This is a genomic window from Mucilaginibacter sp., from assembly GCF_025362475.1.
Classification (GTDB): Bacteria; Bacteroidota; Bacteroidia; order Sphingobacteriales; family Sphingobacteriaceae; genus Mucilaginibacter.
Window position 1 is genome coordinate 1 of record NZ_JANYGH010000071.1, and the last position, 57,671, is coordinate 57,671.

Consider the following 57,671-nt stretch of genomic DNA (forward strand, 5'->3'; position numbering starts at 1 on the left):
GGACCTGTCAGTCTGAGCCTGTCGAAGACTCGCGCGGAGAGGCCTTTGCCCGCTATCCTTCGACAGGCTCAGGATGACAGCCATTTTTGTTACGTCATTTCCCCTTCAGAGGCCACCGGATTTTACCACTCAGGATGACAAACCTTGTAAAACGTCATTTTGCCTTCAGAGTTTCGCGAAATTTTATCAACTCAGGATGACAAGACTTTTAAAGCGTCGTTTTCTCTTCAGAGTTTGGCAAATTTTATACCTCTTACTGCAATGAGGTGGGTACATTGAAATGTGAGTTGATAGTCAGATATTTGGAATAGGACGCCTTTTTGCTGGCAGCCCTCTTAATTACGCCCCAACCAGCCCCGCCATCTCATTCAAGAACAGTAACGCCTGGTCAATACTGTGTACTCCTTCCACGCTAAGGCGCAAAGTGTTTTTAACTTCTTTTAAATTGGTGCGGCGTGGGTTACCTTGCACAAAGGCCAATACGTTATGGAAGGCCTCTGTTTCAAAATAAGTTGATTGCTGGTCGGTTATAAAGTAGCCGCGTAATACATTTTTTTTTAAGGAGATCTTTTCAAATCCAATAGCTTTGCCCATCCATTGCAGGCGCATGGTATTCAGCAAATCATGTACCTGTGGTGGTATCGGTCCAAAACGATCGTGTAATTGCTGCTGAAAGGCCGATAATTCAACCTCAGATTCCAGCTTGGATAGTTCGGTGTATAGGTTATATCGCTCGGCTATATTGGTTACGTATTCATCAGGAATTAATATCTCCTGGTCGGTATCTATTTGGGTAAAGGAGATGTATGGCCTTGGCTTATCATCGGGGAAAACGCCTTTAAACTCATCATCCTTTAATTCCTGGATAGCTTCATCCAATATCTTGTGATACATTTCGAAGCCTATTTCGGCAATAAAACCGCTTTGCTCGGCACCAAGCAGGTTTCCGCTGCCGCGGATGTCCAGATCGCGCATGGCTACGTTAAAGCCGCTGCCCAGGTCACTAAACTCTTCAATGGCGCTCAGGCGCTTGCGGGCCTCGCTGGTAAGCGTTGATAAAGGAGGGCTCAACAGGTAGCAATAGGCTTTTTTATTGCTCCTGCCCACGCGTCCGCGCATTTGGTGCAGATCGCTCAGGCCAAACATATGGGCGTAGTTAATGATGATGGTGTTAGCGTTCGGAATATCCAGGCCGGCCTCAATAATGGTAGTGGCCACCAACACATCATACTCATGGTTCACAAACTTCAGCATCACATCTTCCAGTGCATCGCCTTCTAACTGTCCGTGCGCAATCCCAATGCGGGCTTTTGGCACCAGTTTACGGATCATTCCGCCCAACTGAGGCAAATCGGCAACACGGTTGTGAATAAAAAAGATCTGCCCGTCGCGCTCAATCTCAAATTCAACGGCCTCTTTTATGAGCTTGTCATTAAACACATGCAGCTCAGTAACTACAGGCTGCCTGTTTGGCGGAGGGGTTGATATGATAGAAAGGTCACGTGCACCCATCAGCGAGAAATGCAGCGTACGGGGTATAGGTGTAGCGGTAAGCGTAAGCGTATCTACATTGGCGCGCATTTGTTTCAGCTTCTCTTTGGTTGATACGCCAAACTTCTGCTCTTCGTCAATGATCATCAACCCCAAATCCTTAAACTTTACGTCCTTACTCACCAGACGGTGTGTGCCTATAATGATATCTACCTTGCCATCCTTCAGCTTATCTAAGGTATCCTTGATCTGCCTGCTGGTTTTAAACCGGTTGATGTAATCAATATTAGCCGGGAAGCCTTTTAGTCTATCGGTAAATGTTTTGTAATGCTGGGCTGCTAAAATAGTGGTAGGCACTAATATGGCTACCTGTTTGCTATCGGCAACGGCCTTAAATGCCGCGCGAATGGCAACCTCTGTTTTACCAAAGCCCACGTCGCCACATATCAGCCTATCCATAGGATGCGGCGATTCCATATCCTTTTTAAAATCGGCAGTAGCTTTTTCCTGGTCTGGGGTATCCTCATAAATGAAGGATGCTTCAAGTTCGGTTTGCAGGTAACTATCGGGCGAAAAGGCATTGCCATGCTGTGCTTTACGCAGTGCATAAAGCTTGATCAGATCGCGGGCGATGTCTTTAACTTTTTTTTTTGTAGTTTTTTTAAGTCTCTCCCAGGTATCGGTACCCAATTTGTTCATTTTGGGTACAGTACCCTCCTTACCGCTGTATTTGGAAATGCGGTTAAGCGAGTTGATGTTTACGTAAAGCAAGTCGTTATCGGCATATATCAACCGGATCATTTCCTGTTGTTTGCCATTAACTTCCACTTTTTCCAGGCCGGCGTATTTGCCAATGCCATGGTCAATATGGGTTACGTAATCGCCGGGTTTAAGGTCGCGCAGTTCTTTCAGGGTGATAGCCTGCGAACGCTGGTAACCTTTTTTGAGCTTATATTTATAATAACGATCAAAAATCTGGTGGTCAGTATAGCAGGCCAGTTTTTGCTCCTGGTCCACAAACCCTTCCCTTATCGAAATGCTTACCGGGGTAAATTTTGCTGTTTTATCCAGGTCATCCAAAATGGCATAAAGCCTTTCTACCTGCCTGGAAGAGTCGGTAAGGATAAAGTTTTGAATTTTCTCCGTCTCGTTATTTTTAAAATTATGGATAAGCAGCGTAAAATCTTTATTAAAAGATGGCTGCGGACGCATATCAAAATTGATGGCTGCGCTTGGCTGATAAAAAAATTGTTTACCAAATTCAACAACCGGGAAATCATGCAGCTGATCGGCAATCAGTTTCTCGTCTGTAAAGCCAAATTTAGGGTCTATCCAGTCCGGGTTCTGCGTTTTTTCATCAGCAGATAGGGCCTTCCATAAATTGGTTGCCTTTTTAAAACCGCTTTGGATAATATCCAGCGTAAACTGTACATCTTTTATCCAAATCTGCGTGCCTGCATCCACATATTCTAACAGGGAGATGTTACTTTCTGTTAAAAATTTAGATTGCACATTGGGCACAATAGTGATGGTTTTTACCTGCTCAACAGATAGCTGGCTTTCAATCTCAAACGTGCGGATTGATTCAATAAAATCGCCAAAGAACTCTACACGGTAGGGCAGGTTATGCGAAAACGAGAAAATATCAACAATGCCACCCCTTACAGAAAACTGGCCCGGTTCGTAAACAAAGTCAACCCGGTCAAAATCGTATTCAATTAAAAACTCATTAATAAAATCGATACTTAGCTTATTGCTAACGGCAATCTCAAGTGTGTTTTTTTCAAGGGATGCACGGTCTATAACTTTTTCGGCGAGTGCTTCAGGGTAGGTAACAATCAGCTGGCCAAACTCAGACGAATGGTTAAGCTCATTCAATACCTCGGCACGGGCAAGCACGTTGCTGCTATCGGGCTGGGTAAATTCAAATGGCTTGCGGTATGATGAGGGGAAAAGTAATACCTCTTTACCGGTAAGGTTCTCCAGGTCGGCCTGGAAATAGCCGGCCTCTTCGCGTTCGGGCAATACAAACACCATGTGTTTGTGCTGTAAAAAATACAATGCTACCGCCATGGCCGCATCACTTGACCCGACTAAACCACGAAGTTGTACCCTTGGATTTTTGGAAGCATTAAGCGCGGTGGCCAATGCCTTAATCCGGTCATCAACTTTATATCTATCTAATATATCACGGATGTTCAAACTGCTGCAAATGTACGCAAAAAAGCCCTTTTTAATAAATCCTTATAAATTGTATAAATCAATGCAAACAATATGCAGATTTAATTACTTTTTAATTATAAATTCAAGGAATATTTCCTCGGAATTCGACCTAAATTTTCAACTAAAATTAAATCATCATGAAGAATGCAGTTTTATGGGGTGGCTTTATCGGCGTATTAAGTATTATCTGGATGTTTGTTTCGCACTCCATGGGGGTAACGCCGCTTAAGGATACCGTGGCCCCATTTGAATATTTTTCGGTCCTGATCCCTGCGGCCGGGTTGTTTATTGGCATCTGGAGCTATCGTAAAACCGATTGTAAAGGCCAGATGGGCTTTTTAGAAGCATTGATACAAAGCTTTAAGATACTAATTGCCGGTGGAGCAATAACCGTTTTTGGGGCCATATTGTATTTTAGCTACGTGTCAACAGACAATACCTTGCGTGACTTCTCGGGCCGCATATTCGGAGCCCTGCTGGTTGGTGTATTATTGGCGTTTGCAGTATCTTTACTGTTCACCAATAAATCAAATAAAGTTGATTAAACAGCTTTTTTCAAAATACTTTGAGCTTGCTTTTTGGATAATCGCGATGTTGTGCCTGACTTTTACTTCGCCGCAGGCCACATCGCATTTTACTTTATGCCCATTAAAATTATTGGGCGTAACCTGGTGCCCGGGCTGTGGCCTGGGGCATTCTATCATCTACCTGTTTCACGGGCAAATTAAAAACTCTCTTCATGCCCATTGGCTGGGCATACCTGCGGTACTGGTAATTTTTCACCGGATATATGTGATAAGTAGCCTCCGCTTTTTTTCTTCAACGCAGAAAAAGTTCATCCGATAGCACAGGTTTTTGTCTCGATTCCTGACGCTAATCTCTTGATTCTATTTTCACCGCCAAAACTCAGTATTTCACCGACTTGTTTCCCCCGCTAACCTATAAGGCGTAGGTGTTTATGGTGTGCAGGCATACCTTTATATCATAAAACAAACACAAACTTAATCTTTAATAAGATGGACTCTTACCCAAACCCATATATGATGTTCGACGGCGTAACTCCCGAAGAATTTGCCTTTTTACAACAGGCCACAGCATCACTGAATGAAAATCAGATAAAATATTTTATGAGCATTTACTACGGCAAACGCAGAAACCCCCAGGATTTAATGCTGGCTACCTTATTGGGTTTTGTAGGTGCAGCCGGCGTTCAACGTTTTCTTACCGATCAGATAGGTATGGGATTGCTATACTTTTTCACCGCCGGCTTTTGCTTTATCGGTACCATTGTTGATTTGATCAACTATAAAAACATAGCCAACGAATACAATCAAAAAATGGCTTTTGAAAGTTTCAACATCGTTAAAATGAGCAACTAAGATCCCCATAGAGGGCTTCAGTTTCAACTATATATACAATGAAAAAATCCACCTTCTGTTATGGGGTGGATTTTTTGTTTTTCAAAAAGGCCTATCAGAGCTTCGCGGGCTCGCCATGACAGGCCTTTTTGAAATTATTTTTCTTGATTCTTTTCTCTACTTTCCCATTGCTTTATCCCTTACCGCTTTGAATTCAGATCCTGGTTTCCAACCGGGGAAGGTGGTTTCGTTACCCAGTTTTGTACCTACCCTGAAAAGGATATCGGCTACCTGGGCCATGCCCGTAGCATCCATATCGCTGCTGTAGTTATCTGCCTGCTGGTGATAGCGCAGCTCGCCATATTCTTTTTGCTTATCGGCACCATAGGTCGCTCCCTGCGTTTTGCTGATACTGCCATTGTTGATATCAAGCGCAGGTACACCAAGCTTGGCAAAGTTAAAATGATCTGAGCGGTAATAACTGCCAGAACCCGGTGTCCGGTCGCCAACTACAGTTAGCCCATCCTGTTTGGAAAAATCGGCCACATAATCTTCCAGGTCGTTTTGGCCTTTGCCGGTGATGGCAATGTCTTTGGTTTCGCCATAGCTGCCCAATGCGTCCATATTGAGGTCGGCTACAGTTTTATTGAGCGGGTAAACCGGGTGGGTTGCGTAGTATTCTGAACCCAGCAAGCCCTGTTCTTCGCCGGTAACGGCAAGAAAAACAATAGATCGCTGTGGTTTTTCCTTTGCGTTTTTAAATGCATTGGCTACGCTAATGATAGCGGCAACACCGCTTGCATTATCAACCGCACCGTTGTAAATGCTGTCGCCTTTGGCATCCGGCTTGCCAACACCAAGGTGATCCCAGTGGGCAGTATATAATATATATTCATTAGGCCTTGCGCTACCTTTTAGGGTGCCTATAACATTACGCGATGTGGAGTATTTTAATTTATTGCTGATGCTTAAAGAAATATCCCTGTTTAGCGGGATGGCCTTAAATCCTTTTTGGCGGGCAATGGCGCGGATATCGCCGGTTACACCTGCATCTGCCAGGAGTTGTTTGGCGGCATCCTCGCTCATCCAGCCTTCTACCTTACAGCGGGACATGTGCTTATCGTTTTGCTGCAGGTAAAGTTTTGCACCTGTGAAACTGTTTTGAACTACTTTCCAGCCATAGCTTGCCGGGGCTGTTTGGTGCACAATGATCACGCCGGCGGCTCCTTGCCGGGCGGCTTCCTCATATTTGTATGTCCAGCGGCCATAATAGGTCATGGTGTCACCTTTGAAAAAGTCGGAGTGCCCAGACTTAAATCCCGGATCATTAACCAGCACAATTACAGTTTTACCTTTTACATCTAATCCTGCATAATCATTCCATCCGTATTCTGGTGCAATAACACCATAGCCGGCAAATATCAATGGCGACTTTTTTAGTTCGAGCGCATTTACTTCCTGGCGGGTTGAGGCTACAAAATCAGTAGTGGCATGCAGGCTCATTGGTGTTTTACCGCCGCTGATCTCCATGGTTTCTGATGGTGTGCTGGTGATCTCCACCATCGGCACATCCTGAAAATAACTGCCATTGTTACCCGGCTCTAATCCGGCTTTTTTGAACTCAGAAGAGATGTAGGCAACTGCCTTGTTTTCACCCTCGGTAAAGGGTTTGCGGCCCATTAATGAATCGGCTGCTAATACAGCAATCTGTGCTTTAATTTCATCGGGAGTTATCGCCTTTTCTGCTTCCTTAGTTTTGGTGTCCTGACTGCAGCCTGTAAACAAAGCCCCGCCGGTTAGCAGTAAAAAACAAGTATGTTTGATGTTCATGAGTGTTGTGTTTTTTCAAATGTAAGTAAATGGAGGCTCATTGTGCAACAGGCCAGCTCATGGTTTGATGTTGTACTTTTTAACAATACCGGGGTAAACATCTATGAACGAGTTTGATTTTCCGTTGCGATCAAATATCTGTTCCCAGGTACTTAATGGTTCCCAAATGAATGAACCAATACCCTTGCCGCCCGGAACGGTGAAGGCAATATCATTAACTTCTTTTTTTAGCTGGGTATACTCCGCAACCATAATCTGCTTGTTGTAGCGTTTAGATAGATCGGCCATGTTGGCTTTCAGGTCATCGGGTGTACCGTGCCATTTGGGATAATAAGATAAGCCAATTACATCAAAGGGTAAATTACGCGCTGTCATGTTATCCATAAAAAAGCGCGACTCGAGACTTTGCCCGCCCAAAGCAATGTGCACCATAATTATTGTTTTTGGGCTAATTGCTTTCACCCCTTTTGTTCCCGCATATATCAACTGAGCCAAACTATCCAGGTTATTGATCTGCCCATCGGGCCATATCATACCATGGTTTATTTCGTTGCCAACCTGTACCATATCGGGCGTGGTGCCTTGATCCTTTAGTTGTTGCATCACCATGGTGGTGTAATCCTGAACAGACTTTTTTAGGGTGGTGAAATCCTGGCCAACCCATGCTGCCGGTTTGTTTTGCTGCTGCGGATCGGCCCAATAATCGCTGTAATGAAAATCGAGCAGGAGTTTCATGCCTGCGGCTTTAACCCGTTTGGCCATTTGTTTGGTATGTTCCAGGTCGCAAAAGCCTTTATTGGGTGAGTAGCCTTTGGGGCCGGCAGGGGCATTAAATATCCTCAAACGGATATAGTTAAAACCATGCTCCTTTAGTATCTGAATCGCATCCTTTTCAACTCCCTTATCACTGAACCTGACGCCTTTGGCTTCCAGTTCGGGCAGGAAAGATATATCAGCCCCTAATATTTTATCTTTTACTGTTTTGGCTATGTATTTGTCATTAGTGACTTTATGGGGCACGCCCGGCTGCACCGTATGGATCTCGGTTGAGCCGGTCCATAAGCTATCAGATTTTGCCTCGAATTTTATGTGACCGAGCGTACGGCCGGCTATCACCTTAACCCAAAGCAGCCCGTTTTTTAAATTAGCCTGTGCCGCGGTATCAGCGATTTTAGCTCCTGCATCTTTTTTATCCTGAGTAGTAATTGCCGCGATATGGGCATCTCCCTGAACCGAAAACCGGATAAGATTGCCTGCCGTTTTTACTTCGTTGCCTTTGCTATCAATTACTACCACCTTTATCATGACATCATCGGTGCCGTTGGCCAGCATGGTGGTTTTATAGGGAGTAATCTGAACTTCGGCCGGTTGACCAGCTGGCTTTACGGCTCTGCGACGCTGAGCGGAGGCTGTTGAAACAACAAGCAGCAGGGCTATTACGGTAATACAATTGAAGAAATGCTTTTGCATAGAAATATAGTTGATTGCCTAAAGGTAGCGGTTTTATTGTGCGCCTTACCATTGAGAGGGGTAGCATGAACAACATCGCCGAATTTTTACAATTCAAATAACGGATGATCTTACAGTAAAAGATAAGCAGTTTTTAGTCTTTTTCTGTTGGATGGGGGCGGGGGAAACTGTTTTTTAAATGGGGCCTGCTCAGTAAAATTATTCGCCATGCTATTTCTGCGCTTAACAATGCGGTTATAGCAAAGCCTGCCGCTGTTAATGCTTTTGGTGTTGAAGAAAGCGCCCCACCCAATGCCACCCCATAAACTATAAAAGGTAACAAAAGCACAAGGCAAAGGCCCGTTATGCTTAATGGGATACGGAAAGGCCTTTTTTTATCCGGCTCCTTTATACGTAGCTGTACCAGGGCGATGTACTCTAATGACAAACCAGCGCCATAAACGGTAACATCTATAATGAGCAGATCGGCAAAGGTCCAAAGAATCATAAAGCTTACTACCAATGAACAAATGATAATGGATACATAGGGTGTTTTAAAGCGTTTGTGCAGCTTGTTAAGGCCAGCTGGCAGTAAATGATCCTCGGCCATTACCTGGGGCACGCGTGATACTGATAATAATACCGCTGCATAAATACCCAGCGTACTGGCCATGCCGCCAATGGCAATTGCCACGCCAAGCCATTTCCCGGCAATGAGCACGCCTAAAGCAGGGAAACCATTGTTTGTTAAGGTATCGTGATTGATGCCCGATTGCTGGGCTATCCAGGTGATAAAAAAGTAAACAACAATAACCAGGGCAAAGGCGATAAGCATAGATACCAGGTAGGAGCGCACCGGTTTTTCAACCTCCTCGGCATAGGTGGTAATGTTATCCCATCCCAGGCAATTCCACATTACGGTGTACAAAGCCATGCCAAACGATGGAAATGTGAGCCCCTTTAATGATGGGGCAGGGATGGTTAATGGCCCCGAGTGGTGGCGGATTGCCAAAACAATTAAAATTAGCACGGGGGCCAATACTACAGCGCTTAAAAACAGGCTTACTTTTCCAACGGGTACTATCCCCAGTATATTTAACCCTCCTGATGCCCAGATGATGAGCAGGCAAACCGGTACCTGGTACTGCAGTAAAACCGGGTAAAAAAATGAAGCGTATTGTACAAAAAGTACGGGGTATATGGCCAGATCCACAAAAGTGTAAAGCCAGGTCCACCATCCCTCGTAAAAACCCCAGCGCGTGCCTAATGCATATTTTACCCACTTGTAATAGCCCCCAGTTACCGGCATCATGCTGTTGAGTTCCAATACGGTGAAAATGGCAGGCACATCCCATAAAAGAGGGGTGAGCAGCAGTATGGCCAATGCGGCGTGGTCGCCGGCATAAGTTAAAAGCGGCTCCAAACCATAAGGCCCGCCGGATACGGTGAAGAAGATAACAGCAACAAGCTGTACAGGCCTTATCTTTCTTAATGCAGCGGGTGATGGCATAAGGTATAAAAATATAACTTAAGCCGTAATTATTGAAGTTTTGTAAGTTTTATTTAAAATGGGCTGAATGTGAAGCCCTTCAATGGCCTATTCTACCAATGGCGTTTTGCGAATTTTGCCTGTTATACTGGAAGGTGCATGCCATTTAAAAGATTTGTCATCCTGAACGATTTGAAGGATCTAATCGCAGACTTTACAAGGCGAAGAAGCCCGGCGAATAGCAGAGCCTTCAAATCGTTCAGGATGACAAAAGGTTTTACCCCGGCGGATACTGTTTTAGTCTTCTAAATAAACGTCCAATAAACCCTCAGGTAAATCGATGTAGATTTCTCCGGCTTCGATATCGATTCCTTTAATTATTTCTAAATTAAGCGGGAACAGCACTTCCTTGTTTTTGTATTGAACAGTAGCTATCAGCTGCTGCGGATATTCCTGTACCTGGATGATCTCGCCCAGTTCGCCATGAGTTTCATCAATGGCGATGAAACCTTCCACATCGTTCAGGGTGAACTCTGCTTTTTTCTTTTTGGGTTTCAGCTTATTGGGTAAGTATATATCCCTTTTTACCATCAGGGCAGCCTTTTCAATGGTATCCACATCCTCCAAATACAAATAAGCATTGCTTTTTTGGAGGTATTTAATGGATTGCACAAAATAAGGAATCATTTTGCCAGAAATATCAATAAAAACGGCATCAAACTTAATGGCATCAAGGTTGTCAAAATCTACATAGATCTGCATTTCACCTTTCAGTCCTTTGGTTTTTAATATACTGCCAACCCTGAAACAATCTTCGGTCTTCATAAAAAATCGTTATTAAACAATAATGGCGAAGAACCTATTGTGAGGTTGCTTCGCCATTGTAGAGAATCAAGATGTAAGAATCAAAACCGAAGCTTTGCAGCTATATGGATTCCCGATCCTTATTTCTTGCTTCTTTAATGAATTATTCTGCGCTATCAGCATCAGCAGCCGGAGCTTCTTCGTCAGCAGGAGCTTCAACTTCTTCGGCAACAGGAGCATTTTTAGCAGCAATTGCAGCAGCTTTTTCTTCCTTCTTTTTAGCCTCAGCAGCCAAAGCAGCTTGACGTGCTTCGTCTTTTGCAGATGTTAAGCTGGTTTTTTTACCGGTGATTTTTCCTTCTTTCAGATCAGTCCACTCAGCAAATTTTGCTGCAGCTTGTTCTTCAGTTAAAGCACCTTTTTTTACACCACCTTCTAAGTGTTTTTTGTACAATACACCTTTGTATGAAAGGATAGCACGACAAGTATCAGTAGGCTGGGCACCTGTGTTAACCCACTCTAAAGTTTTGTCGAAATTAATGTCTATAGTTGCAGGATTGGTGTTTGGGTTGTATGAACCTAAACGCTCAATAAAACGACCGTCGCGAGGAGCGCGGGCATCTGCTACTACGATGTAGTAAAAAGGTTTTCCTTTTTTACCGTGTCTTTGCAGTCTGATCTTAGTTGCCATTTCTTTATTTTATGTATTCAACATGTCCCCGGAGTTCTTTCTGCGGGGATGCAAAGGTATAAATTATTCTTAACAATTTAAAAGCCTTGCAATTAATTATTATTTGGTTGTTGTTTCAATAAAAAAAATTGCAATTTGAGCCGCATGAGCATCATCAGGAAACCACGCATCGCAATTGATATGGATGAGGTATTGGCGGATACCATTGATAAATTCATCGAACTATATAAAGAGCGCCATCAAACAAAGGTGTTACTGGCCGATATGCATGGCAAGGAGTTTGGAGAAACACTGCCGCCGCATCTCATTAGTTCTGTAAGGGAGTATGTTAACGAGAAAGGTTTTTTTCGGGATCTGAAAGTGATGCCGGGTAGCCAGGAAGTGGTAAAAGCCCTTATGGAAAAATATGATGTTTATATAGCTTCTGCAGCAATGGAGTTTAAATATTCGCTTGAGGATAAGCACGAGTGGCTGGAAGAGCATTTTCCATTTATATCATGGACCAATATTATTTTTTGCGGCCATAAAGTACTGGATGTGGATATCATGATTGATGACCGGATAAAGAACTTTGTTACTTTCAAAGGGCGAAAACTGTTGTATACATCGCCGCACAATTTATTGGTAGATGGCTTTGAAAGGGTTGATAACTGGCAGGACATCGCCGCCAAATTATTAGATGTATAGCGTTTAGCCGTTTGCCTTTTTATAGTTTAACGGGCGTTTGATTGTGAATAATGCTTTTGCAAGCCAAATATAAAAAGCCAGGTCCACGGGGATAAAAAAGAAACGGGCTCTGTTATAATCAGAGCCCGTTTCTTTTTATTTACATTGATAGAATTTCCACCAACTTTAACAGGTTGGGGTTAATGTCTACATGGTGTTTAATAGCGTGTTCAAATGGAGTGTAGGCAATTTCGTTGTGGATTATGCCAATCATTTCATTACGATGGCCATCTCTTAATGCTTCAACGGCAGCGGCGCCTACACGGCTTGCCAATACTCTATCCATACAGCTTGGTGCACCACCGCGTTGGATGTGGCCCAATATGGATATACGGGTATCATAATTCGGGAATCGTTCCTGTACAAGGCGACCAACTTCAAATGCGCCACCGGCTTCTTCACCTTCGGCAACTATTACTATCCTGGAGGTTTTATCTTTACGACCGTTTTGGAGGCGGTTAAATAAGCCTTCCATGCCGCCCTTGCTTTCCGGAATCAAAATAGCTTCGGCACCGGCTGCAATACCTGTACGCAACGCAATAAGCCCCGAGTCGCGGCCCATTACTTCAATAATGAATAATCGATCGTGTGATTCTGCTGTATCCCGAATCTTATCCACAGCTTCAACAACTGTATTAATAGCTGTATCATAACCTATGGTGAAATCGGTGCCCATCAAATCATTATCAATGGTGCCGGGCAGGCCAATGATAGGTATATCATACTCTGCTCCAAATACTTTAGCGCCGGTAAATGTACCATCGCCGCCAATACCTATAAGGGCATCAACATTATGTTTTTTTAACTGTTCAAAGGCTTGTTGACGACCTTCGGCCGATCTGAAATTATCGCAACGGGCGGTTTTTAAAATAGTACCCCCGCGTTGTATGATGTTTGAAACCGACTTGCGGTTCATAGGTATAAAATCGCCCCTGGTCATTCCTTCATAACCACGACGGATGCCTGTAACATCAATACCATAATATATAGCTGTACGTACAACCGCCCTAATGGCAGCGTTCATCCCCGGGGAGTCTCCTCCTGAAGTATAAAGTCCGATATTTTTAATCTGCGTCATTTTTTATCCTGATATGGTTGGCTTAACCCTACCTTAAAAAATTGAATAATTTAATTAGTGTTGTTAAAAATTGCCGGTATATAAAAAACGCGGCAAACTTTTAAAAGTTGCCGCGAATTTACACTTAATTTTTATATGCTGTGTTACTTTTTGTAAGCCGCGATGCCGCTATCTAAAAAATTAAGATACCTATTTATGTGGTAATCGGCATTATAATGTGGTAAAGTTGTTCCGTTTTTATCAGTCATTTCCTTGCCATCGCTATCAAGCATTACATATAACGGCTGCGAATTTGAGTTGAAGCGGCTTGCTTCCAATTCGCTCCATTTGTCGCCAATGGAAGTTATCTTTTTAAAATTGTAAGTTGATGTATATTGATCTTTAATATCTAAGGTTGCTTTATCATCTACCACAAGTTGTAAAAGGATAAAGTCGTTCTGTAATTTTTTAAATACCACAGGGTCCGACCATACGTTGGCTTCCATATTGCGGCAATTAACGCAGGCAAAGCCCGTAAAATCAATCAATATTGGTTTGTGCAACTCTTTTGAAACCTGTAGTGCCTGGTCATAATCATACCATGGCGCCAGGCCTTTTATTGCAAGGGCCGAATAGTTTGCCGCGTATTTTCGTTCTTTACCGTCTTGGTTTGCTGTTGTTGCCGTAGCGCCGCCCCCCGGTATTGGCGAAAGATCAAAGTCTTGTGTGCCTATTGGTGGTAAAAAGGCCCCGATAGATTTGAGCGGAGCGCCCCACAAACCCGGAATCATATAAACAACGAATGCAAATGCAATTATTGATAAAAATAACCTTGGGATAGATAGATACGGTGTATCACTATCATGCGAAAATTTAATTTTGCCCAGCAGGTAAAGCCCTATCATTAAACCAATAACTATCCAAAGGGATAAAAATACTTCCCTGTCAAACCAATGCCAATGGTAGGCCAGGTCAACGTTCGATAAGAATTTTAGAGCGAAAGCGAGTTCAAGGAATCCTAAAACAACCTTCACGCTATTAAGCCAGCCGCCAGATTTTGGCAGGCTTTTAAGAGCCGACGGAAATAAAGCAAATATTGTAAATGGCAGGGCCAACGCGAGCGAAAAACCAAACATTCCCATTGCTGGTCCAAGCCTATCGCCTTTTGAAGCTGCATCAACCAGTAAAGTGCCAATTATTGGCCCGGTACATGAAAATGAAACCACCACCAGGGTTGATGCCATGAAGAAAATCCCTGTAAGGCCGCCTTTGTCAGAATTTTCATCCAGCTTGTTGGCTAATGAACTGGGTAGGGTAATTTCAAACGCGCCCAGAAATGATATCCCAAATACAATGAGCAGCAGGAAGAAAAAGATATTAAATATACCGTTAGTAGCCAACTCATTAAGTGCGCTTGATCCAAAAATGATGGAGATCAGCAAGCCAAGCGTTACATAAATTACAATGATAGATACACCATAAATAAGTGACTGCATGATGGCCTTGCTTCGGCTGCCGCTCTTTTTGGTAAAAAAGCTTACAGTCAATGGCAATAGCGGATAAATGCAGGGCAGGATAACCGCGGTAAAGCCGCCGATAAGCCCCTCAATAAATATCTGCCAAAGTGTTTTGGCTTTCTCCGGCTTTGGCGCGTCATGCTTAACAACAGGTTTTGCAGCTACCACCTTGGCGGCAGAGTCGGCCGCTTTTTTCCTGATAGCGATACTATCGGCAGCAGTTGGTATATTGGTAAACTGGATATCGCCGGTTGATACTGTTGTATCCTTGCCTCCTTTTTGAGCCGCATAAACAGGCTTTGGAGCGTTTATGCCAAATATAATGAGTAAGGTTACTACAGCTATAGATGTAGGCAACCAGTTGATCTTGCTAAATATTTTCATTGATGTACCAGGGGGAAGTGTTTATTTGCCTAATGGGATGGTAAAGTCAACATCTTCTGGTGGCAGGCATTTTTTATCGTTACAGGTCATGTATGTTAGTTTGCCTGTTACATTGGTTGCCGCAGCCGATTTAAGGCTGATTTTTTGTTGAAAAACAACTTCTTTTTCAAAATAGCTAACATTCATGTTGAAAGCTTTCTCAAACTTAGATATAGGAGTTGGTTCGGCGGTTTTGCCGTTTGTGGCGTAAAGCTTTGATGGGGCAAACTCAAAAGAGGTTTTTATAGGGCCGCCATCGCCAACATTAAGGGAGTAAATATGCCAGCCCGGTTGTATAGTCGCTTTTAAAAATACAATAGCCTCTTTGCTATTTAGTTTTTTAGCAGCATATGACCACCTTACCGGCGATTCAATCTGTGCATAGGCTCCGGCGCAAATAACCAGCGCCACAATCATCAACAATAATTTTTTCATTTATTACTTATTTAAAAATTCAATTTGTTTTAAACTAAACTCATGTTGGCCGCTATTATTTTCAACAACAAGCAAACCTTCATCTTTTACATTAATAATGGTTCCTTTAAAAACCTCACCGTTTGACCGAAAATCCTTTGCCTCGTTTAACCAGTATAGTCGGTTTAAATAGGTGTTCCTTACAAAAGAAAACTTACCGGCCTTTAAGTTAAGGTAGTAAGCCTCAATATGACCGCAAATTTCAGATAATAAAGCTCGTAAATCATAATCTTTATGTAAGATTTGTTTTACAGAAATAGCATTACCGGCCCCGGGTTCAAAATTCTCCTGGTTTATGTTGAGGCCAATGCCAATTATGGCACTTTTTATTTTGTCGCTTTGCAAGTTAGTTTCTATTAAAATACCGCCAAGCTTACGGTCTTCATAATAAATGTCGTTTGGCCATTTTATTTTTAATTTATCGCCAAGTATAGGTTTAAGGGCCTCATAAACGCCCAGGCTTACTACGCGTGTAAGGTCAAACTGCTTAGAAACAGGTAAAAATGAGGGCGTTAGCAATATGCTGAAAGTAAGGTTTTTGCCCGGATCGCTGTGCCATTTGTTTTGCTGCTGGCCCCGGCCGGCATATTGGCTTTCTGCCATAATGACCGTACCTTCGGGCAATGGCTTGGAATTTGACAGTAATGTTTTAAGGAAAATGTTGGTTGAATCAACTTCTTTAATTGTTACCAAATTTTGACCAACAAATAATCCCGAAAATATGTTATTTTGCAAAGTGTAATAATTTTTAACCCAAAAACGTTCAAAACTAATTCTTTTTGATGGTAAAAAATAAAAAGGTAAATCAATCAACCTATATTTCTGAATTGGCTATACATGGTATACAGGAAAAAAAGGGAAATGAAATAGTAAGGTTAGACCTTCGTAACTTAAATAGTTCGGTAACAGATTACTTTGTAGTTTGCCATGCCGACTCAACCACACAGGTTAAAGCTATAGCGAATAGCGTTGAAGACGAAATTTTTAATGCTACCCAACAAGAGCCATGGCGCAAGGAAGGGCTGGAATATGGCGAATGGATACTGCTTGACTATGTGGATGTTGTGGTCCACATTTTCAGAACCGAGAAGCGCGAGTTTTATGGCGTAGAGGAATTATGGGGGGATGCAGAAATTAAATATTACAAAAGCGCTTAATTGCTGGTCACATAAAGGCCCGTGGAAGCGTCATGCTAATAATTATGTATTTTAAATTATAGATATTAAGTTTGGCTCGTAACAAAGAAATGAAAGATAATAAAGATAATAAATCAGAAAGTCCGAAACCGATAAGGAAGATTCTAAATAAAAAAACAACTCCTAAACCACCTAAGTTTAACATTATGTGGATTTATGGTATTATTGTTTTAGCGTTTCTGTTGGCGTCTACCTTGTTAGGCGGAGATAATGGTGCGCGAATCACCTATCAGGATTTTGAAACTAACATGCTGAAGCAGCATGATGTTGACAGAATAATTGCGTACAAAAGCGGTGATTTAATAATTGCCGAGGTTTATATTAAGAAGGAAAGCCTGAGTAAACAACGTTATGTTTCTGATAGTGGAAAACAACAGCATTTATTTAGCGCTTCAAACAATGGTCCTCAGTATACTTTTACTGATGATTCATACGAGAGCTTAAAAAAATCTATTGCCGCTGTAGAAAGCACAGATCCTACAGCTCCCAAAATTTCGGTTGAGCTTCAGCAGGGTCGCGAAAGCCTTTTATCTAACTGGTTAGTACAGGGAGTTATTATGGTGATCTTGTTTGCCGCTGTTTGGATATTCATTATGCGCCGTATGTCTGGTGGTTCAGGCGGTGGCCCGGGCGGACAAATTTTCAACATCGGTAAATCAAAAGCTACCCTGTTTGATAAAGAAGCTCAGGTTTCGGTTACGTTTAACGATGTTGCCGGTCTTGAGGAAGCCAAACAAGAGGTAATGGAGATTGTAGATTTCCTGAAAAACCCTAAAAAATATACCAATCTGGGTGGTAAAATACCTAAAGGCGCATTGCTGGTAGGCTCACCTGGTACAGGTAAAACCTTATTGGCTAAAGCTGTGGCTGGTGAAGCGCAGGTGCCATTCTTCTCCCTTTCGGGTTCAGATTTTGTGGAGATGTTTGTAGGGGTGGGTGCATCACGTGTTCGTGATTTATTCCGCCAGGCTAAAGATAAAGCCCCTTGTATTATATTTATTGATGAGATTGATGCCATTGGCCGTGCCCGTGGTAAAAACAATATTGTTGGTGGTAATGATGAGCGCGAAAATACATTGAACCAGTTATTGGTTGAAATGGATGGTTTTGGTACCGATTCTGGTATAATTATTCTTGCTGCAACCAACCGTCCGGATGTATTGGATTCTGCATTATTACGCCCGGGCCGCTTTGACAGACAGGTATCAATTGATAAACCGGATTTGATAGGCCGTGAGCAGATCTTTAAGGTTCACTTGAAGCCTATTAAGCTTAATGAAGGTGTTGATGCTAAAAAATTATCGGCACAAACACCAGGTTTTGCAGGTGCCGAGATTGCCAATGTTTGTAACGAGGCTGCCCTGATTGCCGCCCGTAAAAATAAAGAATCGGTAGATATGACCGATTTCCAGGATGCCATTGACCGTGTGATTGGTGGTTTGGAGAAGAAGAACAAAATAATATCACCCGAAGAAAAACGTATTGTAGCTTACCACGAAGCGGGCCATGCTATTGCAGGCTGGTTCCTGGAGCATGCCGATCCGTTGGTTAAAGTATCTATAGTGCCAAGGGGTGTAGCAGCATTGGGTTATGCTCAATATCTGCCAAAAGAGCAGTTTTTGTACACTACCGAGCAATTGTTAGATGAAATGAGTGTTTCTATGGGTGGCCGGGTTGCTGAAGACATCGTTTTTGGAAAAATTTCGACCGGAGCCTTAAGCGATTTGGAACGTATTACCAAGCTTGCTTATGCCATGACTAAAATTTACGGTATGAATGGCAATGTAGGTAACGTATCCTTCTATGATCCGCAGGGAGAGTACCAGTTTAATAAACCATATTCAGACACAACTGCTGAAATGATTGACAACGAAGTACGTAAACTGGTTGATGAGGTTTATCAAAAAACCAAAGTATTGTTGAACGAAAAACGCGAAGGTTTAGAGAAAATAGCTCAAAAACTGTTAGAAAAAGAAGTGTTGTTCCAAAGTGATCTGGAAGAGATATTAGGAAAACGCCCATTTGATGAACGAACCACTTATGATAAATTTGTAAATGGTGAAGCTGCTATGAACCCTGATGTTGATAACAACGCTATTCCTGAAACTGTAACCAATCCTGAGTTATCAAGGATTGACGGGCAGGAGCCAAAAGTTTAATAAAAACAACATTATAAAAAAGCCATCAGCCAAGCTGGTGGCTTTCCTTTTTTACTATGAGGGATATCACCACATCAAAAGAAAAACTGCTTAAAAAGATCCGGAAGGCACTGCTGGAAAAAAGGGACAATCCGTACCCTCAACTGGAAGACCTGCCACTTTACGCAAACGATGAGGAGATACCCGAAGTTGTTTTTGCAGAGCAATTTACTGCTGTTAACGGGCAGTTTATTTTTTGCGAAGATGAAATGCAATTCATAGAAACACTACTTACCCTGGCCGAAGAAAGAAACTGGCGTAAAATATATTGCTGGGAGCCCGGCTTACAGGAAATACTCACCCGTTTTGAATATCCGTTTTACGAAACCGACAAAGATTTTGACCAGGCCGACGTTGGCTTTACCTTTTGCGAAGCTTTAATCGCACGTAATGGGAGTATTTTACTATCAAACGGTAATATGGCCGGCAGGCGGTTAAGCATCTATCCTCCTGTACATATTGTGCTGGCTTACACATCACAAATGGTAATGGATATTAAAGATGGGTTCAAGCTTCTTAAAAGTAAATATGGTAATCAATTGCCATCCATGATCAGCAACGTGACGGGTCCAAGCCGCACAGCCGATATTGAGAAAACTCTGGTACTTGGCGCACATGGCCCAAAAGAGTTGTTTGTGTTTTTATTGGATGATTCTCAGGAAGGGTAAACCCAGCGGCTTAAGGTCTATTTAAATTCACTAACCTAAATCAACTCATCGAGTTTACATTCCTCCAATACAATCCGGTTACTTTTCTTTTTATCATCGTACTCCCATTTTATTAATCTTATAAAACCGTCTGCTATCTCGATGCCGGTTATATCCCCATCATCAAAGCAACAGCAGCCACTGTTAAAATAATAAGGTTTATAGGCACTAAAATCGGGTACTATATCGCCTTTTAAATTCCTGTTGGTTATTTGTTTTTCAATTTCGGCAACTGCGGCTGTGTGGTTGGTTCTTTTTGCCTTTGCCATCTCATCGTATAACCTTTCAAGGTGGGTGAGGGATCTGAAAACCGGCTGGTGGGTGTGGCCGGTAATGAGCAGGGTGTTATTTCGCTCTGCAGCCCATTCATACATGATCCGGTTGTGATCGGTTTTTAGCTGATCATTATTGGCCGGTGTATTGAGGTTAATCTTTAAATAAGCCTGGAATGGTGCCCAAATGTCTGATACAAACCATTTGCTAAACCAGTTGCCGTCACTTTGCAAATCTCCCTGGTGGCCGTGAGTAAGGTATATATTTAGCGGTTTTTCATTTACACTGGTTTGTAATATTGCACCCTCATAAATTTTTACCAGCTGTCCGTATACTTGCAGCAAGCCAACTCCGGCCAGTGGGTCGTTACCCCAATAAAGGTCATGATTGCCAAATATTTTGAGGAAAGCTTTGCGGTTAATAAAGCGTTTTTCGCTTTCAAAAGTAGCTTTGTTATGCTTTTTTATGGTGATGAAAAGGTTTTCCCAAAGCTCTTCACTATCGCCCAGGTTAATATAAAAGAATTGTTGTTCTTCGTAATAGTTAAGCGCTGTAAGATAATTTTTCTCGGCAAGGGCAAAAATATCCATGTCATCGCGCGCGCCTTTATGCTGATCAGAAAAGATGATAAATTTATCTTTAAGGGAATCAAAGGGAATTACCAGTCCTTTTTTCCCTGGTTTGGTAATGATGTTTTTATACAGGCGGCTTAAGGCCTTGTCAACCCGTTTCTTATCGGGCCGTGACGATAGTCTGTCGGCAAGTTTGGCTACAGGTTGGGTTAATAGTTTTTGCAAAAATTTGCGCATGGATTTTTAACAGAAGATAAAACTTTTTGTGTTATAATTGAGTAAAAGTGCGTGGTCATTTTTTTAACTAATCCCGATTAAATATGAAGACTATTGATTTAACTATTGCGAAACAAATGGTAGAACGGTATGAAACTACCCGGAAAAAACTGATTGATGGTACCTATAGCATTAATGATACCAAATCAATCTGGTTTGATGTTGCTGCATTTAAAGATTTTGTGAACAATCTGCCGGCAGAAACAACAGGCGTAAGGGTTTACCTGGCCGCTTACGATGAAAAAGAGCCTGAGGCCCCTTCTCAAACAACCGCTATCTTTATTGGAACGGTGAATAACGGAAGTGGTGATACAGATGCACTTTCTGATGGCAGTGTCCTTGCTAATGGTTTAGAGGCTGTTAATGGAGGGAAGTTATGCCCGCCGATTTGCTCCTGTTAATTGATAAAAGGACATAGCATTCAATTATTGATGATATTAAAAAAGTATTTAAGGATGAGCTATTTTAGCATTTATATTTAAAAGATCATCAATAATTGAATGTTATATAACCTTTATTTCATATCTCTAATAATAGCTTTTTTAATTTGCCTATACACATATAAGCAGCTTGATAGAAACTTTAGATGGTTTCGCTGGTACCTGCCCTTTGTAATTTGTGTTGAGGTTGCCAGTATGCGCGGCTTACTTATAATCAATCATACCAACTCCTGGTGCAACAACAATATTTCATTAATGGAGTTTATCCTTTTTACTTATTTAATAACCTCTTTTAACGAAGAGGCTTTGTATAAAAAGAAGGTATACATATTCGCGGGCATTATAATCCTGATTTCGCTTATTGATATGATTTTTATCCAGGGAATTTGGAGGTTGAATACCATAGCCCTAATATTGCAGGAATTGTTCGTTTTAACCTTAATTTGTATTTATTACTATAACTTATTGAAAGAAGCTAGGGAGCATCTGGTACTTTTAAAGCATCCACCGTTTTTGGCGGCAACAGGGTTGCTTTTTTATTTTCTTTCGAATTCGGCTTATTATTCCTGTTATAGCTATATGGCTTATAAGAATAACTATCATTTTCTTATCCTGGCACAAACTATTCCCGGGCTTTCAAACCTGTTGCTTAATTCACTTTTAATATCAGCATTTTTATGCTTTCCAAAAATAAAGAAGTCAGCGGCATTCTCCCAATATTAACTTTTGCGCAATAGCATTTATATTTAAAAGGCCATCAATGTTGACGTTATACTACATCTACCTTATATCCTTGCCGATTACATTTGGTTTTAGCCTGCATGCTTACAAAAAAATGGACAGCAATTTTAAATGGTTTGTTCCATTTTTTGCATTTGTAATTGTTTATGAATTTGCGAATCTGTTAAACTGGCTGATGATTAATCATACCAATTCCTGGTGCAGTAACATCGAAGAATTAATAGAGTTTATCCTTTATACTTATTTAATGACGTCGCTTGTAAAAAGAGTATTGTATAAAAAAAAAGTATACACACTTGCTACTATCGTAATACTGCTTTCCTTGATTGATATGGCATTTATTCAGGGAATTTGGAGGTTGAATACCATGGCAATTGTATTGCAGGCTTTATTTATTTTAAGTTTAATTTGTATTTACTATTACAATTTGTTGGAAGAGGCAGAGGAGGGTTTGGTTCTTCTAAAGCATCCACCGTTTTTAGTTGCTACAGGCTTGCTTTTTTATTTTCTTTCAAAGAGTGTTTTTATGTCATGCTTTAGCTTTATGATTTATAAAAACAATTATCATTTTTATATTTTGGCAGCCACTATTCCAGGGCTTTCAAACCTGTTGCTCAACTCACTTTTAATTTACGCCTTTTTATGCTTTTCAAAGACAAAGAAGTCAGCGGCACTGTCCCAATATTAGCTTTTGCGTAATAGTATTTATATTTAAAAGGTCATCAATGCTGACATTATACTACATCTACCTTATATCCTTGCCGATAACATTTGCTTTTAGCTTGTACGCTTACAAAAAAATGGACAGCAATTTTAAATGGTTTGTACCCTATTTTGGGTGTGTAAGTGTTTATGAATTTGCGAATCTGTTTAACTTGCTGATGATTAATCATACCGACTCCTGGTGCGCTAACATCATGGAATTAATAGATTTTATTCTTTTTACTTATTTAATGACGTCACTTGCAAAAAGAGCATCTTATAAAAAAAAAGTATATCTATTTGCTGGTATTGTAATACTCTTTTCCTTTATTGATATGTTTTTTGTTCAGGGAATGTGGAAGTTGAATACAATTGCAATGGTATTACAGGCCCTGTTTATTTTAACCTTAATTTACAACTATTATCACGATTTGTTGAAAGAAGCAACGGAGGGTTTAGTACTTTTAAAGCACCCGCCGTTTTTAGTTGTTACGGGCTTGCTTTTTTATTTTCTTTCAAAGAGTCTTTTTTATTCCTGTTATAGCTACATGGTATATAAAAACAATTATCATTTTTACATGCTGGCGGCAACTATTCCAGGGCTTTCAAACTTGTTGCTCAACTCAATTTTAATTTACGCCTTTTTATGCTTTTCAAAGACGAAGAAGTTATCCTTATAATAATTGCAGGTACTGCATTATTGTTATTATTAGGTTTTTTTATGGTTGGTTTTTTATTGATGTTTCAAAAAAAACAGAATAAAAACGCACTTGAAAAAGCCGAGTTAAAATCCTCTTTTAAGCAGGAACTGCTAAAAACCCGCCTGGAGATACAGGAAGAAACATTGAACTATGTAAGCCGGGAAATGCATGATAATATTACCCAGGTTTTATCGTTCGTAAAACTTAACCTTGGTCTGTTGGGCAATAAGCTGGATGGGGTGGAGAAGGTGAGTTTGAATGATAACCGGGAACTTATTTCCCAAACCATTACCGATCTGCGTAATCTGTCAAAAAGTTTGAGCTTTGAGCACATCAGCGCATTGGGTCTGGTAAAAACATTGGAGATGGAGGCCGTCCGTGTTAACAAAAGCGGGCTTATCCATATGGATGTAATAGTGGAGGGAGAAGTGTACAGCCTGGGCGAGCAACGGGAGCTGGTTTTGTTCAGAATATTCCAGGAAGCTCTAAATAACGTGTTGAAACATGCAGACGCAGCAAACATTAAAATTGGTTTGTATTATAATACACAAATGTTTAATTTAACCATCGAAGATGATGGTGTTGGTTTCCAACCCGAATTGCTTAGTGACAAGAGCGGATCTGGATTGCGTAACATGACAAACAGGGCGGGTTTAATTGGTGCTGAGGCTGTTATAAACAGCTCGCCCAAAAAAGGCTGTTCTATTAAGCTATCGTTAAACCCCCAGGTACAAGAAATTTATGCTAACGGAACCCATTCAAATAGCCCTGGTTGACGATCATCGCCTTTTTAGGAGTGGCATGGCGGCGCTGATAGGTAGCTTTAATGGTTATAATATACTGTTTGAGGCCGCGCACGGCAAGGAACTGATAGATAATATTGCAGGTGGACATATCCCGGATATTGTTTTGCTCGATATCAATATGCCCGTGATGGACGGAATATCAACTGCACAATGGCTTAAAAAATATCATCCCTCTATCAGGGTAATCATTCTATCGATGTTTGAGGATGCCGAGAAGGTGCTTACGATGGTGAGGGCCGGTGTAAAGGGCTACCTTTTAAAAGATTCTGAACCAGATGAGTTTGAAAGGGCATTAACTAAGGTTGCAGAAGGCGACCTGTATTATCCTGATTTTGTTACCAAGCACCTGCTTCATAATTTTAATTCTGATAAGGCCGCACAGGTAAAACTGAATCCGCGCGAAATTGAGTTTTTACGCCTCACCAGTACCGAACTCACTTATAAGGAAATTGCAGATACCATGTGCATCAGCGTGCGTACTGTTGATAGTTACCGCGACCAGCTTTTTGAGAAACTACAAATAAAGAGTCGCGTGGGCCTGGTTTTGTACAGCATAAAAAACAAGCTGGTTGACTTGTAATTTGCTAAATTAATTAGCAAATTTGCCATATGGCACAAGAGGATGGCTCTGGCTTTTTTAAAGGCAGGGGCGCGCAGGTTAATACGCAAAATAAGTTTCTGAAAAATAAATATGTGGCCGACCATATTGAAGGGATCGACGAGCCCTTGCTTGAAAATAGCTCAACCCAGCTTTTTGAAGAAACACCCAAAAAGATAGTAAGCGAATCTAACAGCCCGGATCTAAGCCACATGTACTCCTTAAATCCTTATCAGGGTTGTGAGCATGGCTGCATTTATTGTTACGCCCGTAATAGCCATGAATACTATGGTTTTAGCGCTGGGTTGGATTTTGAGCGGAAGATAATCATCAAGCGCAATGCCCCCGAATTGCTTGAACAATATTTTAATAAAAAGAACTATAAGCCAGTATGTATCATGCTATCTGGCAATACGGATTGTTATCAGCCTGTTGAACGTAAATTGCAGATAACACGGCAGCTTCTGGAGGTGTTTTTGCAATATAAAAACCCCGTAAGCATCATCACCAAAAACAATGTAATTCTGCGCGATCTTGATATTCTTACAGAACTTGCCGCGATGAACCTGGTGCATGTAAATATTTCTATAACATCACTAAACGAACAGCTTCGGCAAAAATTAGAACCGCGTACTATAACGGCCACCGGGCGATTGGCTGTTGTGCAGAAACTCTCAGAAAATGGCATCCCCGTGAGGGTTATGGCAGCCCCCATAATTCCCGGATTGAACAGTAATGAAGTGCCTAACATCATTAAGGCAGCTGCCGATAGGGGAGCATTAGCTGCTGGCTTTACCATTGTGCGCCTCAATGGAAGTATCGCCGAAATATTTAGCGACTGGATTTACAAAGCCTTTCCTGATAAAGCAGAGAAAGTGCTCAACATGATTCGCGAGTGCCATGACGGGCAGCTAAATGATAGCGATTTTGGCCGTAGAATGAGCGGCGGGGGTAAGGTGGCAGAATCTATCCACCAGATGTTTAGAATGGCCTGTAATCGCTTTATGGCGGGCAGGGAGATGCCAGAATATGATTACAGCTTATTTGTGCCGAAGAAGGGAAAACAAATCAGTATGTTTTGAGAATGGCGGGCTTTGTCGCCTAAAAAGAAGTTTGTGTTTTTTTCCTGATGGCGTATAAATCTAACAGAACACCAATCCCCACCCCAACCGTATAGCATAACAGATCGCTCCATAAAAAACCTGCGCCTAAAACCAGCTTGCCAAAAATGGTATGCCGCAATTCGTTTATCCAGGGCGCTTTATAAAGCTGGCTAAACTCTATGGCGTAGCAAAACAGCAAGCTTGCTATGATGATGGATTTTGACGGCTTGTAGATGAACAGGAAGCGTACGATAAAGTAAACCATCAGCGCCCAAAGGATATCACCAATAAACAGAGGGATAAATTTAAAATGCCGGGAAAGCAGCCCAGTGATTATGGTAGCTATTGTGAGGATAAAATAGGTTAGCCTTAACTTACTCATAAAAATTTGCTTCACAAAAAAAGGCACCGTTTCGGGTACCTTTTTTAAATTTTAAAGACTATTGCTTATGCGTTCTCTGCTTCTAAAGCCATTTGCTCGTCAACAAGGATACGTCCGCAATGCTCGCAAACGATGATCTTTTTACGTTGACGGATATCAGACTGGCGCTGAGGCGGGATCTGGTTAAAACAACCTGAACATGAATCGCGCTGAATAGTAACAACAGCTAATCCGTTTTTTGCATTTTGACGCAAGCGGTTGTAAGCAGTTAATAAACGCTCTTCGATATTTGGAGTAGCCTTTTCTGCTTGTGCAACAAGGTCGTTCTCTTCTTTCTCAGTTTCGGCGGTAATAACACCTAACTCATCTTTTTTAGCATCAAGATCGCTCTTACGTGCTTCCAGATCAGCAAGCGCTTTTTCATATACCTGGGTTTTTGAAGATATTTCAAAACCAAATTCCCGTATCTTTTTCTCGCTTACCTGTATATCTAATCCCTGTATCTCAATTTCTTTTGATATGGCATCGTACTCACGGTTGTTCTTAACTTCGTTAAGTTGCGTTTCGTATTTTTTGATATTTGCCTGAGCATCCTTGATCAGGTTTTTGCGGGTTACTATTTCATCCTCCACATCATCCAGCTCATATTTGATTTTCTGTATGCGGGTTTCAAGACCAGCAACATCATCTTCCAAGTCGGCAACTTCCATTGGCAGTTCACCCCTTACCTGGCGAATCCTATCAATTTTGGTGTGGATGGTTTGGAGTTCGTATAAAGCTTTAAGCTTTTGTTCTACGGTTTGTTCCATTAAATAAAATATTTGACGGGGTTTGTATTTACTTCTGTTAAACGGACGGCAAAGATAGGGAATTTTTTTCTAATTATATCATACATTAATTGCACCGTAAATTGTTCACTTTCAAAGTGTCCGATGTCGGCTATCACTATTTTTCCTTCGGCATCAAAAAACTCATGATACTTGTAGTCGGCAGTGATAAAAATGTCGGCTCCGGCGGCTATGGCATGCTTCAGCAAAAAGCCTCCTGCACCGCCGCAAACAGCTACTTTTCTAATTGGTTTGCCTGTAAAAGCGGTATGCCTTATTACATGGGTGCGCATTTTATCCTTTATATGGAAAAGGAAAGATTCCTGGTTCTGCGGCACTTCCAGTTCGCCTATCATTCCCGAGCCTACTTGCTGGTTTTGGTTAGTTAAGCTGAAAAGGTCATAAGCTACCTCCTCGTACGGATGAGCAAGTATCAACGCCATGATAATCTTACTCTCCAGGTTGGCAGGATAAACGGTTTGGATGCAAACTTCGCTTTCGTGGTGACGCTTGCCTGGCTCGCCCACGTGGGGTACTGTAAGTTCATTGCCTTTAAAAGTTCCGGTTCCTTCGGCATTGAAGCTTACTTCGCTATAGTTACCAATATTGCCTGCGCCGGCTGCAAATAAAGCCTCGCGCACAGCATCTGCATGGCTATGGGGTACAAAGGTGACCAGTTTTTTAAGCAGGTTGTGTTTGGGTGCCAGTATGCGGCAGTTTTTTAAGCCCAGGGTATCGCAAATGCGGGTGTTAACCCCGGTCATCACGTTATCCAGGTTGGTGTGAATGGCATATATGGCTATGCGGTTGCGAATGGCTTTCTCCACCACGCGTTCTACATAAGTTTTACCATTAAACTTTTTTAACCCTTTAAAAACGATAGGATGATGCGATATAATTACCTGGCTGCCGGTAGCGATAGCCTCATCAACCACGGCCTCGGTGCAATCTAACGAAAGCAGCGCCTGGGTTATTTCCTGATCGGGGTTACCTACAATTAGGCCGGCGTTGTCATAATCTTCCTGGTAAACCAGTGGCGCAAGGCTTTCAAGGTAGGCGGTAAGGGCGGATAATTTCATGAATAAGTATTAGCTATAATATGGCCTGGGTTAATTATTGGGTTAACATAGCCATACGGTGGCTTTCATAAGCCATATTTTTATTATACTCTAATGTGAGCGATTTATTGTTTATCAAATCAACAATAGTACCTATAAAGCAAAAGCCGCCTGTAAAAAGATATAGTAAACCCATACCAATTTGGCCCAGTACAAAACGTTGCACACCTGCAATCACAATAAAGCCAAGTAAGGTAAATAACAATATTTCCTGTGCGTTTTTGCGTTTGCTGGTATAAACCATGTAAAAATACTTTGTTTGATTTTCATTTAGTCCGGCGGTGGCTTGTTGCAAAAAGCCCATTTCCTCGGGCGTCATATCCTGAAAATTCATATAAGGATCTTTGTACATGTTCATATTGTATAGGTTTTTGATTTAAGTTGTTCCAAATTTAATTATTTTATGATAAAAACAATATGCTAATTGCGTGCTTGAACAGTTCCGGTTTATAAAGTTAGGGCTTAAAATTTTTGTTACTTTTGTGGTTATTGATAACTGTTGTTTATGAGCGAAGAAAGATCACTGAACTTTATAGAGGAAATTGTTGAAGAAGATATAGCCGCCGGCAAAAACGATGGCAGGGTATTAACCCGTTTCCCGCCCGAGCCTAATGGCTACCTGCATATTGGGCATGCCAAATCCATTTGTTTAAATTTTGGCCTGGCTCAAAAATATAACGGTAAAACCAACCTGCGCTTTGACGATACCAATCCCGTTAAAGAGGATGTGGAATATGTTGATAGTATTAAAGAAGATGTAAAATGGCTGGGCTTTGAATGGGCCGAAGAGTTATATGCTTCTGACTATTTTGATAAGATATATGAATTTGCCGTTGCCCTCATCAAAAGAGGGTTGGCGTATGTTGATGACAGTAGCGCCGAGGAGATAGCTGCACAAAAAGGTACACCAACCGAACCGGGCACCCCTAATGAGTACCGTAGCAGGTCTGTTGAGGAAAACCTGCAGTTGTTTGCCGATATGAAAGCCGGTAAATACCCCGATGGTGCCAAGGTGCTGCGTGCCAAGCTTGACCTGGCTGCACCAAACATGCATCTGCGCGATCCTTTGATGTACCGTATTAAGCATGCCCATCATCACCGTACTGGCGATGCCTGGTGCATTTACCCTATGTATGATTTCGCGCACGGTCAATCGGATGCTATTGAACATATAACCCACTCTCTTTGTACGCTGGAGTTTATACCTCACCGTCCTTTGTATGATTGGTTTATTGATCAGCTGGGCATCTTTCCGTCAAAGCAATACGAGTTTGCCCGTTTAAACCTTAACTACACAGTAATGAGCAAGCGCAAGCTGCTGCAACTGGTTACGGAAGGGCACGTAGAAAGCTGGGACGACCCGCGCATGCCTACCATTAGTGGTTTGCGTCGCCGGGGTTATACGCCTGCAAGTATCCGCGAGTTTTGCGAACGCATCGGCGTAGCCAAACGCGAGAATATGATTGATGTTGGCCTGCTGGAGTTCTGTATCCGCGAAGACCTGAATAAAACCGCATGGCGGCGTATGGCCGTTCTGGATCCTATAAAATGTATCCTTACCAACTATCCTGAAGGTGAAGTAGAAACCATGCATGGTGAAAACAATCCTGAAGCTGAGGACGGTGACGGCAGCCGCGAGTTTCCGTTTAGCCGCGAGTTATGGATAGAGCGTGAAGACTTTATGGAAGTGCCGCCTAAGAAATTTTTCCGGTTAGGGGTTGGCCTGATGGTGAGGTTGAAGAACGCCTACATCATCCGTTGTGACGACTTTGTGAAGGATGCCGATGGCAATGTAACCGAGATTCATTGCAGCTATCTGCCTGAGTCAAAATCTGGGAATGATACCAGCGGCATTAACGTTAAGGGAACTATTCATTGGGTGAGCGTACCGCATGCCAAAACCGCCGAAGTAAGGCTTTACGACCGTTTATTCCAGGTGGAGAACCCGCAAAGTGAGGATGGTGACTTTAAAGATTACCTTAACCCCAACAGTTTGGATGTAATACAAACCGTCTACATTGAACCCGACCTGGCTAACGCCAAACCCGGAACCCCGGTACAGTTCATGCGGAAAGGCTATTTTACCCTGGATAAATATTCCACTGCCGATAAGCTGGTATTTAACCGCACCGTAACGTTGAAGGACGGGTGGGTGAAGAAGTAAAAGCCCCCCAGCCCCCTAAAGGGGGAGTTAAAAAATATATCAGCCCGGCACAAAATGCCGGGCTTTTTTTTGGGCCCACGCAAATCAAAGGCTCCCCCTTGAGGGGGCTGGGGGGCTAATACTTCCTATACACATTATACAACACGTTCAAATCCAGCTGGGTCATGGTGGGGCTGTCTTCTACCTGTACAAAGTGGCGTTTAAAGGCTGTTATAGCGGCGGGCAGGTTGCTGGTATCGTAACCTATCAGGCGCAGGGCTGTGGCATAGTCAAAGTTGTCGGGCGGTAGTTCAAGCAGGTCGTCGCTCCAGTATCCGAAACCTTTTTGGGCCAGCAGTTTCCAGGGGAATAGCGGACCGGGGTCTGGTTTACGGGCTGGGGCAATATCCTGGTGGCCTATAAAGTTGGCAGTAGGGATATTATACGCCTTTTTAAGCTGAGCCAGCAGCGCCAGCAGGCTTTTTACCTGTACATCATTAAAGGGCTCGTGGCCATTGTTATCAATCTCGATACCGATGGAACAGCTATTCATATCGCTGATGCTGGCCCACTTGCTGATACCGGCCTGCCAGGCACGCAGGTAATCATTAAGCATGTGGTACACTTTGCCATCCTTGCCTACAACATAGTGCGCACTCACCTGGGGCTTAACCAGGGTAAAGGTTTTGAGGGTTTGTTTGGCCGAATCCTGGGCGGTATAGTGAATAATTACATAGTTGGGTTTGCGGGCATTAAAGTTCACGGTACCTACCCACTCGCTGGGGATGGCGGCACCAAGGCTATCAACCAGCATGGCGGGCTGCTCGAGGGCTATCACTTTTAGTACCGAATCTGTTTGGTGTTTATATACCTTGTTGGTGAAGGCGTATGGCCCTTTGGGCGAGCAGGAACTGAGGGTTGCCAGTACGGCTAAAGCAAGTATGGAGTATACGGTAATTTTCATAGGCGACGATGCTTAAGTGCTAAAGTAAGCAAATAACCATTCAGGCAGAAAAGTGTTCTGGTGGGGTGTTCGGTTTTGTGGGGGGATAGGGGGATTTTGGAGTGGGATAAAATTTATTGTGTTGATAATCAATAAATTGAATGTTCGGTTGTTTTTGAGGCAGATGTTATAGGTGTTGATTATCAGTTACTTATATTTTTTAAATATTTTGCCCGAACACGGCCGAACACCAGCTTTTTGAAAATCCGAACACTGACAGGTTCTTGTCAGTAGTTTTAAAATGGTTGATGGAGGTGTTTATCTGCACCGTTATATGTAGCATCAGAAAAATGCAAATGTCATCACCCCGAAAAATAGATTAACCAACAAAGCGGCCCCATAAGGCATCCGGTCGGTTAAATACGGTTGGGGGTGTTTCCTGGATAGCGGCATTAAAAGTTCTGGAGTTTCCGGAACTGCAATGGATCACTTTTTTCATAGCGCCGTTTGCCACTTCGGATACGATACCTACGTGACCAATTTTACTGCCGGCGCCGTAAACCACAATACAACCCGGCTGGGGTACGGTAATTCTTTCAAAAATACCCGATGAACTATTTACATCGTCGACCATGGAATCGGTAAAGATCCAGCCGCCATACTTTTTATAAAACGGAATAGTGGTTTGGCGCGAAAGATGAAGCACCCAGCAAACAAAGCCACTGCAATCGCACAGGCCGTCACGCGAGGGAAGTGCATCCCCTGGGAACATGCCGCCACTGCCCAGCTTATACAAAATGGGCGAATTGACTACCTTACGGGCATGGGCAATCAAATCTGATATAGCTAAAGGCATATCAAATGGGGCGTTAGCAGGTACATCCTGCATATTGGGCACGTTAATAACCTGGCCAACCGCAATTTGGTTGATGTTGGTGATCTGCGGGTTAAGCGCCATCAGGGCACTCACCGGGATGCTCTGTTTGCCGGCAATCTTGCCGAGTGTATCGCCGGCTTTAATGGTGTATTGCATAGGTGTTTTAAGGTTATGCGTTTAAAAATACGGGTACCTATAAAGGATGAATAATACTTCGGGCTTGCTACATGCAGGTTAGCTGCCCGATTTCAAATCTTTAGAGTTTTCGGCAATCTTGTTATTGGTTACCCAGCCTATTACATCTTCACTTGCATTACCATTGGTAGTTAAAAATACGTCCTGACAATAAGCGTTTTTCTCAATCAAGGCCTGTGCCTGCCTTAAATTGGCATTGATATCAATGTATTGCGCCCCATTCAACAAATAACCTTTAACATCGTCAGATCCACAGGTTACCATATCGTTTACGGTTGCATTAGCTATAGGGATGTTTAAGGTGGCGGTGGTTGATATTTCTGTTATGAATTTTTCAAATGTGCTTTGGTGAATAATGTAAAGCAGTTTTTTACCATTAAATAGGGGGAGCCTGGTTATTTTATTTTCTTTCATAAAGGCTATGGCATCTAAAATTTTAATGCTGGCCAGTTGGTCTACCGGTCCGGTATTCGCTGTTGCTGCCGCGGCTGTTTTTTCGGCAGCTTTACTATCGGCGTCTGTTTTGGCCGCCTGGGCTGTTACCACAGCTGCATTCGCCTCTGTTACTGCAGTAGCTGCTGTTGCTGCTGCGGCATTTGCAGCATCTAAAGCAGTAGCGGCATCAGCTGCAGCTGTTTGGGCTGCTGCCAGGGCGGCAGGGTCGGCTTTAATTGCAGGGTCGTCGAGGGCGGCATCGGCGGCTGTTTTAGCCGCGGCCGCAGCTGCAGCGTTGCTTGTAGCAGTTTGTGCATCCTGTACCGCCTGATCCGCTGCTGCTTTAGCATTGGTTAAGGCTTCGTCGGCGGCTTTGGCGGCTTCCTGGGCTTCGTCGGCCGCATTATCTTCTACAGGCGCGGTAGAGGTAAGTGGAAAAGGCTTGATCTTTTCAAACGGAATCATCACATCCTTACATTTGGTCGACTCCAGTTTTTGCGCAGGACTAATCTGCTCAAACAGCTTTTTAACACCGTCATTAGCAGCCTGGAAATTTGCTTTTGAAAAGTAAAACGCTATCACGGTACCCATCCATGTGCCCCATAATGGCAGCAATGCAGTAAAAACATATTGGATGACCTGAATTTTTTTATCAATAAATTTCAAGTTATCCTCACTGTTCATACTCTGTTGTGGTGTTACAAGAAATATATAAACAAGGGTTATCAGGCCTAAGCCTATGGTGCCGTAAATAGAGAACCGGGTGATATTACGGGCAATGTTTTCGCGCGAAGCAATGTCGCTTTTATCTTTAGATGCGTCGGATGTGTCGTCGGTTGCCATAGGTTGTTTTGGTTAGGTTATCGTATGGTTTAATAGGTTGATATTTAGTACCTTAATGCAATTTGTTTAAAATAAACCCCATTTCAAATAGTTATTTATAGTCATTTTTTGGAAAAACGGCGTGATTTTGAGCACATTAGGTGTGTTGCAAAGGCATACCTGGGGAATACTGTAAAGAGAATATGGGAGCACTCATCTTTTAATAAAATAAAATAAAATGTCATTTCGATAGAGCATGGGGAAGAAAGAGCGGGGGAGCGAAAGAGAAACCACCTCTTGAGCGTAGCGAAAAATCTTATACACCCTGCATAGCTGACCGCATGTTGTATAAGATTCCTCCTCGTACCTCGTTCGGAATGACAACGTGTTTTATAATGCAAGGCGGGAATATTGAATTGCTACAAAGCTTTTGCTCCTTTGGAGCAGGGACGCTCGATTTACACTAAATAATAGCAGGTAAGGCGAGGATCACCTATCGACGGCCTCATTAATCAATATATCCAATTTGTGTTTTTTATCCTGCCCGTAAAATCCGGTAGATTGATGGTTGCGTTCGCAGCCTCCTCGATATATTCAATATTTTCAAACTCGTGCCAGGCGGGGTCAATGTCATCGTTAAAAGTTTCTGAACGCAGATCGGGCAGGCGCCAATCCCCGGCGTAGAACCAGATTTGATCAATCAGTTTGGATTGGATGAGGGCGGATAGTTCTGTAAGACTAATGTTGCCCGGGTTGGCGAAGATTACCGAAGCATATATTTTGTAATTGCCGGCATCGCGGTATAGGTAGTTGAATTGGATGTTCGCCATGCCGCAATGTAGGCGGATGGTTTGGGGTTGGCAATCGGAGATAAGTGAACTTTAGGAACTAAATAGGTATGTATAAGGAGATATTTTAAATTTAGATAAATAACACTAATTTGGTGGAAAATAGAAGTATGCCATACGCAATTATAACTCAAAATGACGTTTCAAAATGGGATGATATAGAAGGTAAAAAATATCATTTTCCAAATAAATATTTAAGAATCTTAGTACCCGGCACTAAGATTATATATTACAAAGGTGTTTTAAAGGATAAAGCGTTTGAGGATCAAAGACTGAGTAAGAAAGCACATTACTTTGGACTGGCTGAAATAGGTGCAATTAAAATAGATCCCGAAAATCCCAAAAATTCCTTTTGTGATTTTAAAGATTATACGAGGTTTAAAACGGCGATATATTTTATCGATGCAAAGACTAATAAATATTTTGAAAAAACTCCTCCATCAAGGGAGTCTAATTATTGGCGAGATGGCGTCAGAGAAATAACAAAAGATATTTATGAATCAATACTAAAAAATATTTGATATCTATTGAATTATTCGCAAGTGAACTTATCCGATGGCCAACTTTCCGCTTTCCTTCCAAATGTATGCAGGCATTGGCTCATGTAATTGCCATTCTATGTTCATCGGTTTTGAACCACTCGATTTGATGTAATTGGCCTCACCTAAAAATACATAGGGCATGGTAAAACCATATTCATCATCATTTTGCTCACGTACAAATAGCAAGATCTTTTTATCTTGGGTATTATGATTGATGTAGGATAAACCTTTGGGCGATTCTGGAGCGGTGGCATTTTGAGATTGCCAATGAAATAAATACTCGTTGATGGCATAATCATCATACAGGGTAGATGGCGAATATTCCTTCTCTGATTTTTTGAGGGTGACAAATAGCGATTCCATATTCAACTCTTTATTGGCAGCCACACCTTCCCGGTTTGATGATGCTTTATCAAATTGATGCAAGCCTGTTGCAACCAATATTTCGCTACGGTTATATCTACTGTGTACTTTTAATGGGAGCGCGAAATTCAGGTCGATGTCTTTTTCAATAAAGTCGACTTTGGAAATTAGATAATTAACCACTTCCAATAATTCGGACACCATTACCGGATTTTTTGAAATCTGTTCGATGCTGTCCTTTAGTGATGCAAACCCTAATTGTGGGCCAGCTTTTTGCCAAACATCATAATGGAACATCAAAAGCATCAAATTTTCTTCTTCGCTCCATGCGTTTGTATTGAAATTACTTTCAATCAAGTTCCGCAGAAATTTAAGATAGCTTATAGAATTGCATCTTAGCAATCGTTTGATGCAACCCGTTATTTCTGTTTCATTCGGTTCGATGAAGTTTTCAATTATGCCCGCTTCAACACAAAGCCGTTTCCAGTTATCTTTTTTGTAAATCAGTTGGGGTTCAATATGTTGAAACTCAATGAAGTTTTGCAGGCTTAAAGATAGTGTTGACTGATGTTTATAGTTTTGAATTTTAATGATTAGTTGTCTTCGGTTAAATCCTATGGCTACTCTAATATTTCTTAGGATTACTTCTTTAGCTTTCTTTTCTAAAACAATGGAACAGCCTAAAGGTAAATGCGGAAATTCGTCTTCGATCTCTTTAATTATTGAGGTTTGGGTTTTACCTACCAGTGCTCTAAACTTATGTTCAAAATCGTACTCGGGCCGGGCGTTGCCTACAAAATCCAATACGGTTAAGCAATCCTTATTTGGAGCCAGGCGCAAACCACGGCCTAATTGCTGCAGAAATATGGTTAGGCTTTCAGTCGGCCTTAAAAATAATACCGTATCAATTTCGGGGATATCAACACCCTCGTTAAAAATGTCTCGTACAAACAGGTAGTTGATTTCTTTATTGCGGAAGCGTTCCCTAATCTCTGCACGATTAGATGAGTTTTCGCTGGTTAAGTAATCCGCTTTTAAGCCTGCCAAAGTAAACTTTTCGGCCATATATCGGGCATGGTCCATGCTTACACAAAAGCCCAAAGCTCTTACATCATGTACATCAGTGAGGTACTTATCACAGTTGTTTAAAATGTCGCTCAATCGCCTATCGTCTTCGGTATATAGTTTTGTTAACTCATTAATTTCATACCGGCCGTTTTTCCAGGAGAGCTTTGATAAGTCGACATTATCTGACAAAGCAAAGTATTGGAATGGCGAAAGTAATTTTCTGTTAAGCGCTTCTGGCAATCTGATTTCGGCAGCAATTACTTCGCAAAAATCTTTTAGAATATCTTCGCCGTCGCTCCGTTCTGGTGTTGCGGTTAAGCCTAATAAAACCTGGGGGTTAAATTGTGCGAGGATAGGACGATAGCTTGATGCCGCAATATGGTGCACCTCATCAATAATAATGTAGTCATAAAAATCAGGCGATAACAAAAGCTTACTGATTTGATTTACTAAGGTTTGAACCGAAGCAAATACAAACTCATAATTATCCGGCTCCAACCCATCAACCCAAAGTTCGCCGAAGTTTGCATTTTTTAGCACATGCTGAAACGTTTGTTGGGCTTGTTCCAAAATCTCTTTACGGTGGGCAACAAACAGGAGCCTTGCCCGTGGATTGTTATTTTTAAAATCCCGATAATCAAAAGAGGAGATCACTGTTTTACCTGTCCCGGTGGCGGCAACAACCAAATTTTTAAAGCGATTGTGTACAATTCTTTCCGACTGTAGTTTCTCTAAAATTTCTTCCTGATAAGGAAAAGGCTTTAAATCAAAAAAGCTGGTTATGCTATGCTTATCAAATGATTTTTGTTGTTTTAAAGCAGCACTCAGTTTCTGTTTGTCTTTACCAAATTCGTAATGTTCAAAGTCCTTATCAACCCAATAAGTTTCAAATGTCTTTTTAAACTTATCGATAATATGATTGATCTCTTTAGATGTTACTTTCAAATTCCACTCCAAGCCATTGGTCAAGGCCGATCTTGAAATATTGGATGAACCAATGTATCCTGTTGTAAACCCGGTGTTTCTTAAAAACAAGTAAGCCTTTGCATGTAGACGCTCATGGTCCGAATTATAGGAAACCTTTATTTCGGTGTTCTTTAAGCTGGATAAAAACTCAATCGCCTTTACGTCGGTAGCACCCATGTAAGAGGTGGTGATGATTCGCAGTCTTTTACCGCTATTGGTGAACTCTTCTAACTCTTCTTTAAAAATGCGGATGCCCGAGTATTTGATAAAAGATACCAGCCAGCAAATTTCATCGGATGAAAGGATCTCTTTTTTGATCTCACTTTCTAAGGAGATCCCCACATTATTGCCTGTAAATAATTCGCTTTGACTTAATCGAGTATAAGGGGTAATTTCTTTTATCCGGTTATTAAAATCAGCAAAAGGAGCATCTAATTTGGAGAAAACGGCATCTAATATTTTGCCTTCGTTATCAATCAAATTGTCCGAAAGATTAATACCCGGAAGTTCGTTTATTAGTAATTGAATGATTTTATTAGAAAGCTCAATTTGCTTAAGCGTTTTATGCTCGTCCTTAATTTCATTTAAGGCAAATTTTATGGTCTCGGATAAATACAGGCTTAGGTATCTTGAAGCTTCTTCTTTATCCAGTTGAGTGCTTTTGATGAAATAGGTGTCGGTACTTAATAGATCTAACTTGTTAGCAATAAGTTTATTAATCAATTGCTCGTAGAGCCCTAATTCAACTGTTGGCATTTAAAAGGTTTAAGTAATGATTTATAATAGGCACATCTGCATCTGCCCAGTCCAAAGCTAACAATTCATCTGTATGCAGCCACTTAAATTGGGCATGTTCCTTTAATATTATTTCGCCATTTATATGCTCACAAATAAAGGGTATAAGTTCAATAGTTATTTTAGGGTAAGTATGGGTGTTGGATGGTAAGGCTTGTATTATCTTGATTTCAATATTTAATTCTTCCTTAATTTCTCTGATTAAGCAATCTTCCGCGGTTTCTTCGGGTTCTATCTTACCGCCGGGAAACTCCCATTTTAAAGGTAGGCTCATGGTCTGGCTGCGTTGGGCGGCCAGGATGCGGGATTGATTGTTGACAATGAGGGCACAGGTTACTTTAATCACAGTTGTTATCTTCTACTTCGAAAAATACGTGTTTACATTGGGTATTTAAACATTCGTTTATGGATAGTTGAAGGATGGTATGCAAAAAGCTGGAAATGATATCTGTTCTTGTTCCGCAAAAGGGGCAGGTTGTAGGTTGGTCGGTTGTTAATTGAAAGCAAATCGGCATGTTCATTCAAATTAAAAGAGTTATTTAAATTTCTTTCAAAGCGATTTCAATTTTGTCAATTACCCTGTAGTATTCTTCACTTAACTCGGGAATAATGACGCTTTCAACTTCATCTTTTAACAATGTTAAAGCACTGTATAAAGCATCTTTTATAATTTCCTGATTCATATTACGTATTGTTAATACGCGAGTATAAATATTTTGGATCTTTTATAGAAGCTGCGTTTTGGATGAATTTCTTACGATAGTGATAGCGTTGCCTGCACAGTTCACAGTATGGTGCTTCACTATGACGTGTTTAGATTTCAAACCATGCACCCGGCTCTGTATACTGGTAACGACTCACCCCGCCGGTCCGCCCTTCGCGGACGGCGGCCCTCTCTTCGGCTTCGCCGGAAAGAGGGCCAAAAAGAAGCTCATTTTTAATTTTCAGTTCCCTCTTTCCAACGAAGTTGAAGAGAGGGTGACAAGCGTAGCGAAGTCGGGTGAGTTGTAACCTTGGTTAGTTTACGCTATTTGAGCCACAAATAACAAAGCCGCTTACCTTAACTGTTCGGCGTTTATTTTTCCGATCTGGAGATTTAGCGTCAGGAAGTCGAAAAAGTTCCAGGCAGCGGTAATTTGTTGGTTTACAATGCGGGTTATGGATGTGCCCGAAAATTTAACCGGGGCATTGGTTGGTTTATAATTAGCGGTGAAGGTGCAAATGGCGGTTGCGTAGTCGCCATCAACAAAAACCTCGTGCACATCGATGTGAATGTTTTCATAATTGGCATTAAAAAAGCGGTGCACTTCTTTAAAACCGTCGGAGCCGATAACGGGTTCCTCGCCCAATCCTAATGCGTTGCATTCGGGGTGTAACATTTCGCCGATCAGGGCTTCGTTGTTGTTGTTCCAAACTTCGTTATACCAACGAAGTACAAACTCTGTGTGTTCTTCTTTTAACGACATATCGGTATTAGGTTTATTGCTACGCTAAGTTATGTAATTGTTTAAAATTCAACAAATTAACTTATTTTTTTTATGCTTGCTCATGCGGAGACGGCTGTTGCATTAAGGATAGGAGTGGATACCGGCCCAGCGCTTAAAGCCCGCACAGTATGAACGGATAGCCTGACCGCCTCTATCGGCGGGAATGCCCCGGAAGGGAGTAAGGATTTTTGGAGCAAGGAGCAAGGATTTTTTTTGAACGAAGGATTAAGGGAGTAAGAATAATAGACTTACAAAAAAGCTTTTGTCATCCTGAACGATTTGAAGGATCTGTTATTCGCCATGCTTCCTTGCCCTGTAAAGTCTGCGAATAGATCCTTCGTTCCTACTCATGACGTATTGGATTTTGGGGCGTGTGGGCCTGTCAGTCTGAGCCTGTCGAAGACTCGTGCGGAGAGGCCTTTGCCCGCTATCCTTCGACAGGCTCAGGATGACAGCCATTTTTGTTACGTCATTTCCCCTTCAGAGGCCACCGGATTTTACCACTCAGGATGACCAATCGTTCAGGATGACAAATCTTTTTAAACGTTATTCGCCATGCTTATTCGCCTGGTAAAGTCTGCGAATAGATCCTTCACTACGTTACCCATTACGTATTGGATTTTGAGGTGTGTGGGCCTGGCAGTCTGAGCCTGTCGAAGACTCGTGCGGAGAGGCCTTTGCCCGCTATCCTTCGACAGGCTCAGGATGACAGCCATTTTTGTTACGTCATTTTCCCCTTAAGACGCCACCGGATTTTACAACTCAGGAAGACAAATCGTTCAGGATGACAAATCTTTTTAAACGTCCTTCGCCCAATACCTAATTAACCACCAGCGCTAAACGGTCATCGGCAAAGGTGTTGCCTTGTTTTACGTCGCCGGTTTCGTAGCCTTTTTTAAACCAGTACATGCGTTGGGCGCTGGTGCCGTGGGTAAAGCTATCGGGCTCAACGTGGCCCTGGGTTTGTTGTTGCAGGCGGTCGTCGCCGATGGCGTTGGCAGCGTTCAGGGCGTCTTTAATATCTTTCTCATCGATCACTTTTTTTATGCTTTGCTCGTAATGAGCCCATACGCCGGCGTAAAAGTCGGCCTGTAGTTCCAGCTTTACCGAAAGTTTGTTGTATTCGCGCTGACTGAGGCGATTGCGGGCCTGGTCCATTTTGGCGCTTACACCCAGCAGGTTTTGCACATGGTGACCCACCTCATGGGCTATCACGTAGGCCTGGGCAAAGTCGCCGGCGGCACCGAAACGGTTTTTAAGTTCATCGTAAAAAGAAAGGTCGATGTATACGCGGGCATCACCGGGGCAATAAAATGGTCCGGTGGCCGAACTGGCGTTGCCACATGCCGATTGTACAGCATCGGTAAACAGCACCACTTTAGGGTCCTGGTATTGGCGACCCATATCGGCAAAAAGCTTGCCCCAAATGTCTTCGGTATCTTTAAGCACTACGCGCACAAATTTTTTGCCGTTGTCCTCGGGCGCATTGGGGTCCTTTGCCTGCTGTTCGGTTTGCTGGGGTTGGTTGCTGCTTACCTGGTTAAGCACCTGTGAGGGATCGATGCCGGTAAAAAAATAAATTGCGGCGGCTATTAAGCCTACAATACCGCCACCCACCGCCAACCCGCGACCACCGCCGCTGCCACGTTGATCTTCTACATTATCGCTTTCGCCCCTGCCAAACCACTGCATAATTTTATGATTTTTTTAAAGGGGTAACAATATGGCTAAGGAAAATGTTTGCGCCCTGGCCGCCATGAATTGGGGTTTATTTGCGTGGAGGGTTAGGTTGTATGGTGATATTGAGGACGATTAAAAAAATGTCATCAATCCTGAGTAGTAAATTTAGGGAAACTCTGAGGAGGAAATGACGTTTTAAAAAGAGGCTGTCCTGCTGAGTTTTGAAAACCGTTTTGGCCTCTGAAGGAAAAAATGACGTAACAAAAATGGTTGTCATCCTGAGCCTGTCGAAGGATAGCGGGCAGAGGCCTCTCCGCGCGAGTCTTCGACAGGCTCAGACTGACAGGCACACACGTCTCAAAATCCAATACGTCATGGGTAGCTTGTCGAAGAATGTAGGCAAAGGCCTCTGCGCACGCCCCTTAGACAAGCTCAGGGTGACAGGCCTTTTTAGGGATAGGCATAAAAATGTCATCCTGAACGCAGTGAAGGATCTGTTATTCGCCATGCTTATTCGCTCTGCATAGTTCGCTAATAGATCCTTCACTGCGTTCAGGATGACAAAAAGGTTTTTTATAAGGTAGTGCCGTGTCCTCTTATTTTATTTCAAAAACAGCGTTAATCTGCAGGCTGATTTTGATCTTTTTAAAGTCGATATCTGAGGGTGGAGCATCCGCGGTGGCTGTTTTAAACATCATGGTGTTATAGGCACGTGGCTGCGGGAAGCTGCTGTTATCGCTTTCGGTAATGTTAAGCACATCGCCCAGTTTGTTGCCCAGGCCGGCCAGCAGGAACGAAGCTTTGTCGCGGGCCGAGATCAGGGCTTTCAGTTTCAGCTCATTCTTCAGGTCGTTGATTTTGGAATAGTCGTAGCTGTCAATATTGGTCGACATGATACCCTTAGGGTCGATTTTAGATACGATTTGATTAAACTTATTCAGATCGCGGATGCGCAGACCGTATTGTTTGCCGGCTAAAAAGTCGGGAGTTTTTTTCTTTTGGTAGATGTTGTTCCAGGCAGATACGTTGTTCACGGTAAAATCGGTAGCGGGGATACCGGCCTCTTTAACGGCTTTTTCCACCTGGCTTTCCAGGTCACTGATTTGGATGTGTTTTTTACCGTCCATATATTCCTGTAAAGAAATGGTAACGTTGATAATATCGGGGGTAACTTCCTGCTCGGCAATGCCGGTAACTTCTATTTTGCGGCGCAGATCAACAGCCTGCGCAAAGGCACCATAAGTAAATGTTAACAGGGTTGCAAGGATAAATAGCTTCTTCATGTGTGATGTATGATTTTTTTGTATGTTATGACTAAGGTAACGTACTAATAGTTTAATGTGTAACAGGCAGCACCAATTATTTACAACCGCGTTACTAATTGCTTTAAGAAAAATGAAGTGCTTTTGTTTAACAAAACGCGGCATTACTTTGGCGTTGTTAAAACCCTTTGGCCTTTTTAATAGTTATAAGTGTTTAAAAATACGTTGGTTATGAGGTCGATATGGAAAGGGTCAATTGGGTTTGGATTGGTGAACATTCCTGTAAAGCTATTTTCGGCGGTGCAAACATCATCGCTTGATTTTGATATGCTGGATGGGCGCGATCATGCGCGGATCCGTTTTCAGCGGGTTAATGAGCGTACGCATAAGGAGGTACCTTACGATAAAATTGTAAAAGGCTATAAGCTGAACGATGATTATGTGATTATGGAGGATCAGGATTTTGAGGATGCCGCACCCGAAAAAAGCAAGGTGATTGAGATTGAAAGTTTTGTAGACATTGCCGACGTAAACCCCATGTTTTACGAAACATCCTACTATACCGAACCCGATACCAAAAACAATAAAGCCTACGCCCTATTATTAAAAGCGCTCATCCAATCAAAAAAAGCAGGCCTGGCCCGTTTTGTACTGCGCAGTACCGAGAGCCTGTGCATTGTACACCCGGTTGAACATGTGCTGGTGGTTACGCGGATCCGCTTTGGGCAGGAAATACGTGGTACGGAGGATTTGAACATTGGTGATGATGTTACCGTAAGCAAAAAGGAGCTCGACGTGGGCCTGGCCCTCATCAATCAGTACGCCGAAGATTTTGATGTATCTAAATTTAAGGATGAATATAACGACGAGCTGCTGAAGATCATCAAAGCAAAATCAAAGGGCAAGCGGGCAACGGTCAAGAAACTTAAACCGCATAAAGCTAGCAGCGATGATCTGTATGATCAGCTGTTGAGTAGTTTAAAAACGAAGAAGGCATAGGCGGGGTGTGCAGATGCTTTAATCTCTTGTATTCCTGCGTAAAGTGTCTGTTAATGAATTGTATAGACAGGGTTCCTGTTTTCTATACAGCTTTAAATATTGAAAACTACATGCTTCTTGCTTAAAACAGGATAAATTAGCGTATTTTCTTTCGTAATAATTAATATTTGTGATAAAAATGGAAATTTGGCATCCCCTTTGTATTTCTTTAATCATCATTAAAACTTCAAAACATATTTACTATGGCAACTACAAAAACAGCTGAACAAACAATGGACGTTCAGGAATCAGCCTTGAATGAATTATTTTTGGATGAGTTAAAAGACATTTACTGGGCCGAAAAACACCTGGCAAAAGCATTACCCAAAATGGCAAAAGCGGCAACTTCTGATAAGTTACGCGCCGCTATCGAAAATCACTTATCAGAAACCGAGCACCAGATAACGCGCCTGGAAGATGCCTTTGCATCAATAGGCGAAAAAGTTGCCGGCGTAAAATGCGAGGCCATGGCCGGTTTGTTAAAAGAGGCCGAAGAAATTATTTCTGAGACCGAAAAACACAGCCAAACCCGTGATGTGGGCATCATTTCGGCCGCTCAAAAAATTGAGCATTACGAAATTGCCTCCTACGGAACGCTAAAAACCCTGGCCACCGTATTGGGTTACGGCGAAGCCGCGGAGTTATTTGACTCGACCCTGCAGGAAGAAAAAACCTGCGACAGCCTGCTTACACAAATAGCCCAGGCGGGTATTAACAAAGGGGCAAAAACGGAGAAGGCGTAAGCCCCTCCAAAACCCCTCCGGCAAATGTGGTTTAACTTTTGTAAAACAAAACGCGGCTAACGGATATTATATATACATCTATCTATGAAAACATTAACTAAAAACAAATTATCATGAACTCATTATTGTATATAATCGCCGTTATCTTGTTAGTTGGTTGGGCCATCGGGGTGTTTTTTACCACTGTAGGCAGCCTGATCCATGTATTACTGGTGATTGCTATTATTGCCGTATTACTGGGTATCATCAGGAGACCAACAGCTATTTAAGTAGAAGAAAAATATAGTTTTTATGCCCGTCCCTGCTTGCAGGGCGGGCTTTTTTTTTGTTAAAACCCTACGTAGGCTAATACCGTTGCCTGTTTTTTATTTCCGTTGGCATCTGTAATAACCAAAGCGCCTTTTCGGTACAGGGTTAGCCCTTCCCAGTTATTTTTATACCCGGGGAAAGTGGCCACCTGTTGCCATTTGCTGCCTTTTACGTTTTTGAGCTTTACAATGCGGGCATAAGTGGTTTTTGATGATTTTAAATAGCCGGCATCTTTAACCAAACTATCGCGCAGGTTAGGGATGGTGTTTTTTATATTTTCTTCCTGGTGATTAAGCTTATCGTTATCCAGGTAATATTTATAATCGCCGTTCCAGAAATAGTTGATGCCGTAGATAGCGCCTTTTGCATCAGCGGTAATATCAGTGATCCTGAAATATAGCTGTGGGGCCTTAATTGGTTCCGGTTGTTTGGCAAACGAGGTATCAATTAAGTATCCCTGCCCACCGGCGGGCATTCCGTTATATTCGTAATAAGCCAGCAGTTTATTTTCTTTGGGCAGCCAGGTTACAGCCTCAAAGCCGGCGTTGTTAATCAGCTCGGGGCGTTTGAGGTTGACGATGTGCTGCGGGTCGATAATTATTTGGTTATTAATGGTATCAAGCCGGGCTTTGAGCAGGTAGCAGTTTGGGGATTTATCGTCGGTTTCGATAGATAGGAACACCGTGTTGTTTACGATGCTTATCGCCTCAAAACCCTCATATTCATCCGCTACGTTGTTGGGCAGTTTATCCAGGTTTAGCACTTTAAGAGATTTATAGGCTGATAGTGCGGAGTCTTTACCATCAACCACGCGGCCAATGCTATCGGTAAGTAAACTGTAAATCAAAAACTCACCCTTTAGGTTATCTTTTTTAATCAGCGTTTTATGGTCGCCATATTGTGGCAGCAGGTATACGCGGTTGCCGTAAGTGCACATGCCCGAGTACTCTTCGCCTACGCCATCAATGGCTTTGGGCAAGGGAATGGTTTTATATGTATTTTGACTGTAAACCCGGGCACAGCAATAGGCAATTACAGCAAGCAGCAAAATGAATCTTTTTTTCATGTGGATAATATGGATACAAAACTAAATATACGGTTTTTAGCGTGGGCGGGGTGCGTGTTGCGGGGATCGGGTGGCGTGGGGCGAGTTGCGGGTGGCGTGTTCCGAGGATCGGGAAGTAAGGGTTGAGTCTTCTCCGCTATACCTGCATTTGCAGATATATGCCCATTAAAACTCGAACCGCGCAACACGCCCCGCCCCCGTAACTCGCAACACGCCCCACGATCCTCGCCCCACCGATAAAACCCTATATTTACAGCTAACACTAAAACATTTAACAAAATTTAACATTTAAACGTGGAATTTTTTTAGCAGAAAAAAGTTTGTGTGTTTAAGTTTGCTTTCGAAATAAAAAAGGGTTCATGGAAGAATTAAATATCAATACCGAAAATGTTTCATCGGGCGCTGTTACCGGTAGCACATCGTATTCAACCGATATCAGGGCGCTGAACGAAATGATACAAAAGGAAAGTGCCTTTATCGATCTGCTTAAAATGGAGATGGACAAAGTGATCATTGGGCAAAAATATATGGTTGAACGTTTGCTGATCGGTTTACTGGCCGATGGGCACATCCTGCTGGAAGGTGTACCGGGTTTGGCAAAAACTTTAGCCATCAACACGCTGGCCAAATGTATCCAGGTTGATTACAGCCGGATCCAGTTCACTCCCGATTTGTTGCCGGCCGATTTGGTGGGTACGATGATCTATAACCAAAAAAAGGAAGAGTTCATTGTTCGTAAAGGTCCGTTGTTCTCCAACTTCATCCTGGCCGATGAGATCAACCGTGCACCTGCCAAAGTGCAGAGTGCCCTTTTAGAGGCCATGCAGGAACGCCAGGTAACTATTGGCGATAATACTTTCCCGCTGCCAAATCCATTTTTGGTACTGGCAACCCAAAATCCTATTGAGCAGGAGGGTACTTACCCGCTGCCAGAGGCTCAGGTTGACCGTTTTATGCTGAAAGTAGTGATCACTTACCCGGATAAGGAAGAAGAAAAGAAAATTATCCGCGCCAACATATTACCGGGCGGTATGCTGAAACCATCACCAATCATTAAGCCCGAAGAGATTGTTCGTGCCCGTAAGATTGTTCGCGAGGTATATATGGACGAGAAGATTGAGCAATACATTATCGATATTGTTTTCGCTACCCGTTTCCCAGAGCAGTTTAAACTGGCGCATTATAAAAACCTCATCACCTTTGGCGCGTCGCCAAGGGCGAGTATCAACCTGGCTTTGGCTGCCAAGGCTTACGCCTTCATCAAACGCCGTGGTTATGTGATACCGGAGGATGTGCGTGCTATTTGCCACGATGTATTGCGTCACCGTATAGGTTTAAGCTACGAGGCCGAGGCTGAGAACATCACCAGCGAAAATATTATTACCGGAATCTTGAACGCGGTAGAAGTACCGTAAGGAGTATTCTCAGGAGGGGGCGAAAGAAAGATATTATGATCTAATTGCAAGGCCGGGCGTAAAGTTCGCAGAGCAGAGCGCATAAGATTTCTAAAATCGTTCGAAATGACATTTTTGTTTGATTTAAAAAATTGCTAATAAAAGTCCTCTCCCTTTAGGGGAGGATTTAGGAGGAGCCAATGGCTAAGGATACCAAAGAACTGCTAAAAAAGGTAAGGAAGATAGAGATAAAAACCAGGGGATTAAGTAACCACTTATTCTCGGGCGAGTATCATTCGGCTTTCAAGGGGCGGGGTATGGCCTTTAGCGAAGTGCGCGAGTACCAGCTTGGCGATGAGATCCGTACCATTGACTGGAACGTTACCGCCCGCTTTAACCACCCCTATGTAAAAGTGTTTGACGAAGAGCGCGAGCTTACCGTTATGCTGATGATGGATGTGAGCGGATCAGAAAACTTTGGTACCCAAACTCAGCAAAAGCAGGATCTGGCTACCGAGCTTTGCGCGGTGCTTGCCTTTTCGGCCATCCAAAACAATGATAAAGTGGGGGTGATATTTTTTAGCGATAAAATAGAAAAGTTCATTCCGCCAAAAAAAGGGCGTACCCATATCCTGATGATCATCAGGGAACTGATAGATTTTAAACCCGAAAATAAAGGCACCAACGTTGCCGTCGCGCTAAAATACTTTACCAGCGTTATCAAAAAGAAATGTACGGCTTTTATACTATCTGATTTTATTAGTCCGGGTTTTGAGGATGAGCTGAAGATTGCCAATAAAAAACATGATATTATTGCCTTGAGGCTTTATGATAAACACGAAGAGGAGTTTCCAAACCTGGGCCTTATCCCGATGAAGGACGAAGAAACAGGCGAGCTACTTTGGGTAAATACAGCCGATGAGCATGTGCGCCAGGCTTTTAAGGCCGACGCACTAAAAAGAAACGGAATGCTGAAAGAAACCTTTAAAAGATCGGGTGTTGATTTTACCAGCGTGGGTACCCATGAATCATACGTAAAACCATTAATGACACTATTTAAAAAGCGGGAAGGCCGGAGATGATCAAGTGTTTTAAATATTCCCTGGTACTATTGCTTGCAGGTGCTTTTTACAATGCCTTTGCCCAAACGCCGCAAGCGGGAGCAAAGCTGGATAAGGCTACAATACTCCTGGGCGAGCAAACCAAGCTGCACCTCAGCATCAAATTTAATGTGAAGGATAAGGTGGAGTTTCCGGCACTGGCAGATTCTATTGCCGGGAAGATCCAGATTGTAAGCAGCAAAACTGATACCCTGTTTGATAAGGGCGATGTAAGTATAGAAACTATTCATAAAAGCTACACAATTACCGGCTTTGATAGCGGCGCGTATGTAATACCATCCTATGCGTTTAAAACAACAACAGGCCCGGTTTTTACACAAGCTTTAACCATTATGGTACAGCCGGTAGCGGTTGATACTACCAAAGCCTTTTATGATATAAAGCAGCCGCTTGCTATAAAATATTCATTTTTGGATTGGCTGCGCGATAACTGGCCATGGGTTGTGGGCACCTTGCTGGCCATTTTAATTATTGCCGGTATAGTATACTACATTAAAACAAGGCCTAAAAAAGTAATCATCATTGAGCCGCCTAAACCTAAGGTGCCGGCCCATATTACCGCATTGCAAAAACTGCAGGAGCTGCGCGATAAAAAGCTATGGCAGCAGGAGCAGGTGAAGCAGTTTTACATTGAACTGAGCGAGGTGATCAGGGAATACCTGGAAAACAGGTATGCTATAACAGCTCATGAGCAAACATCTGAGGAGATTTTTGCCAGTTTAAGGTTCATGGATATTACAGAGGAGAACAAGAACGCGCTTCGCCAGATGCTTATTCTTGCCGATTTGGTGAAGTTTGCCAAGGAGAAACCATTGCCTTTTGAAAATGAGCAAACCATGGATAATGCCATCAGCTTTGTAAATAAAACACAACAGGCATATCAGCCACAAACAGATAAACAAGAGGGGAACAAATGAGCTGGTTTAAAGGAATAGAATTTGCCCATCCCGAATTTTTCTGGTTGTTTATCAGCATACCCCTTATGGTTGGCTGGTACATCTGGAAGCAAAGGCAGCTGCAGGGAAACCTAAGCGTGCCTACCTTAAAGGGATTCACCATCATCAAAAAAAGCATGCTGCCCAAATTTAGGCATTATGCTATTGTGCTGCGTTGTTTGGCTGTGGCCGCATTGGTTGTAGCGCTGGCAAGGCCACAATCATCATTAAGCTGGCAAAACAGTACTACCGAAGGAATAGATATCGTTATTGCATCAGATATTTCGGGCAGTATGCTGGCCGAAGATTTTAAGCCCAACCGCTTAGAGGCCGGTAAAGAAATAGCTATTGATTTTATAAAAGGCCGCCCGGATGATCGTATTGGTTTGGTGGTTTTTAGCGGTGAAAGCTTTACCCAATGCCCGCTTACTATTGATCATAGTGTGCTTATTAATATGTACGCTGATATTAAAAATGGGATGATTACCGATGGTACCGCCATAGGTATGGGCCTGGCAACAGCTGTTAACAGGCTAAGAGGGAGCGAGGCCAAAAGTAAGGTTGTGATATTGCTAACCGATGGTTCAAACAACTCCGGGTCGATACCGCCTATAACCGCGGCCGAAATTGCCAAACAATTTAAGGTAAGGGTATATACCGTAGGTTTGGGTACCAACGGCTTTGCGCCATACCCGGTACAAACCCCAATGGGGGTACAATACCAGCGCATGCCGGTAGTTATTGATGAGGTCACGTTATCAAAAATTGCCAGTATTACGGGCGGTAAATATTTCAGGGCCACCAATAACGCGACGCTAAAGGATATATACACACAAATAGATAAGCTGGAGAAAGCTAAGATTGATGTTACCCAGTACCGCAAAAAAACCGAAATGTTTTTGCCTTGGGCCATCATCGCGCTGGTTTTATTATCGCTTGAATTTATATTAAAAAACACCCTGTTCAGAGGGGCTTTAACTTAATAGATGTTACGTTTTGCACATATAGAATATTTATGGGGATTGGTCATTGTACCGGTGTTCATCATCCTGTTTTTAACAGTGAGCATCTGGAAAAAGAGGGCTATCTCCTCACTTGGGGATAAAAATGTGGTTAAGTTAATGATGCCGCAGGTTTCTTTGTCAAGACCGTGGTGGAAGTTCACTTTCTTTTTGGTTGCCTATGCGGCATTAATAGTAGGCATAGCCGACCCACAGATTGGATCAAAAACCGAAGAGGTAAAACGCAAAGGCGCCGACCTGATGATACTGCTTGATGTATCAAACAGTATGCTTGCGCAGGATCTGGCACCTAACAGGCTGGAGAACGCCAAACGCGCCATTGCCCAGCTTGTTGATCGTTTGCATAATGACAGGATTGGTATTATTGTATTTGCCGGTCAGGCTTATGTGCAACTCCCTATCACAACAGATTACTCGGCAGCAAAGCTATTCCTCAATACTATCAATACCGATATGGTGCCTACGCAGGGTACAGCCATTGGCGCGGCGATAGACCTGGGTATGCAGTCGTTTGATTTTAAAAATGGAACAGGTAAGGCCATGATCATTATTACCGATGGCGAAAACCATGAAGATAACGCGGTAGAGGCGGCTACTAATGCCCGGCGCAGGGATGTATCTGTTAATGTGGTTGGCGTTGGCTCGCAGGAGGGCGCACCAATACCGGTTTATGAAAACGGTCGCCCGGTAGGTTTCCATACAGATAGTGTGGGCCAGCAGGTGATAAGTAAGCTTAACGAGGATATGGGTAAGGAAATAGCTACAGCTGGTGGCGGGGTGTATGTAAGGGCCAATAATACCAATAGCGGCCTGGGCATTGTGATGGATGAGATTAACAAATTGCAGCGCAAAACTTTGGATACCAAATCATTTAAAGATTTTGAAGATAGGTTTCAGTTTTTCCTGAGCATCGCTTTTGTATTGCTGCTGGCAGAGTTTTTTATATCAAACCGTAAAAACATGCGGTTGAGCGGGATAAAATTATTTGAAGTAAAGAAGTCATGAAGCAATTGATTATAGTTGTATTATTGGTACTGCAGGCTTCATTCCTTTTTGCCCAGCAGGAAAAAAAGTACATTAAAAAAGGTAACGAGCTTTACCAGGAAAAGAATTATAAAGAGGCCGAAGAAAACTATCGTAAATCTGTTGGTAAAACCGCTAAAACGGTTGAAGGTAACTTTAACCTGGGCGATGCCCTGTATAAACAAAAGAAATTTGATGAAGCCCAGCAACAGTTCAGTAAAATAGCGTCTTCATCAACCAATAAACAGGTTTTGGCAAATGCTTATCATAATTTAGGCAATTCCCTGTTAGAGAAGAAAAAGCTGGAAGAAAGTATTGCCGCTTATAAAAAGTCGTTGCTGAATAACCCAACCGACGATCAAACCCGTTACAACCTGTCATACGCCCAAAAAATGTTGAAAAAGCAACAGGACGATAAAAAGAAACAGGATAAAAAGAACGATAAGAATAAGGACAAGAAGAATAAAGACGATAAGAACAAGGATAACAAGAACGATAAGGATAAAGACAAAAAAGATCAGGATAAGAAGGATCAGGATAAAAAAGACCAGGACAAGAAAGACCAGGATAAAAAAGATCAGGATAAGCAAAATCAACCACAGCCCAACAATGTATCAAAAGATGATGCCGAGCGGATGCTGGAAGCCCTGAACAATGATGAAAAACAAACGCAGGATAAGCTAAAAAATAAAAAGCTGAAAGGCGCAAGGGTAAAAATATCCAAAGACTGGTAGGCCCTATATTTATAACAAATGAAGCTAAAGTATTATATATCGTTCCTATTGCTGTTTTGCACCGGTGTGCTTTTTGCTGCCGATATAAGATTTACCGCATCGGTTAGTAAAACCGAAGTGGGCACAACAGAGCAGTTTGAAGTTACCTTTAGCTTAAGTGGTAATGGCGATAGGTTTACGCCGCCGGCCTTTAATGGCTTTTTGGTGGTATCGGGCCCTAACGTATCTCAAAGTATGAGCGTTATTAACGGCGCGTCGTCATCAAGCATGGCTTATAGTTATGAGCTCGTAGCCGTTAAACCGGGTACTTATACTATTGGGCCGGCTACTATAGTTGTTAACGGTAAAACGCTAAGCACACAGCCCATAAAAATAAAGGTAGTTAAAGGCACAACAGCAGCTTCTGCCCAACAAGCAACAGCTGCCCAACAACAGCAGCAGCAACGGGCAGGAGGAGGGATTCAAAGTATCACATCGGGCCGTTCAAAGGATATTACCAAAGATCTGTTTATCAGGGCTGATGTTAATAAAACCAACGCCTACATTGGCGAGCAGCTTACCTTAAGCTACCGCCTGTACACACGCGTGGCGCTGGTGGGTAACGAACTGGAAAAAATGTCGGACCTGAATGGTTTTTACAGCCAGGAAATTAAAAGCGCCGACCCTACCGCTGTTCACTGGCGCATTGAAACCATAAAAGGGGTAAAATATAATGTAACCGAGATTAAGCAGAATATACTGTTTCCTGAGCATGCCGGTAATATTACAATCGACCCCATGATCATGAATTTTGTAGTGCGCGAAACTGCACCATCTGCCGATCCGTTCGATAATTTTTTTGGTGGCGGAAGCTTTAACGATGTTAAGTACAAGATTAAAAGTATCCCCGCGGTTATTCACGTAAAACCACTTCCGCAGGCGGGTAAGCCAGCTGGTTTTGGCGGTGCGGTTGGCCGGTTCACAATCCATACATCGGTAGATAAAAGTGAGCTGAAAGCCAATGAGCCGCTTAATTATAAAATAACCATCAGCGGTAAAGGTAACCTGAAGCTTTTGAAACCAATGGCGCCCGACTTTCCGGCTGATTTTGAAAAGTACGACCCCAAAGTAACCGATACCATTACCGATAATGAAAACGGTGAATCGGGCACACGTGTTTACACTTACCTGCTGATACCAAGGCATGGCGGCAGTTTTAATATCGACCCTGTCAAATTCTCTTACTTTGATCTTTCGGCAGGTAAATATGTGTCTGTACAAACCAAAGGTTTCCCGATAAAGGTTGCCAAAGGCGCCACAGAAAATAACGTAACCTCACTGGGCGATGCCGATAAACAGGATGTTAAATTGCTGAATAAGGATATTCGTTATATTAAAACGGATGCCGACAATATTGCCAAAATTGGCGACGGTTTTTATGGCTCACCATTATATTACTTTCTGTTGATTTTAGGCCCGCTATCGTTTGCCGGCGCCCTTGTTTACGGGAAATGGTACGAAGTGGCCAATAGTGATATAGTTAAGGTAAAAAGCCGCAAGGCTGGTAGAATTGCAGCCAAACACCTGGCCAGCGCTAAAGCGCAGCTAACGGCCAATAATAAAACCGCCTTTTACGAAAACGTGTTTAGGGGTTTGTATGGTTACCTGGGCGATAAGCTGAACATTGCCGCCGCCGATCTTAACCGCGAAAAAATTGCCACCGAGTTAAAAGCCCGGTCTTTGGATGACACGAGCATCAACGACTTGCTGGAAACTTTAGATTTGTGCGATATGGCCCGCTATGCGCCGGTTTCGGGCATCTCAGAACAACAGATGTTTGATAGGGCAAAAAACATGATCAATAACATTGAAGAAAAAATATAACATGCTGAAGCGTTGTATATACCTGTTGCTCCTCATTGTATCGCCATTACTGGCTTTTAGTAATAACGATGCAACTGCTTTATTTAAGAAGGGGAACGACCTGTATCAAAAAACAAAATATAAGGAGGCTGCGGCTATCTATCAAAAAATGGTGGATGACGGTTACCAATCGGCTGCCTTATATTTTAACTTAGGGAACACCTACTACAAAACCGGCGATATAGCCCCAGCTTTGCTATACTACGAAAAAGCGCGCAAGCTATCCCCGGGCGATGAGGATATTCGGGTTAATATCCAATTGGCTAATTCAAAAACTTCGGACAAAATTGAAGAGGTGCCTGAATTTTTTATCCGCAAATGGTGGCATGGGTTTTTACTCGCTTTCTCGGCAAATATGCTGGCAGTACTCAGTGTATCACTTTTATTGGCGGCATCCGCTCTGCTCATCCTTTACCGTTTTACAGGCTCGGTAGGCATAAAAAAAGCATCGTTCTATTTGGCTATCGTGTTATTGGTCGTAGGGATCAGTGCTATTTTTATCTCCGGCAGGCAAGCCTATTATTTTGAGGCACATCATGAAGCCATTATTTTTAGCTCATCAGTAACCGTTAAAAGCGCCCCTGCAACTTCATCCAAAAACGTGTTTGTATTGCACGAAGGTACCAAGGTTAACATACTTGGAAGCAATAACAACTGGGTAAAAATTCGCCTGGCTAATGGCAATGAAGGCTGGATTGGTACCGGGGATGCAAAGGAGATATAGGCTCTTTTGACCTTTTTTGTCATGCTGAACGAAGTGAAGCATCTATTCTACGCTTTGCACATCCGCCCTGCACAGTTCGTGAACAGATTCTTCGTGATGCTATGTATGACGTTGTTGCAAAAAAAATACTTTTTGTCATCCTGAACGCAGTGCACTGTTGTCCGGTAAAATCTCGTTTGATATATAAAAACATCTCTTAAGGCCTACAAAAGGCCTTTTTTTGTGCATTTTCAAAACCAAGCCCCCTAAAAACTCAATAATTCATTTCTTTTTTAAGAACCGGCTGTCCGGTAAAAAAAGCACGCAATCCTCGATATTTTTGCCATTTAACCTGTTGTGAATGCGCTATAGCTTCAAAAAAAAGTTTTCACTGAAAATATCGCAGCCATTTCTCAACCGGCTGTCCGGTAAAGTTTTATTCAAATCTTTTACCGGACAACTGTGAACGCAGTGAAGGATCTATTATTCGCCATGCTTCTTCGCCCTGTACAGTCTGCGAATAGATCCTTCGTTCCTCAGGATGATAAACCTTTTTAACGTCAATTTCCCTTCATAGTTTTCGAAATTTCATCACTCAGAATTAACAATCTTTTTTAAGTGAATTCTTTTCATCCCCCTTTGTCATGCTGAACGATAGTGAAGCATCTATTCTACGTCTTGCACATCCGCCCTGCACAGTTCATGAACAGATTCTTCGCGATGCTATGTATGACGTTGTTGCAAAAAAAAATACTTTTTGTCATCCTGAACGCAGTGAAGGATCTATTATTCGCCATGCTTATTCGCCCTGTACAGTCTGCGAATAGATCCTTCGTCCCTCAGGATGACAAACCTTTTTAACGTCATTTTCCCTTCATAGTTTTCGAATTTTATCACTCAGAATTAGCAATCTTTTTTAAGTAAATTCTTTTCATCCCCCTTTGTCATGCTGAACGCAGTGAAGCATCTAATCTACGCTTTGCATATCGTCATAACAGATCCCTTCGCTATGAATAAGAAATAGAAAACTTTTCCTAAATTCATATCCCATATGCGCCAGTATAACTTCTTTACATATATTCTTACTAACTACAATAAAAAAGTATTGTATACGGGCGTTACAAATGACCTTGATAAACGGCTATATGAACATTACTTCGGCATCAATCAAGCTGAAAGCTTTACTGCAAAATATAAATGTTTCTATTTAGTTTGGTATGAAAGGCATCAGTATATCAATCATGCCATTGAAAGAGAAAAAGAAATTAAGGGTTGGATAAGGGACAAAAAGACTAAATTGATTGAACAGGAAAACCCAAACTGGAATTTTTTGAATAAAGAGATTATGGAATGGCCTCCGGTGTTTACCGGGTGAAGTATCAATCCTAAAACCCTTTTGTCATGCTGAACGCTTGAAGCATCTAATATTCGCCTTGCATATCGGCCCTGCACAGTTCGCGAATAGATTCTTCGCCATGCTCAGAATGACAGGACTTTAATAATGATCCTTTTATCCGAGATTGTCGTGCTTGAACGCAGTGAATCATCTGTTCTACACCCGGCATATCGGCCTTGTATAGTTCGTGAATAGATTCTTCGCGATGCTCAGAATGACAGGGTTTTTAGTATTCTTAATGCTTAATAACTATACACCTTCACTCCACTCTCCAGCAAATTCATTACATCCTCTTCGGTGCCGGTAAATGGTCCGGATGATTCAATTTTGAAGCTGGCCATCGCGGCAGCAAACTCACCAGCCTGCTGAAATGATGAACCTTTTATGCGTTGATATAGATAGCCGGCCATATAGGTATCGCCACAGCCTGTAGCATCAACAACCGCGGTGGGTGTATAAGCCGGGATATTGTAAAAAACGCCGTCGGTATAAATAACAGATCCCATGCTGCCCAGGGTAAGCACCACTTCTTTAACGCCCCAGTCGGCTAAAATGCGGGCACCTTCAAAAATATCATTACTGCCGGTAAGCACTTCAGTTTCGTACTCGTTGGCCTTCAGGATATCAACATAGCGTAAAGCCTCGCGTTTATCTGCCCAGTCAACAGCAACCACATTGGTGCCTTCAACTTTGCGTAAATAACCTTGCACATCTAAAGAAACACGACCACGGCTATGCAGCTCTTTGATGAGCTCAACAGGCATATCATCGGCCAGCAGCGGACCCAGGTGGAATATCTTGGCATCTATTTGCTGTAATTGCTCAACAGTAAAAGGATTGGCCTTTTGCAACACCCGTTGGGTACGGTGGTCCTGGTTCTCAGAATAAATGTTTTCAAAATAAACAGAAAGGCCGCCTACTGATGCATTTACTTTAATGCCTTTGGCGCGCATTTTTTCAACAACAACCATTTCGCTTTGGGCAAGGGTGGTTACCAGCGTATAGTTAACATCCATATTACAGATGGCATTTGAAAAATAAAAGGAAGTGCCACCGGCCATGTGTGCAACCGCGCGCGGTGTTACCACTTTATCTAATGTAATATGCCCTACGCAACAGATATCGTACATGCTTTTTTGTTTATTTTGAATGAGCCCTAACCAACCAGGAGCAAACCGCAAAGGTATGTAATATCAATGTTTAATTAATGTAAGGTTTTTAATACAGGCAGAAATATGTGATCGGCTTAGTCTTTAAACGATATAATGAACTTGGCGCCCATGTTTAGCTTGCTTTCAAGTACTATTAGCCCGCCCAGGCTGGTAATGTGGTTATATACCAGGTAGAGCCCTATGCCTTTGCTATCGTGGTGATGATGGAATTTTTGGTGGAAGCCAAAAACTTTATCTTTTACATTTTCCATGTCGAAGCCCAGTCCGTTATCGGCAAATATTACCTGTTTGATGCCATTATTAACTCTCGAAGTAATGGTAATAACCGGAGTAACATCCGGGCGGGCATATTTCAGGGAGTTGGTAATGAGGTTTAAAAAGATGCTTTCCAGGTAAGCTTTATTGAAGTTGATGGTAGCGACGGCGCTAAAATTAATATTGATGGTAACGTTTGAATGCTGCAGCAGTGAACTTAGCGAATGTAATACTGTATTTAATGACTCGTTAAGATCAAG

The 57,671-nt window shown here is 42.4% G+C and carries 55 protein-coding genes (1 of these 55 running past the window's edge); 27 read left to right on the top strand and 28 right to left on the bottom strand.

The window, feature by feature from the left end:
* Positions 1-339 precede the first annotated feature (339 nt).
* Entirely contained in the window at positions 340-3,693 is a 3,354-nt protein-coding gene (gene mfd / locus Q0R88_RS24465; protein ID WP_295721050.1) for a transcription-repair coupling factor, read from the bottom strand.
* A gap of 158 nt (positions 3,694-3,851) precedes the next feature.
* Here mfd and Q0R88_RS24470 point away from each other — a divergent pair, with 158 nt between their 5' ends.
* The 3 genes from Q0R88_RS24470 to Q0R88_RS24480 all read left to right on the top strand — a co-directional run bounded on the left by Q0R88_RS24470 (position 3,852) and on the right by Q0R88_RS24480 (position 5,093).
* Complete coding sequence (locus tag Q0R88_RS24470) at positions 3,852-4,259, top strand: DUF4199 domain-containing protein (RefSeq protein WP_295721051.1); 408 nt, start codon at positions 3,852-3,854, stop codon at positions 4,257-4,259.
* Positions 4,260-4,305: 46 nt separating this feature from the next.
* Complete coding sequence (locus Q0R88_RS24475) at positions 4,306-4,560, top strand: DUF2752 domain-containing protein (RefSeq protein WP_295721114.1); 255 nt, start codon at positions 4,306-4,308, stop codon at positions 4,558-4,560.
* Positions 4,561-4,730: 170 nt separating this feature from the next.
* Positions 4,731-5,093, top strand: coding sequence for a TM2 domain-containing protein (locus Q0R88_RS24480; protein ID WP_295721052.1), 363 nt, complete (start codon positions 4,731-4,733; stop codon positions 5,091-5,093).
* 156 nt (positions 5,094-5,249) lie between these two features.
* Here the strand turns inward: Q0R88_RS24480 and Q0R88_RS24485 are convergent, their stop codons facing one another.
* From Q0R88_RS24485 to Q0R88_RS24505, 5 genes are all read right to left on the bottom strand, one after another.
* Entirely contained in the window at positions 5,250-6,902 is a 1,653-nt protein-coding gene (locus Q0R88_RS24485; protein ID WP_295721053.1) for a M28 family metallopeptidase, read from the bottom strand.
* Between the two features lie 57 nt (positions 6,903-6,959).
* Complete coding sequence (locus Q0R88_RS24490; protein WP_295721054.1) at positions 6,960-8,372, bottom strand: glycosyl hydrolase 53 family protein; 1,413 nt, start codon at positions 8,370-8,372, stop codon at positions 6,960-6,962.
* A 133-nt stretch (positions 8,373-8,505) separates the two neighbouring features.
* Complete coding sequence (locus Q0R88_RS24495; protein ID WP_295721055.1) at positions 8,506-9,861, bottom strand: APC family permease; 1,356 nt, start codon at positions 9,859-9,861, stop codon at positions 8,506-8,508.
* A gap of 276 nt (positions 9,862-10,137) precedes the next feature.
* Entirely contained in the window at positions 10,138-10,665 is a 528-nt protein-coding gene (gene rimM, locus Q0R88_RS24500; protein WP_295721056.1) for a ribosome maturation factor RimM, read from the bottom strand.
* 142 nt (positions 10,666-10,807) lie between these two features.
* Positions 10,808-11,335 (bottom strand): 30S ribosomal protein S16, encoded by a 528-nt coding sequence (locus Q0R88_RS24505; protein WP_295721057.1) that lies wholly within the window; start codon positions 11,333-11,335, stop codon positions 10,808-10,810.
* 144 nt (positions 11,336-11,479) lie between these two features.
* On the opposite strand from Q0R88_RS24505, the gene Q0R88_RS24510 reads away from it, so the two are divergent.
* Positions 11,480-12,022 (top strand): 5'(3')-deoxyribonucleotidase, encoded by a 543-nt coding sequence (locus Q0R88_RS24510; protein WP_295721058.1) that lies wholly within the window; start codon positions 11,480-11,482, stop codon positions 12,020-12,022.
* Between the two features lie 139 nt (positions 12,023-12,161).
* Here the strand turns inward: Q0R88_RS24510 and pfkA are convergent, their stop codons facing one another.
* From pfkA to Q0R88_RS24530, 4 genes are all read right to left on the bottom strand, one after another.
* The gene (pfkA, locus tag Q0R88_RS24515) at positions 12,162-13,139 is read right to left on the bottom strand and encodes a 6-phosphofructokinase (RefSeq protein WP_295721059.1); all 978 of its coding nucleotides are present in this window, start codon (positions 13,137-13,139) and stop codon (positions 12,162-12,164) included.
* 143 nt (positions 13,140-13,282) lie between these two features.
* A complete protein-coding gene (locus tag Q0R88_RS24520) occupies positions 13,283-15,019 on the bottom strand; it encodes a cytochrome c biogenesis protein CcdA (protein WP_295721060.1) in 1,737 nt (578 codons plus the stop codon).
* A gap of 21 nt (positions 15,020-15,040) precedes the next feature.
* Positions 15,041-15,493, bottom strand: a complete 453-nt coding sequence (locus Q0R88_RS24525; protein WP_295721061.1) for a protein-disulfide reductase DsbD N-terminal domain-containing protein — start codon at positions 15,491-15,493, stop codon at positions 15,041-15,043.
* Positions 15,494-15,496: 3 nt separating this feature from the next.
* The gene (locus Q0R88_RS24530; protein WP_295721062.1) at positions 15,497-16,267 is read right to left on the bottom strand and encodes a biotin--[acetyl-CoA-carboxylase] ligase; all 771 of its coding nucleotides are present in this window, start codon (positions 16,265-16,267) and stop codon (positions 15,497-15,499) included.
* Positions 16,268-16,314: 47 nt separating this feature from the next.
* On the opposite strand from Q0R88_RS24530, the gene rsfS reads away from it, so the two are divergent.
* From rsfS to Q0R88_RS24545, 3 genes are all read left to right on the top strand, one after another.
* Positions 16,315-16,689: a ribosome silencing factor gene (gene rsfS, locus Q0R88_RS24535; RefSeq protein ID WP_295721063.1), complete on the top strand. Its 375-nt coding sequence runs from the start codon at positions 16,315-16,317 to the stop codon at positions 16,687-16,689.
* An 89-nt stretch (positions 16,690-16,778) separates the two neighbouring features.
* Positions 16,779-18,887, top strand: a complete 2,109-nt coding sequence (gene ftsH / locus Q0R88_RS24540; protein WP_295721064.1) for an ATP-dependent zinc metalloprotease FtsH — start codon at positions 16,779-16,781, stop codon at positions 18,885-18,887.
* A gap of 56 nt (positions 18,888-18,943) precedes the next feature.
* A complete protein-coding gene (locus Q0R88_RS24545) occupies positions 18,944-19,594 on the top strand; it encodes a lactate utilization protein (RefSeq protein ID WP_295721065.1) in 651 nt (216 codons plus the stop codon).
* A 35-nt stretch (positions 19,595-19,629) separates the two neighbouring features.
* On the opposite strand, the gene Q0R88_RS24550 is transcribed toward Q0R88_RS24545, so the two are convergent.
* The gene (locus Q0R88_RS24550; RefSeq protein WP_295721066.1) at positions 19,630-20,715 is read right to left on the bottom strand and encodes a metallophosphoesterase; all 1,086 of its coding nucleotides are present in this window, start codon (positions 20,713-20,715) and stop codon (positions 19,630-19,632) included.
* An 83-nt stretch (positions 20,716-20,798) separates the two neighbouring features.
* Between Q0R88_RS24550 and Q0R88_RS24555 the strand changes: the two genes are divergently transcribed.
* From Q0R88_RS24555 to Q0R88_RS24580, 6 genes are all read left to right on the top strand, one after another.
* Positions 20,799-21,155: a hypothetical protein gene (locus tag Q0R88_RS24555; protein ID WP_295721067.1), complete on the top strand. Its 357-nt coding sequence runs from the start codon at positions 20,799-20,801 to the stop codon at positions 21,153-21,155.
* A gap of 955 nt (positions 21,156-22,110) precedes the next feature.
* On the top strand, positions 22,111-22,623 hold the full coding sequence (locus Q0R88_RS24560; protein WP_295721068.1) for a hypothetical protein: 513 nt from the start codon (positions 22,111-22,113) through the stop codon (positions 22,621-22,623).
* A gap of 112 nt (positions 22,624-22,735) precedes the next feature.
* Positions 22,736-23,317 carry a hypothetical protein gene (locus Q0R88_RS24565; protein ID WP_295721069.1) on the top strand — a complete coding sequence of 194 codons (582 nt, stop codon included), beginning with the start codon at positions 22,736-22,738 and terminating at the stop codon, positions 23,315-23,317.
* On the top strand, positions 23,284-24,114 hold the full coding sequence (locus Q0R88_RS24570) for an ATP-binding protein (RefSeq protein ID WP_295721070.1): 831 nt from the start codon (positions 23,284-23,286) through the stop codon (positions 24,112-24,114). The genes Q0R88_RS24565 and Q0R88_RS24570 overlap by 34 nt, the downstream gene beginning before the upstream one ends.
* Positions 24,080-24,724 (top strand): response regulator transcription factor, encoded by a 645-nt coding sequence (locus Q0R88_RS24575; protein WP_295721071.1) that lies wholly within the window; start codon positions 24,080-24,082, stop codon positions 24,722-24,724. The genes Q0R88_RS24570 and Q0R88_RS24575 overlap by 35 nt, the downstream gene beginning before the upstream one ends.
* Positions 24,725-24,753: 29 nt before the next feature.
* Complete coding sequence (locus tag Q0R88_RS24580; RefSeq protein WP_295721072.1) at positions 24,754-25,824, top strand: PA0069 family radical SAM protein; 1,071 nt, start codon at positions 24,754-24,756, stop codon at positions 25,822-25,824.
* Between the two features lie 19 nt (positions 25,825-25,843).
* Here the strand turns inward: Q0R88_RS24580 and Q0R88_RS24585 are convergent, their stop codons facing one another.
* The 4 genes from Q0R88_RS24585 to Q0R88_RS24600 form a co-directional block, all read right to left on the bottom strand.
* Entirely contained in the window at positions 25,844-26,227 is a 384-nt protein-coding gene (locus tag Q0R88_RS24585) for a DUF2809 domain-containing protein (protein ID WP_295721073.1), read from the bottom strand.
* A gap of 65 nt (positions 26,228-26,292) precedes the next feature.
* Entirely contained in the window at positions 26,293-27,036 is a 744-nt protein-coding gene (locus tag Q0R88_RS24590; protein WP_295721074.1) for a C4-type zinc ribbon domain-containing protein, read from the bottom strand.
* On the bottom strand, positions 27,036-28,133 hold the full coding sequence (locus Q0R88_RS24595; protein WP_295721075.1) for a Nif3-like dinuclear metal center hexameric protein: 1,098 nt from the start codon (positions 28,131-28,133) through the stop codon (positions 27,036-27,038). The genes Q0R88_RS24590 and Q0R88_RS24595 overlap by 1 nt, the downstream gene beginning before the upstream one ends.
* A gap of 34 nt (positions 28,134-28,167) precedes the next feature.
* Positions 28,168-28,530, bottom strand: a complete 363-nt coding sequence (locus Q0R88_RS24600; RefSeq protein WP_295721076.1) for a TM2 domain-containing protein — start codon at positions 28,528-28,530, stop codon at positions 28,168-28,170.
* A 147-nt stretch (positions 28,531-28,677) separates the two neighbouring features.
* On the opposite strand from Q0R88_RS24600, the gene Q0R88_RS24605 reads away from it, so the two are divergent.
* On the top strand, positions 28,678-30,336 hold the full coding sequence (locus tag Q0R88_RS24605; RefSeq protein WP_295721077.1) for a glutamine--tRNA ligase/YqeY domain fusion protein: 1,659 nt from the start codon (positions 28,678-28,680) through the stop codon (positions 30,334-30,336).
* A gap of 115 nt (positions 30,337-30,451) precedes the next feature.
* Here the strand turns inward: Q0R88_RS24605 and Q0R88_RS24610 are convergent, their stop codons facing one another.
* From Q0R88_RS24610 to Q0R88_RS24625, 4 genes are all read right to left on the bottom strand, one after another.
* The gene (locus tag Q0R88_RS24610) at positions 30,452-31,279 is read right to left on the bottom strand and encodes an N-acetylmuramoyl-L-alanine amidase (protein ID WP_295721078.1); all 828 of its coding nucleotides are present in this window, start codon (positions 31,277-31,279) and stop codon (positions 30,452-30,454) included.
* Between the two features lie 358 nt (positions 31,280-31,637).
* Positions 31,638-32,291 (bottom strand): LysM peptidoglycan-binding domain-containing protein, encoded by a 654-nt coding sequence (locus Q0R88_RS24615; RefSeq protein WP_295721079.1) that lies wholly within the window; start codon positions 32,289-32,291, stop codon positions 31,638-31,640.
* Between the two features lie 78 nt (positions 32,292-32,369).
* Positions 32,370-33,608 (bottom strand): hypothetical protein, encoded by a 1,239-nt coding sequence (locus Q0R88_RS24620; RefSeq protein WP_295721080.1) that lies wholly within the window; start codon positions 33,606-33,608, stop codon positions 32,370-32,372.
* A gap of 491 nt (positions 33,609-34,099) precedes the next feature.
* A complete protein-coding gene (locus Q0R88_RS24625) occupies positions 34,100-34,417 on the bottom strand; it encodes a hypothetical protein (RefSeq protein ID WP_295721081.1) in 318 nt (105 codons plus the stop codon).
* A 113-nt stretch (positions 34,418-34,530) separates the two neighbouring features.
* On the opposite strand from Q0R88_RS24625, the gene Q0R88_RS24630 reads away from it, so the two are divergent.
* Positions 34,531-34,956, top strand: coding sequence for a hypothetical protein (locus Q0R88_RS24630; protein WP_295721082.1), 426 nt, complete (start codon positions 34,531-34,533; stop codon positions 34,954-34,956).
* Between the two features lie 27 nt (positions 34,957-34,983).
* Here Q0R88_RS24630 and Q0R88_RS24635 read toward each other — a convergent pair whose 3' ends face one another.
* The 6 genes from Q0R88_RS24635 to Q0R88_RS24660 all read right to left on the bottom strand — a co-directional run bounded on the left by Q0R88_RS24635 (position 34,984) and on the right by Q0R88_RS24660 (position 42,619).
* Positions 34,984-38,130 (bottom strand): DEAD/DEAH box helicase, encoded by a 3,147-nt coding sequence (locus Q0R88_RS24635; protein WP_295721083.1) that lies wholly within the window; start codon positions 38,128-38,130, stop codon positions 34,984-34,986.
* A complete protein-coding gene (locus Q0R88_RS24640) occupies positions 38,117-38,515 on the bottom strand; it encodes a (deoxy)nucleoside triphosphate pyrophosphohydrolase (RefSeq protein ID WP_295721084.1) in 399 nt (132 codons plus the stop codon). The genes Q0R88_RS24635 and Q0R88_RS24640 overlap by 14 nt, the downstream gene beginning before the upstream one ends.
* 193 nt (positions 38,516-38,708) lie before the next feature.
* Positions 38,709-38,852: a hypothetical protein gene (locus tag Q0R88_RS24645; RefSeq protein WP_295721085.1), complete on the bottom strand. Its 144-nt coding sequence runs from the start codon at positions 38,850-38,852 to the stop codon at positions 38,709-38,711.
* Between the two features lie 372 nt (positions 38,853-39,224).
* The gene (locus Q0R88_RS24650) at positions 39,225-39,635 is read right to left on the bottom strand and encodes an ester cyclase (RefSeq protein WP_295721087.1); all 411 of its coding nucleotides are present in this window, start codon (positions 39,633-39,635) and stop codon (positions 39,225-39,227) included.
* A gap of 840 nt (positions 39,636-40,475) precedes the next feature.
* The gene (locus tag Q0R88_RS24655) at positions 40,476-41,348 is read right to left on the bottom strand and encodes a neutral zinc metallopeptidase (RefSeq protein WP_295721088.1); all 873 of its coding nucleotides are present in this window, start codon (positions 41,346-41,348) and stop codon (positions 40,476-40,478) included.
* A 584-nt stretch (positions 41,349-41,932) separates the two neighbouring features.
* The gene (locus Q0R88_RS24660; RefSeq protein ID WP_295721089.1) at positions 41,933-42,619 is read right to left on the bottom strand and encodes an SIMPL domain-containing protein; all 687 of its coding nucleotides are present in this window, start codon (positions 42,617-42,619) and stop codon (positions 41,933-41,935) included.
* A 210-nt stretch (positions 42,620-42,829) separates the two neighbouring features.
* Here Q0R88_RS24660 and Q0R88_RS24665 point away from each other — a divergent pair, with 210 nt between their 5' ends.
* The 3 genes from Q0R88_RS24665 to Q0R88_RS24675 all read left to right on the top strand — a co-directional run bounded on the left by Q0R88_RS24665 (position 42,830) and on the right by Q0R88_RS24675 (position 44,648).
* On the top strand, positions 42,830-43,597 hold the full coding sequence (locus Q0R88_RS24665; protein ID WP_295721090.1) for a Ku protein: 768 nt from the start codon (positions 42,830-42,832) through the stop codon (positions 43,595-43,597).
* A 242-nt stretch (positions 43,598-43,839) separates the two neighbouring features.
* Positions 43,840-44,379, top strand: a complete 540-nt coding sequence (locus Q0R88_RS24670) for a ferritin-like domain-containing protein (RefSeq protein WP_295721091.1) — start codon at positions 43,840-43,842, stop codon at positions 44,377-44,379.
* Between the two features lie 113 nt (positions 44,380-44,492).
* Positions 44,493-44,648, top strand: a complete 156-nt coding sequence (locus Q0R88_RS24675) for a lmo0937 family membrane protein (protein WP_295721092.1) — start codon at positions 44,493-44,495, stop codon at positions 44,646-44,648.
* A gap of 59 nt (positions 44,649-44,707) precedes the next feature.
* Here Q0R88_RS24675 and Q0R88_RS24680 read toward each other — a convergent pair whose 3' ends face one another.
* Positions 44,708-45,754, bottom strand: a complete 1,047-nt coding sequence (locus Q0R88_RS24680; protein ID WP_295721093.1) for a hypothetical protein — start codon at positions 45,752-45,754, stop codon at positions 44,708-44,710.
* A gap of 491 nt (positions 45,755-46,245) precedes the next feature.
* Here Q0R88_RS24680 and Q0R88_RS24685 point away from each other — a divergent pair, with 491 nt between their 5' ends.
* From Q0R88_RS24685 to Q0R88_RS24725, 9 genes are all read left to right on the top strand, one after another.
* Positions 46,246-47,169, top strand: a complete 924-nt coding sequence (locus Q0R88_RS24685) for a MoxR family ATPase (protein WP_366087942.1) — start codon at positions 46,246-46,248, stop codon at positions 47,167-47,169.
* Positions 47,170-47,348: 179 nt separating this feature from the next.
* Positions 47,349-48,230 carry a DUF58 domain-containing protein gene (locus Q0R88_RS24690; RefSeq protein WP_295721095.1) on the top strand — a complete coding sequence of 294 codons (882 nt, stop codon included), beginning with the start codon at positions 47,349-47,351 and terminating at the stop codon, positions 48,228-48,230.
* Entirely contained in the window at positions 48,227-49,186 is a 960-nt protein-coding gene (locus Q0R88_RS24695) for a hypothetical protein (protein WP_295721096.1), read from the top strand. Before Q0R88_RS24690 ends, Q0R88_RS24695 begins: the two co-directional genes overlap by 4 nt.
* Positions 49,183-50,187 (top strand): VWA domain-containing protein, encoded by a 1,005-nt coding sequence (locus tag Q0R88_RS24700; protein WP_295721097.1) that lies wholly within the window; start codon positions 49,183-49,185, stop codon positions 50,185-50,187. The genes Q0R88_RS24695 and Q0R88_RS24700 overlap by 4 nt, the downstream gene beginning before the upstream one ends.
* A gap of 3 nt (positions 50,188-50,190) precedes the next feature.
* On the top strand, positions 50,191-51,231 hold the full coding sequence (locus Q0R88_RS24705) for a VWA domain-containing protein (protein ID WP_295721098.1): 1,041 nt from the start codon (positions 50,191-50,193) through the stop codon (positions 51,229-51,231).
* Complete coding sequence (locus Q0R88_RS24710) at positions 51,228-51,983, top strand: tetratricopeptide repeat protein (protein ID WP_295721099.1); 756 nt, start codon at positions 51,228-51,230, stop codon at positions 51,981-51,983. Before Q0R88_RS24705 ends, Q0R88_RS24710 begins: the two co-directional genes overlap by 4 nt.
* Before the next feature lie 18 nt (positions 51,984-52,001).
* Positions 52,002-53,846, top strand: a complete 1,845-nt coding sequence (locus Q0R88_RS24715) for a BatD family protein (RefSeq protein ID WP_295721100.1) — start codon at positions 52,002-52,004, stop codon at positions 53,844-53,846.
* 1 nt (position 53,847) lies between these two features.
* Positions 53,848-54,609: an SH3 domain-containing protein gene (locus tag Q0R88_RS24720; RefSeq protein WP_295721101.1), complete on the top strand. Its 762-nt coding sequence runs from the start codon at positions 53,848-53,850 to the stop codon at positions 54,607-54,609.
* A gap of 1,030 nt (positions 54,610-55,639) precedes the next feature.
* Complete coding sequence (locus Q0R88_RS24725; RefSeq protein WP_295721102.1) at positions 55,640-55,963, top strand: GIY-YIG nuclease family protein; 324 nt, start codon at positions 55,640-55,642, stop codon at positions 55,961-55,963.
* 263 nt (positions 55,964-56,226) lie between these two features.
* On the opposite strand, the gene Q0R88_RS24730 is transcribed toward Q0R88_RS24725, so the two are convergent.
* Together Q0R88_RS24730 and Q0R88_RS24735 are read right to left on the bottom strand one after the other, a co-directional pair.
* Positions 56,227-57,114: a PfkB family carbohydrate kinase gene (locus Q0R88_RS24730; RefSeq protein WP_295721103.1), complete on the bottom strand. Its 888-nt coding sequence runs from the start codon at positions 57,112-57,114 to the stop codon at positions 56,227-56,229.
* Between the two features lie 116 nt (positions 57,115-57,230).
* A protein-coding gene (locus Q0R88_RS24735; protein WP_295721104.1) for a PAS domain-containing sensor histidine kinase crosses the window boundary here: on the bottom strand, positions 57,231-57,671 show its 3' portion. The gene runs 642 nt beyond the window's last position; 441 of the gene's 1,083 nt are visible here — the last part of the coding sequence; its start codon lies off the right edge, out of view; the stop codon is at positions 57,231-57,233.

What these genes read in the sequence shown, in the direction of transcription:
- Q0R88_RS24580 (WP_295721072.1), top strand. Translation starts at nt 24,754, where the DNA reads ATGGCACAAGAGGATGGCTCTGGCTTTTTTAAAGGCAGGGGCGCGCAG.
- Q0R88_RS24725 (WP_295721102.1), top strand. Translation starts at nt 55,640, where the DNA reads ATGCGCCAGTATAACTTCTTTACATATATTCTTACTAACTACAATAAA.
- Q0R88_RS24650 (WP_295721087.1), bottom strand. Translation starts at nt 39,635, where the DNA reads ATGTCGTTAAAAGAAGAACACACAGAGTTTGTACTTCGTTGGTATAAC.
- Q0R88_RS24685 (WP_366087942.1), top strand. Translation starts at nt 46,246, where the DNA reads ATGGAGATGGACAAAGTGATCATTGGGCAAAAATATATGGTTGAACGT.
- Q0R88_RS24645 (WP_295721085.1), bottom strand. Translation starts at nt 38,852, where the DNA reads ATGAATCAGGAAATTATAAAAGATGCTTTATACAGTGCTTTAACATTG.
- Q0R88_RS24695 (WP_295721096.1), top strand. Translation starts at nt 48,227, where the DNA reads ATGATCAAGTGTTTTAAATATTCCCTGGTACTATTGCTTGCAGGTGCT.
- Q0R88_RS24545 (WP_295721065.1), top strand. Translation starts at nt 18,944, where the DNA reads ATGAGGGATATCACCACATCAAAAGAAAAACTGCTTAAAAAGATCCGG.
- Q0R88_RS24720 (WP_295721101.1), top strand. Translation starts at nt 53,848, where the DNA reads ATGCTGAAGCGTTGTATATACCTGTTGCTCCTCATTGTATCGCCATTA.
- Q0R88_RS24520 (WP_295721060.1), bottom strand. Translation starts at nt 15,019, where the DNA reads ATGAAAATATTTAGCAAGATCAACTGGTTGCCTACATCTATAGCTGTA.
- Q0R88_RS24485 (WP_295721053.1), bottom strand. Translation starts at nt 6,902, where the DNA reads ATGAACATCAAACATACTTGTTTTTTACTGCTAACCGGCGGGGCTTTG.
- Q0R88_RS24670 (WP_295721091.1), top strand. Translation starts at nt 43,840, where the DNA reads ATGGCAACTACAAAAACAGCTGAACAAACAATGGACGTTCAGGAATCA.
- Q0R88_RS24590 (WP_295721074.1), bottom strand. Translation starts at nt 27,036, where the DNA reads ATGGAACAAACCGTAGAACAAAAGCTTAAAGCTTTATACGAACTCCAA.
- Q0R88_RS24610 (WP_295721078.1), bottom strand. Translation starts at nt 31,279, where the DNA reads ATGAAAATTACCGTATACTCCATACTTGCTTTAGCCGTACTGGCAACC.
- rsfS (WP_295721063.1), top strand. Translation starts at nt 16,315, where the DNA reads ATGGTAAAAAATAAAAAGGTAAATCAATCAACCTATATTTCTGAATTG.
- Q0R88_RS24550 (WP_295721066.1), bottom strand. Translation starts at nt 20,715, where the DNA reads ATGCGCAAATTTTTGCAAAAACTATTAACCCAACCTGTAGCCAAACTT.
- Q0R88_RS24710 (WP_295721099.1), top strand. Translation starts at nt 51,228, where the DNA reads ATGAAGCAATTGATTATAGTTGTATTATTGGTACTGCAGGCTTCATTC.
- Q0R88_RS24615 (WP_295721079.1), bottom strand. Translation starts at nt 32,291, where the DNA reads ATGCAATACACCATTAAAGCCGGCGATACACTCGGCAAGATTGCCGGC.
- Q0R88_RS24565 (WP_295721069.1), top strand. Translation starts at nt 22,736, where the DNA reads ATGGACAGCAATTTTAAATGGTTTGTACCCTATTTTGGGTGTGTAAGT.
- Q0R88_RS24595 (WP_295721075.1), bottom strand. Translation starts at nt 28,133, where the DNA reads ATGAAATTATCCGCCCTTACCGCCTACCTTGAAAGCCTTGCGCCACTG.
- Q0R88_RS24660 (WP_295721089.1), bottom strand. Translation starts at nt 42,619, where the DNA reads ATGAAGAAGCTATTTATCCTTGCAACCCTGTTAACATTTACTTATGGT.
- Q0R88_RS24555 (WP_295721067.1), top strand. Translation starts at nt 20,799, where the DNA reads ATGAAGACTATTGATTTAACTATTGCGAAACAAATGGTAGAACGGTAT.
- Q0R88_RS24675 (WP_295721092.1), top strand. Translation starts at nt 44,493, where the DNA reads ATGAACTCATTATTGTATATAATCGCCGTTATCTTGTTAGTTGGTTGG.
- Q0R88_RS24495 (WP_295721055.1), bottom strand. Translation starts at nt 9,861, where the DNA reads ATGCCATCACCCGCTGCATTAAGAAAGATAAGGCCTGTACAGCTTGTT.
- Q0R88_RS24700 (WP_295721097.1), top strand. Translation starts at nt 49,183, where the DNA reads ATGAGCTGGTTTAAAGGAATAGAATTTGCCCATCCCGAATTTTTCTGG.
- Q0R88_RS24655 (WP_295721088.1), bottom strand. Translation starts at nt 41,348, where the DNA reads ATGCAGTGGTTTGGCAGGGGCGAAAGCGATAATGTAGAAGATCAACGT.
- Q0R88_RS24620 (WP_295721080.1), bottom strand. Translation starts at nt 33,608, where the DNA reads ATGGCAACCGACGACACATCCGACGCATCTAAAGATAAAAGCGACATT.
- Q0R88_RS24680 (WP_295721093.1), bottom strand. Translation starts at nt 45,754, where the DNA reads ATGAAAAAAAGATTCATTTTGCTGCTTGCTGTAATTGCCTATTGCTGT.
- Q0R88_RS24505 (WP_295721057.1), bottom strand. Translation starts at nt 11,335, where the DNA reads ATGGCAACTAAGATCAGACTGCAAAGACACGGTAAAAAAGGAAAACCT.
- Q0R88_RS24730 (WP_295721103.1), bottom strand. Translation starts at nt 57,114, where the DNA reads ATGTACGATATCTGTTGCGTAGGGCATATTACATTAGATAAAGTGGTA.
- Q0R88_RS24605 (WP_295721077.1), top strand. Translation starts at nt 28,678, where the DNA reads ATGAGCGAAGAAAGATCACTGAACTTTATAGAGGAAATTGTTGAAGAA.
- Q0R88_RS24690 (WP_295721095.1), top strand. Translation starts at nt 47,349, where the DNA reads ATGGCTAAGGATACCAAAGAACTGCTAAAAAAGGTAAGGAAGATAGAG.
- Q0R88_RS24490 (WP_295721054.1), bottom strand. Translation starts at nt 8,372, where the DNA reads ATGCAAAAGCATTTCTTCAATTGTATTACCGTAATAGCCCTGCTGCTT.
- Q0R88_RS24715 (WP_295721100.1), top strand. Translation starts at nt 52,002, where the DNA reads ATGAAGCTAAAGTATTATATATCGTTCCTATTGCTGTTTTGCACCGGT.
- Q0R88_RS24475 (WP_295721114.1), top strand. Translation starts at nt 4,306, where the DNA reads ATGTTGTGCCTGACTTTTACTTCGCCGCAGGCCACATCGCATTTTACT.
- rimM (WP_295721056.1), bottom strand. Translation starts at nt 10,665, where the DNA reads ATGAAGACCGAAGATTGTTTCAGGGTTGGCAGTATATTAAAAACCAAA.
- Q0R88_RS24635 (WP_295721083.1), bottom strand. Translation starts at nt 38,130, where the DNA reads ATGCCAACAGTTGAATTAGGGCTCTACGAGCAATTGATTAATAAACTT.
- Q0R88_RS24575 (WP_295721071.1), top strand. Translation starts at nt 24,080, where the DNA reads ATGCTAACGGAACCCATTCAAATAGCCCTGGTTGACGATCATCGCCTT.
- Q0R88_RS24600 (WP_295721076.1), bottom strand. Translation starts at nt 28,530, where the DNA reads ATGAACATGTACAAAGATCCTTATATGAATTTTCAGGATATGACGCCC.
- Q0R88_RS24525 (WP_295721061.1), bottom strand. Translation starts at nt 15,493, where the DNA reads ATGAAAAAATTATTGTTGATGATTGTGGCGCTGGTTATTTGCGCCGGA.
- Q0R88_RS24510 (WP_295721058.1), top strand. Translation starts at nt 11,480, where the DNA reads ATGAGCATCATCAGGAAACCACGCATCGCAATTGATATGGATGAGGTA.
- Q0R88_RS24625 (WP_295721081.1), bottom strand. Translation starts at nt 34,417, where the DNA reads ATGGCGAACATCCAATTCAACTACCTATACCGCGATGCCGGCAATTAC.
- Q0R88_RS24705 (WP_295721098.1), top strand. Translation starts at nt 50,191, where the DNA reads ATGTTACGTTTTGCACATATAGAATATTTATGGGGATTGGTCATTGTA.
- Q0R88_RS24570 (WP_295721070.1), top strand. Translation starts at nt 23,284, where the DNA reads ATGCTTTTCAAAGACGAAGAAGTTATCCTTATAATAATTGCAGGTACT.
- Q0R88_RS24585 (WP_295721073.1), bottom strand. Translation starts at nt 26,227, where the DNA reads ATGAGTAAGTTAAGGCTAACCTATTTTATCCTCACAATAGCTACCATA.
- Q0R88_RS24480 (WP_295721052.1), top strand. Translation starts at nt 4,731, where the DNA reads ATGGACTCTTACCCAAACCCATATATGATGTTCGACGGCGTAACTCCC.
- Q0R88_RS24470 (WP_295721051.1), top strand. Translation starts at nt 3,852, where the DNA reads ATGAAGAATGCAGTTTTATGGGGTGGCTTTATCGGCGTATTAAGTATT.
- pfkA (WP_295721059.1), bottom strand. Translation starts at nt 13,139, where the DNA reads ATGACGCAGATTAAAAATATCGGACTTTATACTTCAGGAGGAGACTCC.
- Q0R88_RS24665 (WP_295721090.1), top strand. Translation starts at nt 42,830, where the DNA reads ATGAGGTCGATATGGAAAGGGTCAATTGGGTTTGGATTGGTGAACATT.
- Q0R88_RS24560 (WP_295721068.1), top strand. Translation starts at nt 22,111, where the DNA reads ATGATTAATCATACCAATTCCTGGTGCAGTAACATCGAAGAATTAATA.
- ftsH (WP_295721064.1), top strand. Translation starts at nt 16,779, where the DNA reads ATGAAAGATAATAAAGATAATAAATCAGAAAGTCCGAAACCGATAAGG.